The sequence below is a fragment of the Bacillus piscicola genome (assembly GCF_022458745.1).
Lineage (GTDB): Bacteria > Bacillota > Bacilli > Bacillales > Marinococcaceae > Alteribacillus_A > Alteribacillus_A piscicola.
Genome location: NZ_JAJJJF010000004.1, coordinates 1 through 57,671 on the forward strand (window position 1 = coordinate 1; position 57,671 = coordinate 57,671).

The 57,671-nt window shown below is 46.0% G+C and carries 46 protein-coding genes and 1 pseudogene (1 of these 47 running past the window's edge); 7 read left to right on the forward strand and 40 right to left on the reverse strand.

Features of this window, described 5'->3' with window-relative positions; all coding sequences use genetic code 11:
• Positions 1 to 169 (forward strand): ATP-binding protein (locus tag LOR49_RS08770; RefSeq protein WP_240376358.1); only part of this gene is annotated, 169 nt, incomplete at its 5' end.
• 284 nt (positions 170 to 453) lie between these two features.
• Here the strand turns inward: LOR49_RS08770 and LOR49_RS08775 are convergent.
• The 7 genes and pseudogenes from LOR49_RS08775 to LOR49_RS08805 all read right to left on the reverse strand — a co-directional run bounded on the left by LOR49_RS08775 (position 454) and on the right by LOR49_RS08805 (position 13,054).
• A pseudogene (locus LOR49_RS08775) lies at positions 454 to 2,018 on the reverse strand (IS3 family transposase).
• Between the two features lie 298 nt (positions 2,019 to 2,316).
• Positions 2,317 to 2,574, reverse strand: coding sequence for a hypothetical protein (locus tag LOR49_RS08780; protein ID WP_240376100.1), 258 nt, complete (start codon positions 2,572 to 2,574; stop codon positions 2,317 to 2,319).
• 2 nt (positions 2,575 to 2,576) lie between these two features.
• Entirely contained in the window at positions 2,577 to 2,882 is a 306-nt protein-coding gene (locus tag LOR49_RS08785; RefSeq protein ID WP_240376102.1) for a hypothetical protein, read from the reverse strand.
• A gap of 43 nt (positions 2,883 to 2,925) precedes the next feature.
• Positions 2,926 to 3,429 (reverse strand): JAB domain-containing protein, encoded by a 504-nt coding sequence (locus tag LOR49_RS08790; RefSeq protein WP_240376104.1) that lies wholly within the window; start codon positions 3,427 to 3,429, stop codon positions 2,926 to 2,928.
• Positions 3,430 to 3,860: 431 nt separating this feature from the next.
• Positions 3,861 to 8,054: a hypothetical protein gene (locus LOR49_RS08795; protein ID WP_240376106.1), complete on the reverse strand. Its 4,194-nt coding sequence runs from the start codon at positions 8,052 to 8,054 to the stop codon at positions 3,861 to 3,863.
• Between the two features lie 122 nt (positions 8,055 to 8,176).
• Positions 8,177 to 11,662: an S-layer homology domain-containing protein gene (locus LOR49_RS08800; protein ID WP_240376107.1), complete on the reverse strand. Its 3,486-nt coding sequence runs from the start codon at positions 11,660 to 11,662 to the stop codon at positions 8,177 to 8,179.
• A 561-nt stretch (positions 11,663 to 12,223) separates the two neighbouring features.
• A complete protein-coding gene (locus tag LOR49_RS08805) occupies positions 12,224 to 13,054 on the reverse strand; it encodes a DUF6612 family protein (protein ID WP_240376108.1) in 831 nt (276 codons plus the stop codon).
• A gap of 905 nt (positions 13,055 to 13,959) precedes the next feature.
• On the opposite strand from LOR49_RS08805, the gene LOR49_RS08810 reads away from it, so the two are divergent.
• The 3 genes from LOR49_RS08810 (at position 13,960) to LOR49_RS08820 (ending at position 20,299) form a co-directional block, all read left to right on the forward strand.
• On the forward strand, positions 13,960 to 14,994 hold the full coding sequence (locus LOR49_RS08810) for a C40 family peptidase (protein WP_240376109.1): 1,035 nt from the start codon (positions 13,960 to 13,962) through the stop codon (positions 14,992 to 14,994).
• A 1,158-nt stretch (positions 14,995 to 16,152) separates the two neighbouring features.
• Entirely contained in the window at positions 16,153 to 18,363 is a 2,211-nt protein-coding gene (locus LOR49_RS08815) for a S8 family peptidase (protein ID WP_240376110.1), read from the forward strand.
• Between the two features lie 964 nt (positions 18,364 to 19,327).
• Positions 19,328 to 20,299: a nuclease-related domain-containing protein gene (locus LOR49_RS08820; RefSeq protein ID WP_240376111.1), complete on the forward strand. Its 972-nt coding sequence runs from the start codon at positions 19,328 to 19,330 to the stop codon at positions 20,297 to 20,299.
• 102 nt (positions 20,300 to 20,401) lie between these two features.
• Here LOR49_RS08820 and LOR49_RS08825 read toward each other — a convergent pair whose 3' ends face one another.
• The gene (locus tag LOR49_RS08825; protein WP_240376112.1) at positions 20,402 to 21,052 is read right to left on the reverse strand and encodes a CPBP family glutamic-type intramembrane protease; all 651 of its coding nucleotides are present in this window, start codon (positions 21,050 to 21,052) and stop codon (positions 20,402 to 20,404) included.
• Between the two features lie 1,617 nt (positions 21,053 to 22,669).
• On the opposite strand from LOR49_RS08825, the gene LOR49_RS08830 reads away from it, so the two are divergent.
• A complete protein-coding gene (locus LOR49_RS08830; RefSeq protein ID WP_240376113.1) occupies positions 22,670 to 24,196 on the forward strand; it encodes a C40 family peptidase in 1,527 nt (508 codons plus the stop codon).
• Positions 24,197 to 24,648: 452 nt separating this feature from the next.
• Positions 24,649 to 25,095 carry a hypothetical protein gene (locus tag LOR49_RS08835; RefSeq protein ID WP_240376115.1) on the forward strand — a complete coding sequence of 149 codons (447 nt, stop codon included), beginning with the start codon at positions 24,649 to 24,651 and terminating at the stop codon, positions 25,093 to 25,095.
• Between the two features lie 31 nt (positions 25,096 to 25,126).
• Here LOR49_RS08835 and LOR49_RS08840 read toward each other — a convergent pair whose 3' ends face one another.
• Together LOR49_RS08840 and LOR49_RS08845 are read right to left on the reverse strand one after the other, a co-directional pair.
• Positions 25,127 to 25,759, reverse strand: a complete 633-nt coding sequence (locus LOR49_RS08840) for a helix-turn-helix domain-containing protein (RefSeq protein WP_240376117.1) — start codon at positions 25,757 to 25,759, stop codon at positions 25,127 to 25,129.
• Positions 25,760 to 25,991: 232 nt separating this feature from the next.
• The gene (locus LOR49_RS08845; protein ID WP_240376119.1) at positions 25,992 to 27,719 is read right to left on the reverse strand and encodes a putative bifunctional diguanylate cyclase/phosphodiesterase; all 1,728 of its coding nucleotides are present in this window, start codon (positions 27,717 to 27,719) and stop codon (positions 25,992 to 25,994) included.
• 252 nt (positions 27,720 to 27,971) lie between these two features.
• On the opposite strand from LOR49_RS08845, the gene LOR49_RS08850 reads away from it, so the two are divergent.
• The gene (locus LOR49_RS08850; protein ID WP_240376121.1) at positions 27,972 to 29,663 is read left to right on the forward strand and encodes an S-layer homology domain-containing protein; all 1,692 of its coding nucleotides are present in this window, start codon (positions 27,972 to 27,974) and stop codon (positions 29,661 to 29,663) included.
• A gap of 1,123 nt (positions 29,664 to 30,786) precedes the next feature.
• On the opposite strand, the gene LOR49_RS08855 is transcribed toward LOR49_RS08850, so the two are convergent.
• From LOR49_RS08855 to LOR49_RS09000, 30 genes are all read right to left on the reverse strand, one after another.
• Positions 30,787 to 30,972: a hypothetical protein gene (locus LOR49_RS08855; protein WP_240376123.1), complete on the reverse strand. Its 186-nt coding sequence runs from the start codon at positions 30,970 to 30,972 to the stop codon at positions 30,787 to 30,789.
• A gap of 86 nt (positions 30,973 to 31,058) precedes the next feature.
• A complete protein-coding gene (gene fabZ, locus LOR49_RS08860; RefSeq protein ID WP_240376125.1) occupies positions 31,059 to 31,496 on the reverse strand; it encodes a 3-hydroxyacyl-ACP dehydratase FabZ in 438 nt (145 codons plus the stop codon).
• Positions 31,497 to 31,571: 75 nt separating this feature from the next.
• Complete coding sequence (locus LOR49_RS08865) at positions 31,572 to 31,895, reverse strand: DNA-directed RNA polymerase subunit beta (protein ID WP_240376127.1); 324 nt, start codon at positions 31,893 to 31,895, stop codon at positions 31,572 to 31,574.
• Positions 31,896 to 31,938: 43 nt separating this feature from the next.
• The gene (locus LOR49_RS08870) at positions 31,939 to 32,775 is read right to left on the reverse strand and encodes a flagellar hook-basal body protein (protein WP_240376128.1); all 837 of its coding nucleotides are present in this window, start codon (positions 32,773 to 32,775) and stop codon (positions 31,939 to 31,941) included.
• Between the two features lie 18 nt (positions 32,776 to 32,793).
• Positions 32,794 to 33,585, reverse strand: a complete 792-nt coding sequence (locus LOR49_RS08875) for a flagellar hook-basal body protein (RefSeq protein WP_240376129.1) — start codon at positions 33,583 to 33,585, stop codon at positions 32,794 to 32,796.
• 23 nt (positions 33,586 to 33,608) lie between these two features.
• Entirely contained in the window at positions 33,609 to 34,613 is a 1,005-nt protein-coding gene (mreB, locus tag LOR49_RS08880) for a rod shape-determining protein (RefSeq protein WP_240376360.1), read from the reverse strand.
• Positions 34,614 to 35,021: 408 nt separating this feature from the next.
• Positions 35,022 to 35,297, reverse strand: coding sequence for a sporulation transcriptional regulator SpoIIID (gene spoIIID, locus LOR49_RS08885; protein WP_240376130.1), 276 nt, complete (start codon positions 35,295 to 35,297; stop codon positions 35,022 to 35,024).
• 121 nt (positions 35,298 to 35,418) lie between these two features.
• Positions 35,419 to 35,571: a hypothetical protein gene (locus tag LOR49_RS08890; RefSeq protein WP_240376131.1), complete on the reverse strand. Its 153-nt coding sequence runs from the start codon at positions 35,569 to 35,571 to the stop codon at positions 35,419 to 35,421.
• Positions 35,572 to 36,039: 468 nt separating this feature from the next.
• On the reverse strand, positions 36,040 to 36,633 hold the full coding sequence (locus tag LOR49_RS08895) for a 3'-5' exonuclease (protein WP_240376132.1): 594 nt from the start codon (positions 36,631 to 36,633) through the stop codon (positions 36,040 to 36,042).
• A 112-nt stretch (positions 36,634 to 36,745) separates the two neighbouring features.
• Positions 36,746 to 38,686, reverse strand: coding sequence for a DUF294 nucleotidyltransferase-like domain-containing protein (locus LOR49_RS08900; protein ID WP_240376133.1), 1,941 nt, complete (start codon positions 38,684 to 38,686; stop codon positions 36,746 to 36,748).
• Positions 38,670 to 40,331 (reverse strand): sodium:solute symporter family protein, encoded by a 1,662-nt coding sequence (locus LOR49_RS08905; RefSeq protein ID WP_240376135.1) that lies wholly within the window; start codon positions 40,329 to 40,331, stop codon positions 38,670 to 38,672. The genes LOR49_RS08900 and LOR49_RS08905 overlap by 17 nt, the downstream gene beginning before the upstream one ends.
• 31 nt (positions 40,332 to 40,362) lie before the next feature.
• Positions 40,363 to 40,665, reverse strand: a complete 303-nt coding sequence (locus tag LOR49_RS08910) for a DUF4212 domain-containing protein (RefSeq protein ID WP_240376136.1) — start codon at positions 40,663 to 40,665, stop codon at positions 40,363 to 40,365.
• Positions 40,666 to 40,844: 179 nt separating this feature from the next.
• Positions 40,845 to 41,147 carry a hypothetical protein gene (locus tag LOR49_RS08915; protein ID WP_240376138.1) on the reverse strand — a complete coding sequence of 101 codons (303 nt, stop codon included), beginning with the start codon at positions 41,145 to 41,147 and terminating at the stop codon, positions 40,845 to 40,847.
• Positions 41,148 to 41,165: 18 nt separating this feature from the next.
• Positions 41,166 to 41,348: a hypothetical protein gene (locus tag LOR49_RS08920; RefSeq protein WP_240376140.1), complete on the reverse strand. Its 183-nt coding sequence runs from the start codon at positions 41,346 to 41,348 to the stop codon at positions 41,166 to 41,168.
• A gap of 273 nt (positions 41,349 to 41,621) precedes the next feature.
• Entirely contained in the window at positions 41,622 to 42,470 is an 849-nt protein-coding gene (locus LOR49_RS08925; RefSeq protein WP_240376142.1) for a M23 family metallopeptidase, read from the reverse strand.
• Between the two features lie 150 nt (positions 42,471 to 42,620).
• Positions 42,621 to 43,673 carry a stage II sporulation protein D gene (gene spoIID, locus LOR49_RS08930; RefSeq protein WP_240376144.1) on the reverse strand — a complete coding sequence of 351 codons (1,053 nt, stop codon included), beginning with the start codon at positions 43,671 to 43,673 and terminating at the stop codon, positions 42,621 to 42,623.
• Between the two features lie 97 nt (positions 43,674 to 43,770).
• Positions 43,771 to 45,102 (reverse strand): UDP-N-acetylglucosamine 1-carboxyvinyltransferase, encoded by a 1,332-nt coding sequence (murA, locus tag LOR49_RS08935; RefSeq protein WP_240376146.1) that lies wholly within the window; start codon positions 45,100 to 45,102, stop codon positions 43,771 to 43,773.
• A 486-nt stretch (positions 45,103 to 45,588) separates the two neighbouring features.
• A complete protein-coding gene (locus tag LOR49_RS08940; protein WP_240376148.1) occupies positions 45,589 to 45,819 on the reverse strand; it encodes a DUF1146 family protein in 231 nt (76 codons plus the stop codon).
• A gap of 1,297 nt (positions 45,820 to 47,116) precedes the next feature.
• Positions 47,117 to 47,269, reverse strand: a complete 153-nt coding sequence (locus tag LOR49_RS08945; RefSeq protein ID WP_240376150.1) for a hypothetical protein — start codon at positions 47,267 to 47,269, stop codon at positions 47,117 to 47,119.
• 18 nt (positions 47,270 to 47,287) lie between these two features.
• Positions 47,288 to 47,689, reverse strand: coding sequence for a F0F1 ATP synthase subunit epsilon (locus tag LOR49_RS08950; protein WP_240376152.1), 402 nt, complete (start codon positions 47,687 to 47,689; stop codon positions 47,288 to 47,290).
• Between the two features lie 28 nt (positions 47,690 to 47,717).
• Complete coding sequence (gene atpD, locus LOR49_RS08955) at positions 47,718 to 49,130, reverse strand: F0F1 ATP synthase subunit beta (RefSeq protein WP_240376154.1); 1,413 nt, start codon at positions 49,128 to 49,130, stop codon at positions 47,718 to 47,720.
• A 40-nt stretch (positions 49,131 to 49,170) separates the two neighbouring features.
• Positions 49,171 to 50,031 carry an ATP synthase F1 subunit gamma gene (gene atpG / locus LOR49_RS08960; RefSeq protein WP_240376156.1) on the reverse strand — a complete coding sequence of 287 codons (861 nt, stop codon included), beginning with the start codon at positions 50,029 to 50,031 and terminating at the stop codon, positions 49,171 to 49,173.
• 75 nt (positions 50,032 to 50,106) lie between these two features.
• Positions 50,107 to 51,618: a F0F1 ATP synthase subunit alpha gene (gene atpA / locus LOR49_RS08965; protein WP_240376158.1), complete on the reverse strand. Its 1,512-nt coding sequence runs from the start codon at positions 51,616 to 51,618 to the stop codon at positions 50,107 to 50,109.
• 19 nt (positions 51,619 to 51,637) lie between these two features.
• Positions 51,638 to 52,183 (reverse strand): F0F1 ATP synthase subunit delta, encoded by a 546-nt coding sequence (locus LOR49_RS08970; protein ID WP_240376160.1) that lies wholly within the window; start codon positions 52,181 to 52,183, stop codon positions 51,638 to 51,640.
• Entirely contained in the window at positions 52,180 to 52,626 is a 447-nt protein-coding gene (gene atpF, locus LOR49_RS08975) for a F0F1 ATP synthase subunit B (RefSeq protein ID WP_275899602.1), read from the reverse strand. Before atpF ends, LOR49_RS08970 begins: the two co-directional genes overlap by 4 nt.
• Before the next feature lie 133 nt (positions 52,627 to 52,759).
• A complete protein-coding gene (atpE, locus tag LOR49_RS08980) occupies positions 52,760 to 52,972 on the reverse strand; it encodes a F0F1 ATP synthase subunit C (protein ID WP_091659356.1) in 213 nt (70 codons plus the stop codon).
• Between the two features lie 274 nt (positions 52,973 to 53,246).
• Entirely contained in the window at positions 53,247 to 53,975 is a 729-nt protein-coding gene (gene atpB, locus LOR49_RS08985) for a F0F1 ATP synthase subunit A (RefSeq protein ID WP_240376162.1), read from the reverse strand.
• Between the two features lie 69 nt (positions 53,976 to 54,044).
• Positions 54,045 to 54,416: an ATP synthase subunit I gene (locus LOR49_RS08990; protein WP_240376163.1), complete on the reverse strand. Its 372-nt coding sequence runs from the start codon at positions 54,414 to 54,416 to the stop codon at positions 54,045 to 54,047.
• Positions 54,413 to 54,628, reverse strand: a complete 216-nt coding sequence (locus LOR49_RS08995) for an AtpZ/AtpI family protein (protein ID WP_240376164.1) — start codon at positions 54,626 to 54,628, stop codon at positions 54,413 to 54,415. Before LOR49_RS08995 ends, LOR49_RS08990 begins: the two co-directional genes overlap by 4 nt.
• A 964-nt stretch (positions 54,629 to 55,592) precedes the next feature.
• A protein-coding gene (locus LOR49_RS09000; protein WP_275899592.1) for a S8 family serine peptidase crosses the window boundary here: on the reverse strand, positions 55,593 to 57,671 show its 3' portion. The gene runs 207 nt beyond the window's last position; the window shows 2,079 of its 2,286 coding nt (coding positions 208–2,286); its start codon lies beyond the right edge, outside the window — the gene reads right to left on this strand; it ends in the stop codon at positions 55,593 to 55,595.

Here is a 57,671-nt window from a genome sequence, read left to right on the forward strand (position 1 = left end):
AAGCATTATTATCACAACGAACCTTCAGTTCGGGGAATGGAATCATGTATTTGGGGATCCGATTTTGACAGAAGCTGTTGTGGATCGTTTGATTCACCATTCTCACCTTGTGCTATTCAATGACGACAGTCATCGGCTAAAAGAATCTATGGCTTTTCAGCCAATGTAGGAAAGTAGGGAGGCAAGTGGCTACATAAACGTTTTCCGTTTTATGCATTTTTCTCTTGCCAAATACAGGTTATCGGGTTATAACGGGGCTGTAAGGCGAAAATGCAGGAGAAGAGATGTTTTATATAGCGGTGTTTGTCAACATAGTTGTCGCATTCGGCTGATTAGTTTTTGGAAATGTAACTCTTTATAATTCCGAACTACCGCGCTACGCTTGCTCTCCCAATGATTTAAAATGAAAGGAAGATCTTTCTTTCATTCCAAATCATTAGGGCTTGGAACGTTCTATCCATTTTCTGAAGTCGGCTGTGTCTTTTCCCGCATTGGATTCAGTGCCACCTGTTCGTGGGGCGACCAGTCCCTTGTACCCCTGGCCCACCGTTCTGGATGCTTTTTCTTTGCGTCCTGATAGATTTCCTTTCGTTTTGCCAACACGTCCTTATGTGTGCCATTGTGACATTGTACTGGTGTCACAAAATTCAGACCACTGTGGAGATGGATTTCATTATACCAATGAATGAACTGCTGAGCCCATTTTCTTGCCTCTTTCAAGGAGGCGAAGCCTTTTTGAGGAAACTCTGGTCTGTATTTGAGCGTTCGGAACATTGCTTCCGAATACGGATTATCATTGCTCACGCGCGGCCTGGAAAAGGAACTCTGAATGCCCAGTGTTTCCAGTAACCCAAGGAATGTGGACGCCTTCATCGGACTTCCATTGTCGGAATGCAACACCAAGGGTCTGCCTTGAATTTTTTCTTTCAGTACTGCTTTTTTTACAAGTTTCTCTGCATATTGTGCCTCTTCCGTCTCCCATACTTCCCACCCGACCGCCTTCCGGCTGAACAAGTCAAGAATCAAATACAGTCGGTAGAACAACCCTTTCACTGGCCCCCCAAGCCATGTGATATCCCAAGTCCATACCTGATTAGGCGCTGTGGCCAGATGGCTCTCCGGAATCCGTCTTACCGGCTTTTGGCTGCGCCCCCGATGATTCTGCATATGTTCTTTGCGCAATACACGATAAAACGTAGACTCCGATGCGATATATCTGCCTTTGTCGGCCAGTTGCGGCACAATTTGTGTAGGTGGCAGATCAGCATACGCTTCTTGTTTTACAACTTCCAAGATTTCGGATTTCTCTTTTTCCGACAGTTTGTTCTTTGGTGTAGGCCGTTTCGCGTGCGGGCGTTGATCGACTTTCACGCCGCCTTCCGCCACCCAGCGTTCGTAGGTCCGCACGTGGATATGCAATTCTTGGCATGCCTTTGAAAGACGAGCTCCATTCCGATTAGCTTCCTGAATCAATTCCACAGCGCGTAAGCGATTTGATGGGTCAATCATTCGTCCTCTTCGTCCCCCCAAATCGCTTGGGCCTTTTTTCGCAGAAGTAACAATGCCGCCGCTTCTGATAACGCCTTCTCCTTCTTCTGAAGCTCCTTCTCTAATGCCTTTGCCCGTTGCTTTTCCTCTTTCAACTGACCATTCATTTGTCTCGAATGATCGAAGGCTTTTCCGTTTGCCTGCAGGCATGTTTGTTGCCAAGCCTTGATCTGTTCCCGGTACAAGCCTTTCTGTCGGCAATATGCAGCCAATTCTTCCTCGTTCATGGCATAGGTCTCCATTACGATAAGGAACTTGTCTTCGCTGTTCCACTTGTCACTGATCTGGCCATTACCAGGCGTTGCCATACCCGTTTCTCTGGCTTCCTTGCGCCACCTATACAACGTCACGTCCGAAATGCCAGTCTCTTCACTTATACTTGCCACCGATTCATTTTGTGGCGGCATCATTCGCTTAACGACGATTGCTTTTTCTTCTTTTGAATAACGTATCCGATTTTTCTTTGTCATGACGATGACCTCCGTGTGATTTATTTAATCATAACACGTTTGCCTCGTACGACATCTATCCTAACAGAGGGGGATAGCGAAAAGGGAAAATCCCTTTTCAGGACGTTTTAGACGATCTCACGACATAATCTATAATTATGCAGTCAGTCTTGTTTTTCGAAAGGCATGCCCTAAAAGGATTTGCGAAGAAAGAAGAAAAAGCATGAAGAAATGCAGTGAGTGTGCCGAAGAAATGTCGTGAGATGCAGAACAAAAGGGGAAATAACCGTTTATGCCTCTGTGAGCGGTGGACATTATTTTACACATGCATATCCAACATGATTTCCAAATATGTCACGTAATCTTTTACTCTTTTTCGTAGAATAGTATCTGGAATCATATGAATGGCTTTGGCTGCTTCTTCGTCATGAATCTCCACTTCCCTATCAATCGTATGATCGAGTTGTTTCGCTATTAATGCTTCTTCCGTCCATGTATTCGTTTCATAGTATCCAGTACTAGAGTCAAATGCTTGGTAAAACGTTTGGCCATGTCGCCTAATTTTATGGTAAACCATTATCATTCCTCCTTCAGCCGTTTTCGGTAGACTGTTTTCCCATGGTGTAAAATAACCTGTAAGCACCATTCATTTGTTTCAGGGTGCAAGGCAATGGCTCCCAGCCAGTCTTTTCCTTCCTCGTCCACATAGAGCATGGTTTCAAATAAAAGGAACTCTGGTAAGGGTTCTAATACATCCGCAGGGATTAGCGCCTCGTCGATCTCATCGAGATATAATTCAATGCCTTCGTAACCAATGTCCTCTCGGTCTACGCTCTTCTGATAAAGGCTTTTTAGCATGTGTACAAACCAATCGATTTCTTCCATCTTGCCCATCCTCCTCTATTAAGTTCCAATGATGATCCCTGCTTTACAGGTAACCTTTTTCTTTCAGCGAAACAAACCGGTTATCACCGATAATAATGTGATCAAGAACGTCAATCCCTAGAATACGCCCTGCCTCTGTGATCCTGTTGGTAACTTGAATATCTTCCTGGCTTGGTTCCGGATGTCCACTTGGATGATTATGTCCAAGAATAACGGAAGCAGCATTGGAAAGAATGGCAGGCTTCATCACTTCTCTGGGATGCACAATACTAGCGTTTAGGCTGCCTATGTGACACGTATTAATCGATGTCGGTTGATTCTTGGTATCAAGTGCAATCACCACAAAATGTTCCCTATCGACCTCTCCTAGATATTCTTGGAGTAATGAATGGCCATCTTCTGGGCTACGGATACAGCGGTCTTGATACAGAAGACTGGATTCTTTCACAAGTTTTAAACTTACAATGTTGACTCGCTTGGAAGGCTGACGTTCTCCTTCTTTCTTCAAGGTTGACGCTGATTTGTTTGACTCTACATACTTTTCCATGATCTTTCCCTCCTAAATAAAATAACCCTTACTCCATGACGGAATAAGGGTCTGTCCAAATAACTATTGGACCATTCTTATTTATATTAAATACTTACAAAGGAAGTAAAGACGGATAGGATAAGAAGGTCTTAACAACAAAACATAGCTGCCACATGAGAATAAGAAGAACCAAATGGAAAAAAATTTACAAAGAATAATAAACTTTCCACTTCCACCAGCCACCTCCTAATGAATAAGTGGGGTGGTATAGGTAAACTATTAATATAGAAGAAAAATATTTGGCGTATTATCAATAGTAAATTGCAACAAGAATGTTGAAACATAAAGAAAAGCCCTGCAGAGATTCAATCTCCACAGGACTTCACATGTCACTTTAATGCTCTAAAGCAGTGGGGATCTGTCCCCTGGTTCGTTTATTATGCTGCCATTTAAGCAGGATTATTACTTGGATAAATATTTTTTAACGCGTTAAAGACTGCTTCATGAGTTGCTGTAAAAGTATCACCTTCTGTTACAGAACCTTCTTGTAACCCTCCAAAGAATGATGCAAACTCATCCGCTGTTATTGTACCATCATCATCAAGATCAGCATCATCTAACAAAGTACCTAATCCAATATCTTCAGTACTTGGTAATGCCTGATTAAGTGCATCTAGATCATTTTTAGTTGCGTCTTTAAATTCAATAGGATTAGGGAACTTATCTGATTGACTTTGAATTTTAGTGTTAATTGAAGAGATTAAATTATTAATTTCTTCTTTTACATTACTAACTGATGCCTTTTCTGTAGTAATCCTAGCATTAAGATCAGATTTCACTTCTTCATTAGTGACTTTTGCGACTGCAGCTTCAGCTTCTGTTCCAAGTTCTTCAGCAGCCTCTACTTCAGCTAATGTTGTTAATGGAGCATTCTCATAAGCATCAACTGCATTTGTTGCGGCTTTTTGAGCTTCAGCATCTGCTTTTGTAACAAGGTCCTCAGCAGCGTTTTCTACCTTTGTCGTAGCTTCAGTTACTTCTTCAGCTGCTGTAGCATTTTTTACAATTTCTTTTTGAGTTTCAAGTACTGTATTGAATGCAGTCCATGTTGCTTCTGTGTAATCAGCTTTAGTGTATTTACCTACTTCTGCATTGAATGCTTCTTTTGCTTCTTGAAGAGCTTGCGCTACTTCCTCTGCAGTAGAAACATTTTCTTTTGAGCCTTCGTCAACTGTATATGAAGCACCTTCGCCAGCATCTACAGTTACTTGCCCTTTAGCTTTTAGTCCAGTAAGGTCTGCATCTTTTTCCAGTGTCAACTCAGCACCAGCTTCAGCAGTTACGTCAGTAAATGTACCTTCTAATGTAGCTTGCGCGTTAGCTCCAATTTCAACAGTACCACTAGCACCATCTTCAAATACTAAGCGCCCGCCATCTTGGTCATTGAAAGCAATTTTACCAAACTTAGCAGTTTTTGCTACCACAAAGCTTCCGCCCGAAACGTCAGTAATATCCACATCACCAGTAGTAGTACCATAGTAATTAACATGTGAATCTCCGGCATCAACAGTTAAATTGTGTGATCCTAAATCACCAATAATATTGATAGTTAGAGCTTTTCCTTTATCATCTAGGCTGATATCTTGAGTAGCACCAGTTAAATCAAGTGTCAACTCATCACCTGCTGATGCATCATCAATTGCTTGTTGTGCAGCTGCTTGTGTAGTGAATACTCCGTTTGGATGTACTGTATTAGCAACTACTTCATACACACCAGTTAATGGGGTACCGTCATAAGAAATGATAGATTTATTAACTGCGATAGTATTACTATCAGCCTTCAATGCATCACTATCATTAAATGTGATAATGACTTTTTCATAACCATTATCTGGGTCACCATCAACATCATCAACTGTGATAGAAGCGACATCAGTTAATTTTTTACCATTCAATGTCCAGTTGCTAACCGCTGTCAAATCACTTGCGCCACCGTTGTTAACAACACCTTCAGTGAAGGTTACTTCAATACGGTCTTGTTCTCCTGCTCCAGCATAATCGTATGCAACTACATTATGTGCATATCCATTACCTTTAGCTTCGATCTCAAACTTGCCATCTCCGGCAACTTCTTTAGCAACTACAAAGTCTTTCGTTAACGTTGCTGCAGTATTACCAATGTCATCCGAGATAGATTTTACTACTACTTTCCAATCTTCAGAGTAACCTTGGTTTACTAGTGATTGTAATGTTTTACCATCTGTTGATACGTCAAATTGTGTATCAGCGCCATCTTGATCATCTGAGTAATCTACAACTGTACCAGCGATAACAACATTATTTCCTTCTTTGTCTTTTCCTTGGAATTCTACTTGTACAACAGGAAGATTTCCATTTTGAGATGTTGAAGGTGTCGGATGCTCGTCTACAGAATCACCATTAGGTTTTGTCAACTTAACTGGTTCATCCATCGTTACCTTAAATACTTCATCATCACTAGTTTCTTCAATAGAAGAAATGCTTGGTGACACATTATCAGCTTTATTTAATGGAGAATCAGTATGATTTAGATCTAATGTGAATGCTTTATTTTTCACACCGTTTGCATCATTTGTAAATGTGTCTGCTGGGATATCAAATTGGAACTGATAGTTATAGTAAGCATCTTCAGGTCCATCAAGGATCTTAGTCCAGTCTTCTGTCAATTCAACAACTAACTCGTTATCATGTTCATCAACTGTAAAGTTTGGAGCATGATCAAACACGTTGTTTCCATCTGCATCTTTAAGATTGTCAAGTGTGACATACTCATCGTTTTCTTCATCATAAACTTTAAAGTTATTAGTAAATATGTCACTCAAAGTACCAGTATAGGTAATTTCGCTATCAAATTTAACACGGAATTGCTCTGGTGACTCAACAGAAACTGTTGCACTTGGTGCTGTTGTATCTTCTGGAATATCAAACGTCAATGTTTGACTAGTCGATATGTTAGCTTTATCAGTTAAACCTGCAAAGTCTTTAAGGTTTGTAATTGATAATGAGTGTGACCCTGGTTCGAAGTAACGTTGTTCGTTTTGACCAGTGCCAGCATCTTTATTAAGTGTTAATTCTGCAGTATCACGGTGGTCAATACCAGTTTTTGCATCAAAGTCTCCAAACTCAACTTCGAATTCATCCCCTTCAGACCATAAACCGTCAATTTTGAAAGTACCCTCAGCTACTGCCTCAGAGAATTTCAATTGTAGAGTTTTTAGTCCTTCAGGTGTAACTGATGTTACTTCTGGTTCACGTGCATCAGTTAGATTAAACGTTGCTTCATTCTTTGTTGTACCTAACTCAGCAGTAACAGTTACTTCTGCGTTGTCTTTAAGCTGGTTATTATCACCATTGGTATCATGTTTTGCAAGAATAACTTCGATTGCTTTTTCGTTTCCTTCTACTGGACGGAAACCAATAATATCTTTTTCATCGTTATCTTGTAATACTTTGATATCTACATTAGATTTAGTCACTTGTTTGTCGTAGTTGTCCTTCCCTGCTACAACTACTTCATCAGTAACAAATTTCCCTTCAGATGTAGTCTTAACGAATGTAGCTGGAGATACAGCTTTATCGAAGTATAGAACCACACGGTCAGCTTGGTTAGATTCTGCATCTGAGAAAGTTACAGCATTTACATCTGTTTCAGCACCAGATGGTAGGAATGTTACTTCTGTTTCACCCACTACTTCACCGATTAAGTCTTTATAATCAGAAGATGCTTCGATGATTTGTGCAGAAACTTTAGATGTTACTTCTTCAGTGGAGAACTCAGATGACAATACAACTTGACCAACACCGTTTTGAATGGTTACACGGCTGTTTGCTAAGTTACCAAAAGTAGCATCAAGAGCTAAGACAACATCATTTGCATTTTCATCAACATTACCATTCTCATCAAGTAATTTGAATTCTACTACTGTGTTGTCAGCTCCATTAGCTGTCACACTTTCTCCATCAGTTGTAACTTCTAATGTCCAAAGATCAGTAACTTTTGGAGTTGCGAAATCCTTTGAACCAAAGTTAACTTCTTCACCATTGACTACTGCAGTAGCTGCTACTGTGTAATCTGTATTGTAATCAAGACCAGATACTTTTAATGTTGCAGTTGATTTATCTTCATTTAGTGTAGCTGCATCTACTTTTGCACCTTCAATAGTGAAGTTTTCAGCCTTAACGGAATCAACTTCTGTGTTGAATGTTACTTTAACAGTTGTCTTGTTAATCGCACTTACTGACTCAACTGTAAGGTCTCCTGCTTCATCAACCGAATCCCAGTCTACATTAACTTCTGATGCGTCTTGAATTGCGTCATTAATTTCCTTGTTAGTTAATTTAACAATAGCGCTGGCTTCTAGTGCTTCTCCACCCTTTGTTACTATATAGTTACCTTGTTTTAGAAGGTCAATTTTTTCCGTACGAGATAGCTGTTTAAATTCATCTAGCGTGTATTTTGTATCATTTGCAAAGTCATAAAAACCCGCTTCAACGTCTTGCGTATCTTGTTGATCTGCAGGAGCCTCTTGTGCTAGAACAGGCACTGTTACTGTTGCAGCTAACGCTGCAGTAGAAAGGACTGCAAAAGGTACTTTCTTCTTCATATTAAATAACCCCCAATTTGTAAAAGTAATCATCTGAGATGGATGACTTTAGCAATACTATTAAAAATAAACATTATTAGGGAAGTTAGTGGCAATAAATGCCACTAACTTCTTAGCCCCTATTATTCTTGATCTGCTAGCCCGTAGTTAACCTCAACAGAGTCTGAAACTACTTCATTTCCATCTTCATCTGTGTACGTTACTGTAACACTATCATGAAGATATTCAGGTGCCTCAGTCGAGACAAAGTTACCGTCTGCATCAACTGTAGTATCAAACGATTCGTCTTCCTCGCCCTCTGCACCACTATAAGTGATTGTAAGTGTTTCTCCATTATCAATGTTAGCAACGCTACCTTCTACATTGTAATCATAGATACCTATTGACTCAGCAATGCTGTTTGGCGCTAACGCAGTAGCTGTAACATCAAAAATAGTTGGATCTTCACCGGGTTCGTTAGCGGCTTCTTCAAATGCAGTAGTTGCTTCTGCAAGTTCCTCTAATGCATCCTCTAATTCTGCGTTCGTTGCATCTTCGTTATCGAGGACTGCTTGTGCTGCATCGATTGCCTCTTGATAAGCGTCTACGGCTTCTTGTGAATATTCACCAACACCGTCACCTACAACAGCTTCATCTATCGCTGCCTCAGCATCTGTAATCGCATCAGTTAAATCTTCTGCTACTGTGCTCTCTTCTACATCAGCACCCATAACGAAGAACTTAGCGAATTTACCAGAAGTTTCGTCAAGAACAACTGTTACGTCTTTTTCACCGCGAAGGTCACGTAGTGCCTCGTCAGAGATGTCACTTGTGTCAGTTACATCAACAACTGCTCCATCGGAAACAAGGGTATAGACTGTACCGTCAATGGTAACTTGTTTCTTACCTACATTAACTTCGTCTACGTCACCAACAACAATACGGTCGTCGTATTGGTTGTCACCGTTTACTAGGATGTCTTCTACAAGGTCAGTGTTGTTGTCATCAAATTTGAGAACTGCAACGTTACCTTTTGTAAGATTTACATCTACATCATTCACTTCAAATGTTTGCTTCTCGCCATTGACATAAGCTGTGATTTCTACAACTTCTTCATCTGTGTTGCGAAGTACTTTTGTGATAACAGCTTCTTCGTACACCACATCAGTAGTAGTAGTCTCATCAATTACAATAGCGATTGCTTCATCTTCATCGTCATAGATGACGGTAGCGTCGTTAATGGCAGACCCGTTGTAGTCATCCCATGTAGTTACCTTGATGTCGCTCGCACTATAACCTTTTGTAGCGTCAAATACTACAGTGTCATTGTTGAGACGTTTTGCACCAGATTCAGCGTTAAAGTAGGTGTCTCCAGCTTCAAGAACTTCCTCGTCTTTAAGAGTGTCAGTACCTTCATCTGTATCATTAGCAGTAAAGAATTCAAGCTCTTTAAGATCACCATCATCGTCTAGGTGAAGTTGGACGAGTTGTCCTTCTGCTAGATAATCCGCATCAATCGTTACATCATCATCACCGCCAGTGCCGGAAACGAGTACAATGTTGTCTCCATCAACTGTTGGCTTCCATTCATCTGCATCACGGTCATTTGCATCATCGATGTCATATTCAACGCCGTTAACAGTGATTGTGTTCAGATTAGCTAATTGAACTTCGTATAGTTTTTCTTCATCATCAGAAGTAACAGCTTCAATTTGGGCTAGATCTTTACCAAAGTTCGAATCAAATTTAACGTCTTCAGTCAGAACAGCTGGTTTCGTATTGCTTTCTACGTCAGCAAGGTCACCGTCAATATAAACGAGATTTCCAGCACGGTCTAAGTGGAGAACTACTTCACCAGCAGCTTGGAGCTTTTCAGCTGCATCGCTATCGATGAATTCTGTTTCTCCGTCTTCATTTAGGTAAACAGCTCCACCTTCGTAGTCTACATGGAAGTTTTCGATATCTCCTGAATCGTAAGTAAAGTCATATACTTCCCCGTTAACTTTAATAGATTCATTGTATACAGTATCGATCTCACCTTGCACTTCGTTGTTGTAGACTTCAGCAAAGCCGTCGTCACCATTCGCGTCTGGGTTGAAGAACAATACATCGTTTTCTTCAAGGTCATCAAGGGATATTACTTTACCGTCCTTGACAATAGTGGCGTCCTTCGCATCAAATGCTCCACCAGTTCCTTCTCCTTCGTGACCGATAACTTCATTATTTTCTACGCGGTCTACGACTAAGAAGTTCGTCAAGTTATACGCGCTAACATACACTACGTCACCGGAACGATCATAGCCAACTTTAGCAAAGTTAAACTTACGGTCGACGTATTCACTAATATCTGCTTCTTCTCCATTTACGTAGAAACGGAATTGGTCTTGGTCTACGTCATCAAACTGCTCATCAGACGTATCAAACTTCTCGTCCTCTGTAAGAAGTTTCACTTCGTCCTCTTTTGTAATTTCAATCGCATCGTAGTCAGCAGTTGCTTTTTCAATGCTGTAGTCTTCAAGCACGTTATCCTCGTCGAACCATACACTTACTTCTTCACCGAGCAAAGCTTGATAGTCGAAGTCTTCGAATTCCTCAGGAACTTCAATAGTTTCTGTGTTTCCATTGTCTGTAAGAATAGTGAAATCACCATCTTGCGGGTCAATCGAAACTACACGGTGCTTAATGAACTCTGGACGAGTGAAGTTGTATTCAAGATCACCAATTTGAATGGTGTGCTTCACTAGACGTGGAACTTCATCCTTTGCATCGTCGCTCGTGTTGTCATAAAGATGAACTTCTGCAGACATACCGTCTGGTGCAAGCTCTACACTTTCAACACCTTTCCGAGCGCCGCTTGCAGTTTCAAATACGCGTACGTCTACACGGTTAAGTGATTCTCTGTAAGGAGCAGTAAACTTCACTTCAAGTACGTGACCATCGTCAGTAAGTGCATTTACTTCTGAAATGTCGGTCGGCTCAGCAATTTCGAGGGCACGGTCAAGGAATGCCGCGAACTGCGCACGAGTTACTGTTTCTTTTGGACGGAATTTACCGTCTGCAGTAGAAGTGATGTTGTACTGTGCAAGTACTTCAATGTTGTCCTGGTGGCTTTCGTGTGCTTCTTCAAGGTCAGAAACGTCTGCTTCTTCGCCTTTGATTGGCTCAAGATCGAAAGCACGAACGAGGATTGTTGCCATTTGCTCACGGGAAAGGTCCATTCCAGGTGCAAACTGCGTGTTGTTTTCACGGCCTTGGATCAAGCCTGCTTCTTTAACAGCTGCAGCAAATGGAGTGTAGTAGCTCTCTTCGCTAAGATCTTCGAATGGAGGTGCTACGTTTGGATCTACTTCAAGATCAAATGCGTTTACAAGAAGTTCTGCTACTTGACCACGGTTGATCTCTTGGTTCGGGCGGTATGTACCATCTTTGTACCCATTAATGATACCTTGGTCAGCGAGACGTTGGATGTTCTCAGAAGCCCAGAAAGTATTGTCCACGTCGCTGAAAGATTCGGCAGCATCAGCTTGCTGTACGCTCATTGGACCAACAGCGCTGAAAGCAGTCGCTACTACTGCCGCAGAAACGGATGTTGCTAGAAACTTACGGTAAGACTTTGGTTGGTAAGCCATGTTTATTGTTTCCTCCCTTTTATTGAGCATTCTACAAGTGTAAAAGTTTCATAGAATGCTTTATTCTAATTTTCAGAGACGCTTTCCGCCTTCTGGTTCCTCAACGAACGCTGTCGGGTCATCGGAAGCTGGCTGAAACCTGTCTCTGACTATTAGATTTTTCCTAGTTTTCAAAGAAATGCAACGCTCATTATAGCGGGGGATGACGGCACTGTCAAACAATGTTAATTGTTACAAAGATTGGTAGGATAAAAGTGGCTGTTTCGCTAATGAGCAGAGTACATCGACATATTACAAGCATTCTACAACATTTTCATGTTAATTACTAGATTTTTTACTGTTTTTTTACAATAACGGTAATTATGACTCAGTGCTGGATGAGTTTGAGAATGAATGCCGCCGTTTCCCTGCATTTCCTTTTCCCACTTAATATTGAAACATATTTTTTACCAATTTGTAAGGCTTTTATGTTGTTGTAATCAAATTGATATATTTTTGCAAAGAAATCGCCCAGGAAATGCCTATTATGCTAGGGTTTGAGGGTTGTTTGCCAATTTGTGGTTAGATTTCCTCTTCTGATTCATTGTTTCCTTCCTCTTCCTGTTCCTCCATCTTTTTCCTCTGGATTTCTTTTACTTTCTTTTCAATAAAGGTTTCGAGGTCTCCGCTTACGTTATTGAACTCGTCGTAGCGGACGCTTTTTCTTTCATTGAAGCTACGTAGTTCACCGGCGAGTTCAATCGTGAAGGTGAAGCGTGTATCGTAGCCGCTTAGGAGCTTCGTTTCTTTATCAATGAAGGCGACCATATCGATACGGTCGAGTTGGATCGAATTCTTTGCTTTTTCGTCGAGTCCGCCGATCTGCTCCGTAATGCCTAGAGATTCGAGCTTTTTTTCGACGAGAGGGTGGTGGCGTTCGTCTGTTCCTTTAAAAGAAACTTCATAGTACTCCTCTTCTTCCTTCATTAAGAACTCATTCTCATAGGAAAGGAAGAAACGGAGATCGTCGAGTGGACGCAAAAGCGGGGTGAACGTATCCTGTTCGGCGTCGTACTCTCTCCACTTTTCATCCTCGCGCACTTCTACCTTATCTCCCTGGACGCGCCAGGCAAGTTCCAGTGGTTCACTTAGATCGACCAGATTAATGTCTGTATCCATGAATGCTTCGAGGGGTTCGTTGTACTGAACGGCACCGCGGGTGAACGTGCTGACACCACCCTGTGCGGCGTGAAGCGAATTTGATTCTGTAAAATAAACGCTGTCGAGCGCTTCCATCTTGTTCATCGCTGTCTTATACACTTCTTCCGGCAGCTCTTGCTCTCCGCAGGCACTCGTGAATAAGAGACCCACTCCGAGAACAACAGCAGCGGCTGTTTTTTTTCCTATCATCATCCAATGTCTCCTATTTCTTATGTAGAATAGCCATGCTTGGAAAAAACTTGCACAATGCTATTTTACAGATACAACACGCAAAAGGCAAAGCTGTAAAAGTTTCTTAACTATGTTGCGTTAAAAATTGTTGATTTCCATTGCAGACGGACGCTTTCCGCGGGCAAAGCTTCAGCCTCGGGCCTACAGGATGTAGGTCATGCAACCGTTGCGACAGGACGTCGCGCAGTTAGGTTGCCTTCCTTTCAGCCAGGGCTTCGGTGTCTTCAGCTGTTGCTTTCGACGAACACGACGTTCTAGTGTCGGCGTTGGTCACAGGACGTGACCGCTTTTAGCCGACGCCCGCTGGAGTCGCCGTCTTCCATTACAATCAACTGGTATTCTAGTATGCTGGCAAATATTTTCACAGACTCTTGTGCTCCTGGGGTAAAAGCGTCCTTCCAAAGCGATTGGAAGTCTAAGGGACTGATTGCTTAAGTGCTAATTGAGATGAAAAGTATGAGAAACCATGTGAAAAATGTGTGACAATACGACGTTTTATTACAGTTTTATTACAGGAGTAACGTAGGAGGCGATGGCTTGTTATTTCAGCAATTATCGGGTTTTTGGTGGATGTTGGTAAAACTGGAAGAGTACTTAAAGGAAATATAAGGGGGATTATGTCTCATTCTGTCTTTATCTTGTTACATAACTGTAAACTCAGGAGTCGGTCTATCATGCTAGACTGTTAACTAGTTTCATAAGACAAGCAATCAATTAACGACACAATCTACTTCTTAAGAACGAACTACACGACGCAGTTTATATAAGAAAAAGAGCAGGTACCTAGGAATGGGACCGTTGCTCTTTTGGACAAGATTACGTGTTTTCTAACAAGGGGACAACAACATGAGAGAGGGGTGGCCAACTTGGTCAAGAGAAGTGTAGCAGCAGTACTCAGCTTCGTGATGCTGTTGGCAGCTTTCGCCGTGCAACCGGGAGTCTCGGAGGCGGCATCGAAAGCTGATCAAATCATCGCAGAAGGAAAGAAATTGATGGGAACACCGTATCGCTGGGGAGGAACGACGCCAAGCGGCTTTGACTGCTCCGGATTTGTCGGCTATGTTTTCCGGAAAGCAGGCGAAAGTCTTCCACGAACTGCATCCCAGCAATACGGGGTCGGAAAGAAAGTATCGAAAGGTAACTTAGAAAAAGGCGATCTCGTGTTTTTCTCACACGGATCCGGCATTCAGCACAATGGTATTTACATAGGAGGCGGCAAGTTCATTCACTCCTCCACTTCTAAAGGGGTTACGATCTCAAGCGTTAACGATCCGTACTACTGGGGAAGCCGTTATGTAGGAGCCAAGCGTGTTCTTGATGAGGAAGAGGAAATCGAAGAAGCGGTTAAGGCACAAGCACTTGAGCCACTTCCACAAGGCGAATTCCACGACATTGATAAGGACTTCTGGGCGTATAACAGTGTCACTGACTTAGCCAAGCAAGGGGTTATTGAAGGGTACCAAAACAGTACATACAAACCTTCGAACAGCATTACACGAGCAGAAGTTGCGGCTTACTTAACAAACGCTTTAGACTTACCGCGTGACGGAAACGACACTGGCTTTAAAGATGTGGATGCTTCTAATGAATATGCAGCTGCGATTAAAGCAGTAGATGAAGCAGGTCTTATTACAGGAAATGACAGAAATGAATTTATGCCGGAAGATCCGATGACTCGCCAGCAAATGGCTGTTATCTTCTACCGTACGTTTGAACTGGAAGGTATCACGTATGATGGTTCTTTCGTAGATGTGGATGCGGATCACCGTTATTATAAGCACATTCAAGCACTTGCCGGCAGCGGCATCACTTCTGGAAACTCAGACGGCGAATTTGAACCAGGTCGTGAAACAACACGTGCCCACTTCGCTGTATTCCTGGACAAAGCTTTAGAACGGTAAACCTTCACACTAGACTCGCCCTCGCGGCGGGTCTTTTTTTGTCTCTTGGTTTGTACGTTGATCCGTTCTCTTGTGACCGGGCCGTACGTCGGCAACAGCGGGGTGAGCCTTGCCTGTCGGCGAACCGGTGCTTGGCGGGCGCACGGTACGGTGAGAGGGGGAGGCTCACGTACCGTACTCCCTTTCCAGGACAGAAAGTGGGCACTCTATAAAAGGGGTCAAGAGAGAGTCATGCAGCTGTTACTAGCTGTATGGTACTGGTATAACCGGTTCTTGTTGCCTTTAAACCTGTTTTTGTGAATTTTTTTAGATTGTGAGAATCTGGGTGGGCGGAGCAGCGGTCGTGGGATGGGGGCGAGGCGTTTGTTGAGAACCTGCGCGGGGTGTGAGGGTGTTATTTTAGTAGTGTTGCTGTTTTGCGGCTTCATTTCCTTGCTGTGGGGTTGTTATTTTCGCGGTGGCACGGTTTCGATGCTCCATACACCCTGTATGGCGCTGTTATTTTGATGACACTCCCGTTTCGCAACGTCATACACCTGCTATGACGTTTTTATTTTCATAAGTGTTCCTTTTGACGACGTCATACTGCTCCTATAATGTTGTTATTTATAGCCGTGCTCTATTTGGCTACGTCATACTGCCTCTATAAAGCCGTTATTATAACCGGGTCGCATTTTCACGACAGCATACAAGAGCTATGGGGTTGTTATTTTCTTAGTATCATTGTTTCAAGGCTTCATTCACTCGCTATAAGGTCGTTATTTTGGTGGTGGTGGAATTTCGATGGTCCATACACCCCGTATGACGTTGCTATTTTTATAGTTATCCAGTTTCACGACGTCATGCACCTGCTATGACGTTGTTATTTTCACATGTGCTTCTTTTGGCGACGCCATACTACCCCTATGATGTCGTTATTTTCGCAATCACGGAATTTCGAAACGCTATTCCCTCTCTATGAAGCTGTTATTTCGTCATGTGGAGTTTTTCATAGCGTCATCCGCTGTTCGCTGTTTTATTTTCACAGATGGTTAGGTTCCTTCTCTCTTCATTCCCTGTTATAATTGTCATAGTCTTGTAATTTTGGTAGTTGTTTCTATGAATCTATGTTAATTTTTCGTACAGAGGGCTTTTTTAACAAAAGAAAGTAGGGGTTGAATGGTTTACAAACGGATAATGACGGCTTTGATGCTGGGAGTTCTGCTGTTTGCTTACCCGGGGGCAGGGCTTGCGAGTGCTGCGGGTGAGGAGACGGATACCTATTTGGTCGGTTTTCAGAATTACATAAACGAAGCGTTGATTGAGGGCTGCGGCGGGGAGACCGGTGAAACGTGGGAGCGAATCGCGGCAGCGGAAGTGGAATTGACGCAGGAAGAAGCGGCTTGCCTTTCTTCTCAGGATGCGGTTTCCTACATAGAACAGAATAACACGGTGGCGGTCGATGAAACGGCAACGGCCACCGCTTCCCCCGCGTTGAAAAACTGGGGGATCGAGCGTGTTCAGGCGGAAGACGCTTGGGATAACGGTGTCACCGGAGCAGGGGTGGATGTTGCGGTGATTGATACAGGGATCAGCACGTCGCACCCGTCGCTTACCGTGACTGGCGGTTTTTCTGCGGTGTCTTACACAGATTCCTATGACGATGACAATGGGCATGGCTCGCACACGGCGGGAATTATTGCGGCGAATCAGCCGAGTGTCGGCCTTGTCGGGGTCGCACCCGATGTGAATTTATACGCGGTGAAGGTGCTCGACCAGGACGGACAAGGACCGCTTGCGCAAGTGTTGACCGGCATCGACTGGGCGATTGCGAATGATATCGATGTGATCAGCATGAGTTTCGGAACGCTCACGAACTCGAACACAATGCGCTCCATGCTTGATGAGGCTTATGAGGAAGGCATCATCGTGGCGGCGGCTGCCGGAAACCGCGGGGAAGGAACCTTGCCGGAGGGGCGCGTAGAATTTCCGGCGCGCTTCGATTCCACGGTTGCAGTCGGAGCGGTCGACGAACATAACGAGCGCGCCTATTTTTCGGCGACGGGAGAAGCGGTCGAAATTGCGGCACCCGGAGTCGACATCGTCAGTTCGTATAAAGACGCCACCTACGGACCACTGAGCGGTACGTCAATGGCGACGCCTTTTGTCGCCGGTGCCTTTGCGCTTTTAAAAGAAGCCTATCCAGAAAAAAGTGCACCGGAACTGCGCGCCATGCTGCAAGACGAAGCGATTGATCTCGGTGAATCCGGCCGCGATCCGAATTACGGGTACGGCCTGCTGCAGATCCCGGACTTGAGCGAGTCTGCTCTCGACCAGGACAAAGAAAACCCGCTGGAATCCGATGACAAAACGGACGAAAAGCCGGTAGAAGAAGATATTGAAGAAAATCCGTTAAAAGACGATCCGATTCAGACACCGGAAGAAGAAGGTTTTACTCCGGCCGACGTTCAGTCGCGTGTCGTTTATAACGAAGATGGATCCGCGGATGTGCATGTTTTCTGGGACAAACCGGAGAATGAGACAATCGTCTCCCATCGCATTTATCGGGACGATGAATTCGTGGAGAGTGTGGAAAACGGAAACCTCTTTAAGGATGAGAGTGTTGAACCGGGCACGTATGTGTATGAAGTAAGTGCCGTCGATGTGGACGGAAACGAGTCACCGAAAAGCGAGCCTGTGGAAGTAGATGTGAAAGAAAAATCTGCTCAGGACGGCGGCGATGACACAGAAGCCCCTGCAGACGGGGACGATGACAGTGATCAGCCAACCGATGAAGAAGAGGCTTTCACGTGGCCGGCGAAACTGGAAAACCCACCGGAATTCACGGACATCAATGAAGGCTACTGGGCGAGCGAACCGATTCAGGAATTATCGGACCGCGGCATTATTCAAGGGAACGACGGCTATTTTTATCCAGGAGACGCCATCCGCCGTGGCCAGGCAGTAGCGATGATTGGACGGATGCTCGACTGGGAAAATGACCCGGCGAAAACGCGATTCCCGGACGTGACGAAAAATTATTTCGCCTCCGGATTTATTGCCCATGCGGTGAAAACCGGTTATATCGGCGGGTTTGCCGATGGTAGTTTCCGCCCGAACCGCGACATTACCCGCGGACAAATGGCCGCCATTCTTGGAAACGTCTTTGATCTCGAAATGGATAGTGGTGCGGGGGGCGACGGCGAGGTTTTATTCCGTGATGTCAACGCGAAAACAACCGGCGCTGACGCCATTGTCTACCTCGCTGAAAACGACATCATCAGCGGCTACGACGACGGCACCTTCCGCCCCGGCGAAAAACTAACCCGCGCCCAATTCGCCAGCATCTTTTACAAACTCGGCGAGCACTTGATAGAAGAATCGTCGTAAATAGAATGAGGAGCATGGCTGAAAATAAGGCCACGCTCCTTTTTTCTCTTCTGATCTGTCCTCGTGCCCCACTGCGAGGTTGTTATTCTGCAGATTGAACCGTTTCAAGGCCTCATACACAGGCTATGAGGCTGTTATTTCTGTGGGTTGTACTTTTCGCAACCTCATACAACCGCGTTGACGTCGTTATTTTCATGTGGTGCAAGTTTGATAGCGTCATACAACCCCTATGATGCTGTTATTTCTGCTAATCACGATTTTCATGGCTTCATACGCTCATTATGACGTCGCTATTCTGGTAGGAGGATATTTTCACGACATCATACCAAGCCTATGGGGTTGTTATTTTCATGATTCACTCTTTTCACGACACCATACATCCGCTTTGACGTCGCTATTTCGTTGTGTCACTTGTTTCATAGCTTCATACGACCTCTATGGTGCTGTTATTTCTCCGAATCATGATTTTCACGACTTCATACGCTCACTTTGACGTCGCTATTTTGATAGGAGGCGATTTTTACAACCTCTTACGCGACCTATGGGGTTGTCATTTTCATGATCCACTCTTTTCACGACACCATACAACCACTTCGACGTCGCTATTTCGTTGTGTCGCATGTTTCATAGCTTCATACGACCTCTATGGTGCTGTTATTTCTCCGAATCATGATTTTCACCACTTCATACGCTCACTTTGACGTCGCTATTTTGATAGGAGGCGATTTTTACAACCTCTTACGCGACCTATGGGGTTGTCATTTTCATGATTCACTCTTTTCACGACACCATACATCCGCTTTGACGTCGCTATTTCGTTGTGTCGCTTGTTTCATAGCTTTATTCTCCTTCTGCGGGGTTGTTATTTGTAGTTTTCATATTTTTCACTTGCCTATTTCACTAATTTTCTGTACATTTAAAAGGGGTTGTTCCCTTTTTTAATAATAAGTGAAGGAGTTGAAATATGTTTATTAAAGAACGCAGTGAACCGTGGGAGTTGCGGGTGATGCGGGTGTTGCATGCTCGAATGGCGTTGTCTGCCGAGGATAAGCGTCAGTTTTTTAAGTTGAAAAAGGGGTTTGAGGGGGAGAAGAAGTTTGATCAGTTGTTGACTCCTCTGTCCGGAAAGTTCCTGGGTCTCGGCGATTTATTATTCGACCATAATCAAACGCTTTTCCAAATTGATACCTTACTGTTATCCGGGGATAGTATTTACTTATTTGATGTAAAGACGTTCGAAGGGGATTACACATTTGAAGAGGATCATTGGCACAGTTCTTCTGGTGTCGAAACTAGGAACCCCATTCATCAACTGCATCGTAGTGAATCTCTTCTACGTCAACTTCTCCGTCATCTTCGTCTGGACCTCCCCATTGTCTCTTACGCCGTTTTTGTCCACTCTGAGTTCACCCTCTATCAAGCAAAACCGTCCCTTCCCTTGATTTTACCGACCCAGTTAGCTCACTATGTAAGAAAATGGCATACGGAATTTTCACCGCCCGATCAAAAGTATACGCAACTTGCCGAACGGTTACGGTCGCTTCATGTGGAAAAATCGCCTTACCGCCGCACCCCGAATTATGAATATCAGCAGTTGCGAAAAGGCGTGGTTTGTGAAAACTGTCCTACTTTTATGCGATTTATCAAAAAGTTTTTTCATTGTCCGGCCTGCAAGACGCTGGAGCCATTGGAAAAAGCCGTCATAAGAAGCATCCATGACTTTGCCTTGCTTTTCCCCGAAGCTACCATTACGACCAACGTTATTTATGAATGGTGTAACGTCGTTCGCTCGAAACGGACGATTCAAAAAGTATTGAGAAATAATTTCGAGCGCACAGGTCACGGAAAATCCACTTCCTATCTTATCCCTTCCCGTTCTCCCTCATCTCCCCCAACCAGTTTCAGCAAGCCAGCGATTAATAAAAAATCGGAATAAATAACAGTTGCATGGCGATATGCGAAAACATATGCCCCAGCACACCGTATTCAAAACCTTTCCTCCAGTACAAGTAGCCGAAGCATAATCCGCCAATCCCATTTAATACAAACGCACGGAGGACAAGCGGTGTTGTCCACTTGCAGGCAAATGCCCGGCAGCAAAGAGGACGGAGGATATCAAAATAGCAACTATATAGACAACGGCCGGGATTTGATCGTTATTCCGGAAAAACAATTTCGCAAAAGTCCATACGAACAAGGACATGAAAAATAATCGTAGTAGAATTTCTTCGAAGACGCCGCCGTAAAGAACGCCCGTTATCAAACCGAGCCACGAAAACGCAGGTTCATTCTCCCCCAGTACCGCAACTACATGTTGAAAATAAAATTTGTCCGCCGCCACAATGATGAAAGCAACAAGCAATCCTAGAAAAACAGATAAGGCAACATCCTTTTTTCGATACTTGCCTTTATCGTGCGTGAATATAGAAGCGAGAATGGAGAACGAAAAGCCTGTTCTCCGAGCGAGTCGCAACCCTAAAAACGCAAGCACCCACGAGATGAGCCATAATTGTAGCGCAGAAAGCAGCGTTAACAGTTTGAGAGAAAAAGGCAGGGTCTCCATGAATACGTCATATTGTTGCGGAATGGTGGTTTGCAATGTTTCCAGTTGATACGGCAGCACGAAAAAGCCTGCTATAAAGCAAATAATGGATAATAAAAAAGCTATTTTCACATCTGTTTTCCACATATTGTTTTCACCTTTTTTACGATTTCGTTGATGGGGTGAGCGCTATGATGCTGCTATACTAGCGTTCCCCTGGACTTGCGACGCCATACACCTGCTATGGCGTCGTTATTTTCACCATACGCCGTTTTCATTGCTTCATACGACCTCTATGGTGCTGTCATTTCTACCATTCTCCGGTTTTGCGACGTCATTCACCCGCTATGGCGTCGTTATTTTCGCAAGCAACCGGTTTCGTGGCTTCATTCACTGGCTATGGGGACGCTATTCCACGCAAACATGATTTTCATAACTTCATACGACCTCTATGGTGCTGTCATTTCTACCATTCTCCGGTTTTGCGACGTCATACACCCGCTATGACGGCGCTATTTTCGCAAGCCTCCGTTTTCATGGCTTCATTCACCTGCTATGGGGACGCTATTTCTCGTAAACACGATTTTCATGGCTTCATACGACCTCTATGGTGTTGTTGTTATTTCTACCATTCTCAGGTTTCGCGACGTCATTCACCCGCTATGACGTCGTTATTTTCGCAAGCAGCCGGGTTCGTGGCTTCATTCACCGGCTATGGGGACGCTATTCCACGCAAACATGATTTTCATAACTTCATACGACCTCTATGGTGTTGTTATTTCTGACATTCTCAGGTTTCGCGACGTCATTCACCCGCTATGGCGTCGTTATTTTCGCAAGCAGCCGGGTTCGTGGCTTCATTCACCGGCTATGGGGACGCTATTTCTCGTAAACATGATTTTCATGGCTTCATATGACCTCTATGGTGTTGTTATTTCTGACATTCCCCAGTTTCGCGACGTCATTCACCCGCTATGGCGTCATTATTTTCGCAAGCAGCCGGGTTCATGACTGCATTCACCGGCTATGACGTTGCTATTCCACGCAAACATGGTTTTCATGGCTTCATACGCCCCCTATGGTGTTGTTATTTCTGACATTCTCAGGTTTCGCGACGTCATTCATCCGCTATGACGTCGTTATTTTCGCAAGCAGCCGGTTTCGTGGCTTCATTCACCTGCTATGGGGACGCTATTCCACGCAAACACGATTTTCATAACTTCATACGACCTCTATGATGTTGTTATTTCTGACATTCCCTGGTTTCACGACGCCATACGCTTGCTATGGCGTCATTATTTTCGCAAGCAGCCGGGTTCATGACTGCATTCACCGGCTATGACGTTGCTATTCCACGCAAACATGGTTTTCATGGCTTCATACGCCCCCTATGATGCTGCTATTTTTGCTAACCCTTTTTTCACGACGTCTTCCGTCTCCTGACGAGGTTGCTTCTACACGAACGACTCAATCGCTTCGGTGTATGTCGGGTTTGTGTGTGGTTTTCTAACTTTTTTTGATAAATGATAGCGGAAATTGGGTTTTGCTTATATAATGAAGAATATAATTCATATTTTTTGGAATTTTTGTCTATTTTTGGGGGTTGGGGTTGGTTAGGTTGGGACAAGCTTATTCGGCAGATGATACCTTCCCCGATGAAGCCGTTTCCGCCTGTGTTTCGTTACGGTTGGAAAGGCTCCTGTTATGTAATAAAATACGCGGCTCTTCCCTTAGAGCCTCTATCAAAATCTGGGAGGGATCGGTTTGTTTGAAACGACAACGAAAATGCAAAAAATTGTCGTGACATCGACGGCTGTGACGGGGGCTGTGTTGGCGGCACCGGTTGTGGCGGACGCGGCGTTTGGTACGGATACGCTGCACCCGGAGATGACTAACGATGATGTGACAAAGCTGCAGGATTTGTTACGGGATAAGGGGTATTTTACATATCATACATCAACTGGTTATTTTGGTGAACAAACGAAAGCAGCCGTTCTCTCTTTTCAGCGACAACATCATTTAACGGCGGACGGAATCGTTGGTCCGCAGACGTTCAGCGTTCTCTTGAGCGAACGTTCCGCGCCTTCCGCGGAAACGGTATCTGCCTCAGCGGTAGCTTCTTCCGCACAGAAAAGCAAGGTGAAACTTGATAGTTCAACTGTTTTGCGTATTGGGGACAAAAGTGCGGAAGTGACGGAATTACAACGTCAGCTACAGTCGCTCGGCTTTTATAACGATGAACCGGATGGTCATTACGGTCGGCGAACGGCGGCCGCGGTCCGGCAGTTTCAGCAGAGTGAGCAGCTTGCGGTGGACGGAATTGCGGGACCGCAGACGTTAGCTGCGTTAAAAGGGGTGCAACGGGCAGAAAAGCCGGCATCTTCCTCGTCTTCTCCGGAGGCCTCTAACACATTTAAAGTGCTCTCGATTGGTGATCAAAACAATGACGTCGCACAGTTGCAGCGGCAGCTCAAAGATTACGGGTATTACAACAAAGACATTACCGGGGTGTACGGTCCGATGACGGAAAAAGCGGTCCGGCAGTTTCAAAAGCAAAACAACCTGCAGGCAGATGGGCTGGCGGGCCCGATGACGCTCAATAAACTGCGCAATAATCCGGCAGCAGCCAAAGTGGAAGCCGGTGTGCAAGCGGAGGCAACATCTATTTCTTCTCTCCTCCGTTATCAGTCGCGCGGTCCGGAAGTCGAGGCGCTGCAAAAACAACTGCAGCAACTCGGCTATATGAAGATGGAAGCGACCGGGATTTACGGCGAGGTAACGGAGAAAGCGGTGCGCTCGTTTCAGAAGGCGCACGGCCTGGAGGCGGACGGTGTTGCTGGACCGATGACGACGAAAAAAATGCAGGACGTACTGTCGGGGGGCAGTTCCCATGCAAAACCAGAAACAGCTGCTCCTCCCACCGGCAGTAAAATCGACGTGACCAATCTCGTCGCCGATGCAGCCGAGCACGTCGGTACTCCCTACGTATGGGGCGGGACGTCGACATCCGGTTTTGACTGCAGCGGCTTTCTTCAATATGTATTTAAAGAAAATGGCGTGAATCTGCCGCGGACAGTCGCAGGTATATATGATGCGGGCACCGCTGTAAAAAGTCCGCGCGTCGGTGATATTGTGTTTTTTGAGACGTACCAACCTGGGGCTTCCCATGCCGGTATTTATCTCGGAAATGATCAATTTATCCATGCCGGTTCCTCTACCGGCGTTACGGTCAGCAATTTGAACGCCAGCTATTGGAAGGAACGTTATCTTGGGGCCAAACGTTATTTTTAACCGCTCCTCGACGCAGGGAGCTTGGGTTTAGTGATATTGTACCCGTAACATACAGCGTGTAAACCATTTTTTACCTTTCTTACTTGAGTTGCATCACTCGGACAAGCCTTTCCCTTCTAAGCTTCTGCTACGTGCTGCGCGGATTAACAAGTGAATAGCTAGACCAATGGCGGTCGGTATGAGTCTCATCCTTTCTTGTAGGAAGGTTTAGCTCTGTTCTACGTTCAGATGGCTGCGCCTATTGGCAGGATGTTTTAACGTTTCTATGACAACTAAACTGTTTTAAAAAAACCACATTCGGGTAAATACAAACTTGGCTCCAACAAAGAGTCAAGTTTTTTGTGGTTTTTGAACCATTATGGAAAAACTTGTTACTACTAGTGGAAAATATTAGTGAACAGTGTTATATTTTATAAAACACATGTCTTCCTATAACATAAAGGAGGTAAGTAATGAATACTGCGCCGATCGAGCTCAAATCGCTTGAGGTTTGTATCCATCCCCAGCAGATTAGTCAACAGGAATGGAACGTTCTGTTTAACACGATGAAAAACTATATAGAACATGCCACAGACGAACACATTGCCGCCTATTCGGAAATGGCAGTAATCGACAAAGACGTGACCGTTGATTGTATACATATTAGTGTACGACGTGCTTTTACAACCGACATTATTACGTTACATGCCGATCTTTCGTGGTACATAGATCAGGATCGTCCTGTTGTTTGTCTAGGGGTCGCCAACGAGTACGGAAGGATTTCAACACCCCTTATCATGGATGTGGCCGTGCTGCTTAGTGCGCAGCTCCCCGATGCAGTAACAATCGACGGGTATCTGCACCCCCGGGATTGGACAAAAGCATTAGAAAGGCTGCAGAAGCGAGGCAGTTTCATGTGAACGTTTTTGGCTCTGGGACACTACCCAGAGCCTATTCGTTATTAAAAACCGCGTAAATCATTTGGATTATTTTTTCTTTTGCTTTCTTGTCTAATGGGATGTGGTCGAGGACCAGTTCTTCTGAAGCGAGAATGTGGCGGAGATTTTTGGGGCGCGGGGCTGCAGGGTGGTACTCATCCGGATTCTCGGCGTAACCTGCCAAATAATCGGCAGTGACCCCTAGAGCATCTGCGATTTTATAAATATTAATTAGTTCCGGCTTGATGGAGTCTCCGATTTCTGCGTATGTATGGAAATCAAGCCAGCTGCGGATAGCGGATATGTCTATGTTCGTTTTGGCGGCCAGCACGTCGGACGTCCACTTCTTTTGCTCGATACATTCACGGAGGCGACGGCTAAATACGCTTACATAGACGTTGGGTGGATTGTTTTCAGGGATAGGATCAGGAAGCAGTCCTCCGAGGCGGAGCATTTCATCGGGGAAGGCTCCTTTCAGCCCCTCAGCGAGCGCAAGAATGGCATCGCGCGAGGGCTTCACTTTGTCACTTTCGATGGAATGAATGTACGAAAAGCTGAGATTTGTACGCTTTCCTAATTCTCGCAAAGAAAGCTTGTTTTTCACACGCATTTCGTTCACATAACTGCCTAATGTCCTTTTTTTCATACGGTACCACCTGAAGTCATTCTTCTTTTATTGAGGCTAACCTTGCCTTGCTGCTGTTTTATTTTTCTACACATTGTGCACCATAGAATAACACCACTCTCAAAAAATAGGGAACCTCTGTCCATTCTCCTTTGTTGACAAGGGGTACCAAAGACAGGAGTTCCACTGTATAGCGCAGTTGCTATTCTTCTCAGCCGCTTGAATTGAGAGAATCTATGCGTGTATCTTTTTGTTACCGTAAGTCTTCCAATAATTGCGCACACTCCGCTGCCGTAACTGGTTTGCTGTATAAATATCCTTGCGCCAACTGACACCCTTCTTTTTTCACGAAGGCAAGCTGCTCTTCCGTTTCGACCCCTTCACATACGATTGTAAAGTTCAGAGAGTTCGCCATGTTGATAATAAATGTAATAATAGCGGCATCCTTGTCGTTCCCGTTCGTTTCCATCACAAACGATTTGTCAATTTTTAAGTTGTCAATCGGAAATCGTTTCAGCTGGCCGATGGATGAATAGCCGGTCCCGAAGTCATCAAGTGAGACAGTAATGCCCATTTCGCGCAAAGGCTGCAGTTTACGTGCAGCGTTCCGCAGGTCGGTGATCTTAATATTTTCACTAATTTCTAATATAAGGTTCTCAGGGGGGAGACCGGCCTTATCGAGCTTGTTGCGGATCGTTTTTACGAAGTACGGGCTTTCGAAAAGCGATTTTGACACGTTGACGGAGACCATCAAGTCCGGGTGGCCGTTTTCCCGCCAGTACTGGGTTTGCCGGCACGCTTCCGCCAACACCCATTCATCTATTTCTTTAATAAAACCAGTTTCTTCCGCAATCGGTAAAAAGAAGTTCGGTGTTAAGAGCCCTTTCTCCGGGTGATTCCAACGGATCAGTGCTTCGGTTCCGTAAACCTTTCCTGTTTGGATGTCCATCTGCAACTGATAAAATACTTCCAGCTGTTCGCTAATGTTAATTTTACGTAGGTCCGTTTCCAAGGCTAACCGATCAAATGTTTGTTGTGATGGATCGTTCTCGAAGATAAAATAGTTGTTTCTTCCTGCATCCTTCGTTTGGTATAAAGCGAAGTCGGCATTTCGCAAGAGCGTATCAATGTCTTTTCCGTGATCCGGGTAAATGCTCACTCCGATAGACACGGTGATAAAGATTTCTTGGTTTTGCAGCTTGATCGGCTCACTCACCTTTTTAAAGACACGGAAAATGATGTCATCCATTTCCGCCGTCGTTTTGGCTTGGTCAATTAAAATGGCAAACTCATCCCCGCCAAACCGGCTGACAAACCCTTCCTTTCCTACCGCTGTGAGAAGACGCTGGGCTACTTCATGTAACAGCTCGTCGCCTGCATAGTGGCCGAGCGAATCATTGATTTTCTTAAAGCGGTCGAGGTCGAGAAAGAGGACCGCCACCTTTTCCCCGTGCTCCTCTGCGTTCATGAGTACTTCTTTTGCTTTTCGATGAAAATGAACGCGGTTCGGTGTTTCTGTTAACGCATCATAATACGCCATGTGTGAAATCACTTTTTCATGCTGCTTTTGTTCGGTTATGTCACGGATAAGCCCGATATAATAACTTTCCTCCGGCTGGTCTTTTTTCATGTAGGTGATTGTGATATACGACCAAAATTCTTCCCCATTTTTCCGTCTATTGATAAGTTCCCCCGTCCACGTTCCTTTTTCCCGAATGGTCTCCCACATGTCGTGAAACACAGATCGCGGCGTGTGGCCGGAAGCAATATAACTCGGGTCCTCCCCGTACATTTCATCAAGTGTATAACCCGTAATTTTTTCATAAGCGGGGTTGATTAAAATAATCCGTTTATCTGCATCGGTCACCATAACCCCGTCATTCATATGCGTAAACAGTTCAGCAATATTATCTGGATCCTTGCTGAATTGGTGGAAAAAATCTTGATCATCCATCTTGACTGCTGGACTTCTTTTTGCCAACGGTTTCTCCCCCCTCCCGGCTCTCTCGCTGTAAAATGGTGAGAATTGGTGAAATTTGCCGAAGTGTCCTTTCCACATTTTAACGCAGATTTCCCTTTTTGCCTATGCTTTTCATCCGTTTCCTTTCAATTGAACTAGATGGCTATGAAAATATAGGAATTATTTAGCTATTTTACCTTTTTGTGTAGCTAGTTTGTGAGAGTATCTGTATACTAGAATTGGATCAAATACATACCTTAGGGGGATGGATTCATGAAGAAGTTTTCCAGTTTGGCTTTTTCTGCTGTCTTGGCTGCAACTTTGGTGTTCCCAGCTACAGCAGGTGCTCAATCATCCTACAAAGATATCAGCGATGATTTCTGGGCGAAAGATGCCATTGACAATTTATCAGAACAAGGAATTATTAACGGGTATAAGGACAACACGTTCCGTCCGAACGCACCGGTGAAGCGTTCGCAAGCGGCACTTATGTTAACCGATGCACTTGATTTAGAGACGTCCGAGCGGCCGAACCCCGGCTTTTCCGATGTAGACGCGGATGACGCTATCTACGAGGCCGTTGCTGCTGTGGCGGATGAAGGCATTCTTGAAGGAAAAAATGACAAGTTTATGCCAAACGATGAGTTGACACGGGCTCAAATGGCTAAAATTTTGACTGTCGCTTATGAGTTGGAAGGCGAAGCAGATGAAGATTTTGCCGATATCGATGAGGATTACTGGGCGTATGAGTATATCGAGGCCCTTGCTGCTAATGGCATTGCAAGCGGGTATGATAAAGATAATACGTTCCGGCCAAGCGAATCAACGAAGCGTGCTCAATTCGCTGTATTTTTGAAAAACAGTGTAGAAGTGGAAGCCCCGGAAGCACCAGAGATCGAAGTTGATGAAGAAATCGTGGAAGTTTTAAACGACACGATGGAAGCCCAGCTCGGTCTTGACACGTATGCGTTTGATGGAACGGTTGGACTGACAATGGATATGCCGCTTCCAGACGAGCTTTCCGATGAAGAAAAAGAGATGCTGCAAGAATCCATGAACATGGAAATGGCACTCCGCGGTGCTTACCAAAAAGATCCGCTCCTCTCCGAAGCCGTTATGGAACAGACGATTCCCGGCTTCGATGAAACTATTACATCCGCCGCCATCGCGACTGCGGATAAACAGTATCAATATGTAACGGATGCCGCTTTCATGGGGTATCCAGAAGATTGGCAAGGAAAGTATATCGAGTTTGACTATGACGAAATGTTCGGGGAAGATTTCTCTAACATGTTCGACGTAGAAGAACAGCAAGAAATGACGGAAGAACTGTATGACCTCTTTATTGAACATTTAGGCACTGACAATTTCGAGCTCCTCGAGACGCACACTGCTATTCCGGAAGATGTGGAATATGAAAAAGTCCTGAAATTTGAACTCGAAGAAGAAGACATCGCAGCCATCGCAGATATCTTCGAAGAGGACATTCTGCCAGAGCTTGAATCCATGTTAGAAAACCCATCTATTTCCGCACTCGGCTTGTCCCAACAAAAGGTTGCTATCTTGGAAGACAAGGCCGCGGAAGAAGACTTTGACGAATTTCTTGAGAACCTCAGCCTAGATAATTTTGTGATTTATCAAGCGATTGACGCTGATAACCATATCGTGTTCGACACAGGTGACATCGCCATCAGCTACACCGATGAAGAAGGCAGCCTGTCTGTTGGTATCGACTATGCGATGAACATGGGCAACTTTAATGAAGACGTTACGTGGGAATACGGCCTTCCAGAAAACGAAGAGGACATCATTCCTTTTGAAGAAGTAATGGAATGGCAAGAACAGCAACTAGAAGACCTCGAAGGCTTTGAAGAAATTGAAGAAGAAGATGTTGTCGAGGAAGACGAAGAGGTATCAGACGAAGAAGATGACGAGGATGCAGTGGAAGAAGACGCTGCCGCCTAATCGGATAGTGGAAGCTTAGGAAGCGGGTGACACCCGCACCCTAAGCTTTTTTGTATCGGGATCGGGCGGATGATGGGATGGGGTGTCGCAACGTAATTAGGAATGGATGATGCTGCTATTTTCGCATGCTCTCCGTTTCACTTTCGCGTACAGGGGCTGTGACGTTGTTATCTGCACGATCCCTGCATTTTACAACGTCTTACACCTGCTATGGCGTCGCTATTTCGATCAAACGCGATTTTCATAGCTTCATACGATCTCTATGACGGTGTTATTTCGCTAATCCGCCATTTTCATGTCATCATACAGGGCCTATGATGTTGCTATTTTTGCGGCTACACATTTTCACGACGCCATTCACACCCTATGACGTCATTATTTCCATGATCCTCTATTTTCGCGACCTCATTCAGCGACTATGATGGTGTTATTTTCGCGATCCCTGCATTTTACAACGTCTTACACCCGCTATGGCGTCGCTATTTCTATCAAACATGATTTTCATAGCTTCATACGGTCTCTATGACGTTGCTTTTTTCGTGGTTCCTCATTTTCAAGACCTCATACACGATCTATGACGTCACTATTTCCGCAATCCTTCAGTTTCACGACGCCATTCAAGGCCTACGGCGCCGCTATTTTTGCTTTCCTCCGTTTTCATGACGTCATTCACACCCTACGACGTCATTATTTCCGTGATCCTCTATTTTCGCGACCTCATTCAGCGACTATGATGGTGTTATTTTCGCGATCCCTGCATTTTACAACGTCTTACACCTGCTTTGGCGTCGCTATTTACGCAATCCCTCCGTTTCACGACGCCATTAAAGGCCTATGACGTCGCTATTTTTGCATCCATCCGTTTTCGTGACGTCACACACACCCTATGACGTCATTATTTCGCTGATCCTCCATTTTCATGACTTCATACGAGTCCTGTGATGCTGTTATTTTTGCGGTTCTACTTTTTCACGACGCCATACACGGTCGATGACGTCACTAATCCCGCATACTTTCATTTTCACGACGTCATTAGTGCTGCAGCAGGGGGTTGGGGGGTATGGTGCATCAGGTTTATTCCATTAAAAAAACGAAACGGTGTTGGGCCGTTTCGTTCCATAATTTAAACTTCTGGTCGTTCTTGGGTGCTTTCCCATTTTAGTAAGCTGAGGAATATCAAACTGGTAACGATGCTTCCGATTACAGGGGCGATGAGGGCTGCTGTTCCTCCGTGTCCGTCGGAGCCAAGTAACGTGCCGATCAGCGTGACGGCAATGAAAACGATGACTGCGATAACAGGAATTTTCATCTGAATGACCTCCTTGTTCCTTGCCATGTTCCGCTCTACCATAGAAATCTTTTCTCATAAAGTGTTCCGTAATAAGCGGGGGTCCGTTAGTTCGTCTCTGGTTCTTGAAGCGCAAACATTAACTCCATCTCGGCGACGATTGTGTCGTCCACTTTCGCTGTTCCTTTGCCTTTTCCAATGCTGCCGCGTAGTCGGAGAATCTCGACTTCGAGGGTCAGTTGATCCCCTGGCTTCACTTGTGATTTGAAGCGGCATTTTTCAATTCCAGCAAAGAAAGCTAACTTCCCGCGGTTTTCTTCTTTTTTCAAAATAGCAACCGCACCAGTCTGTGCCAAAGCTTCAACAATTAATACACCCGGCATGACGGGGTATTCGGGAAAATGTCCGTTGAAATATTCCTCATTCGCTGAGACATTTTTCAACGCGACAGCCCGCTTGCCTTCTTCGAGCTCCGTCACTCGGTCAATGAGTAAAAACGGATAACGGTGCGGGATTATTTCTTTTATTTCGTCTATGGAAAGCATCGTAGCGCTTCCCTCCTAACATGTTAGTGTGTGATCAAGTGTTATGTATAAAAAGAGTAAAGAGATCACCTTTCGTTACTTTCCCATCATGAAGTCATAAAGGGCTTGCCAGTTTTTCCAATTGAGAACTTGCAGGGAATCGCCGTCTCCTATGACGATATACCCGATCAAAAGGCCTGCGATTAAACTGCAGATGAGCAAAACGAGTACGCCTAATAGTCTTGCCCAAATTGGCACAAGACGCACGCGTGGTTTAGCAAGAAAACGACGGAGGCGGGATTGTTTCTCCTGCTTTTCAGCCCGCTGTTCCGCTCGCGAGCTCCGTGTTTCTTTTTTTTCCTCTTTATTCTGCTCTTCTTGGGTAGCAGGTGAATTCACTGCATCTTCCTTATATGTCATAAGCGTAATCTCCGTTTACAAAATGAGCTTGTCCGTTCTTTCATTAACTGCGGACATTGTTGATCAAGCCCATCATTTGATCTCCTTGCGAAATGGCACGGGCATTAAAAGAATAATGACGTTGTGTATTCATGAGGTCCACCATTTCCTTGGACATATCTACGTTCGATTGTTCGAGTGATCCTTGAATCAGTTCTCCATTTGGTTCCTCTACAATCTCTAGCACATCTGCTTCTGTTAAATCAAGTGCCGCCAAATCGGGGAGTCGAAAGGTATGGCCTGCCGCTTCAAGCAGCTGTGGTTTCGTAATTCGGACGATCTCTACGCGACCGACGGCAACCGGGTTGCCATTCGGCTGAAGAGCGGTTAGCGTTCCGTCCTGTTGAAGCGTGAAGTCGCGCGCGCCTGCCGGGATGGTCATTCGTTCGCCGTTCTCCCCGAGGAGGTAATCACCTTGGTTGTTCACGAGCGTCCATGTGCCCGGGCGGCCCGGGTCTTCCGTCAAATAGAACGCGCCGTCACGTGAATAGTGTGGTTCTGTCTCGCCGCTATCTACTTGAAAAAAATAATCTTTTTCTGTTAAAGCAAAGTCAAGCTCACGACCTGTCTCTTGCAAAGGGCCTTGTTCTAAACGAAGGGCTGTTTGGGCGATCGCCGCTCCAGTTCCAACCCGGAGACCAGGAGGAGTGAGACGGCCAATATTGTTTTGCGGGACCGGTTGGTTATTCACTTGTTGATGAAGGAGATCGGAGAAAGTTGTTTCTCTCGTTTTATAGCCGTTTGTGTTGCTGTTCGCCATGTTGTTCGAAATCCCGTCCATCTTTTTCTGCAACTGTCCGAGTGTGTTAGCCGATGACATGATCGCTGAATACACCGCCATCCCTCCTTTTTCTCCTTATTATCCGAGGCGGCCGATGTCATTGACGGCGCGCTGCATGTTTTGGTCGTAAGCCTGTAAGATGCGCTGATTTGCTTCAAAAACGCGGTAGGACTCCATCATCTCCGTCATTGTCCGGGTTGGGTCCACATTCGAGCGTTCAAGAAACCCTTGCTGCACCTGGTAATCAGCATCTGCTGCCGGCAAATCCCCTGTCTCCGCCCGAAGAAGACCACTGCCTTCTTTTACGAGGTCCTGCGCGTCTTCCGCGTAAGCAACACCGAGTTGACCGCTCACCGTTCCGTTCTCATTCCGAATCGTTCCATCAGCCATCAACATGAAGTTCTCGTTTTCGACAGCAATCGGATCACCGTCTTCGCCAAGCACATAAAAGCCCTGACTCGTCGTCAAAAAACCGGCACCGTCCACTGTCCAATTACCATTCCGTGTATAGCGCGTCTCTCCTGCCTCATTCTGAACAGTGAAAAACAGCGCACTGCCATCGGGGAGATTACCCTGGAGAAGAGCGGCATCCGTCTTTATCCCTGTTCCCCGCACATCTCCCTGAGTGAAATTGGGCGTGCGCTCCTGCATGTACACACCTGTCGCCAACTCCCCGATCGGGCGCGGGTTCCCGTTAAACGGGGAAGCGCCGCCGCGAGCCTCGAGCAGCATTTCAGGGAATGTTCGAATCGAACCGTTATCGGCCTTGTAACCGGGTGTATTCAAATTGGAAATGTTGTCTGTCAGCATTTCCGTACGGCGCTGCTGGGTAATCATACCCGAAGCAGCACTATAAAACCCTCTCAGCATGGCAAGGCCTCCCTTCCGCAGACTTAGATCTTTATTTTTCGATTGCTCATTTTATCTAGGTTCTCAAGCAAAATGCCTGTCCCGTTTGCTACACAGTGCATCGGCTCTTCCGCTATCATCACGGGTACTTTCAATTCATCGGCGAGGAGCTGGTCCATTCCGCGCAGCATGGCGCCGCCACCCGTTAAAATCACACCGCGGTCAATGATGTCAGCCGAGAGCTCTGGCGGTGTACGCTCAAGCACGTTCTTCGCCGCTTGAACAATATGATTGACTGATTCTGTCAGCGCATCATAAATTTCAGTGGACGTAATCGTAATCGTCTGCGGCAGCCCGCTTACCATGTCACGTCCGCGGATTTCCATTTCTCGTTTCTCATCATTCGGAGCAACTGTCGCTACTTCCACTTTGACCGCTTCCGCTGTACGTTCCCCGATAAGCAGCTTATATTTCTTCTTTATATAATTTAAAATATCCAAGTCAAATTGATCGCCCGCCATTTTGATGGAACTTGCTGTCACGATCGATCCCATCGAAAGCACGGCAACGTCGGTTGTGCCGCCGCCGATGTCGACCACCATGTTGCCGCTCGGCTGAAATATATCCATACCGGCGCCAATAGCTGCGACTTTAGGCTCTTCCTCAATAAATACATTTTTACTACCGCTTTTCTCAGCCGCTTCGATGATCGCTTTCTGTTCGACGGACGTGATGTTCGTCGGGCAGCAAATCAAAATACGAGGCTTGGACATCATGCTTTTCGCGTTAATTTTCGTCAAGAAATGGCTGAGCATGGCTTCGGTATGGTCAAAATCAGCGATAACGCCGTCCTTCATCGGGCGGATTGCCACAATGTTCCCCGGTGTACGTCCAACCATTCTAAAAGCTTCTTCTCCTACCGCCAACACTTGTCTCGTTGTTTTATCAATAGCGACAACGGCAGGCTCATCCAGAACAATTCCTTGTCCCTTTATATGTATGAGCACATTCGCAGTTCCCAGATCAATGCCAATATCCCTGCCAAACATTTCTGGCATTCCTCCTCAAAATTAATCATACTGTTTTACAGCATTATGTGATTCTTCGTTCATATTGCCTGCTTCACAGGAAAAACTTGGCATTAACCGTGTATGGAAATGACCCAAGTTAACATATTTATTATACTCTTATTCTGACATTTTACCACATATTTTCATGCAGCGTAATAACTATTCGCGTATTTTGCCGAACCTTGTATGTCTTTTCTAGCATAACCAGGGGACGGGTCCTTTATAATCAAACCTGCGACGTTCTCGTTTTTTGAAGGCCATCCTATTAGAAAAGGCTCCGTTCTAGTAGGACAGCCTTCGTGTTATCACCGTTTCCGTCCTGTCCACCAAATCCTTTAGCTGCTGCACTGCCGCTGTTTCCGTGCTGGCTCGCTTTCTTCCGGAGCACTATACAGAAGGTTCTGCCTTCGTGTCTTTCTCCCTGCTATATTTCGTTTTTGTCGCGGCGCCTCCCCGTAAATGACGAATAGATTTATGATATTCTAAAATTTCTTTCACTTCACGAGCCAGCTTTGGATTAATTTCCGGCAGTCTCTCTGTTAGATCTTTATGGACGGTACTTTTCGATACACCAAACTCTTTGGCAATTGTGCGGACGGTTTTGCGAGTTTCCACAACATACCTCCCCATCTTGATGGTTCGTTCTTTGATGTAATCGTGCACACCACTCGCCCCCTACTTTAATCTAGGTGATTGGTACAGTTTATTAGAAGGGAGCGGAATATATACCAAAAAGTCAGATAGGACAAGGGCTAAGATGTTTTTTTATACACTGGGAAACGTTCTAACACCATTTATTTTCAAAAAAAAAAGAAACAGCCTCCGTTTCTTTTTTGTGATCATCATTCGATTCTTCCTCGCGTGCCGCCCCGCGTCCTGCCATTACTCGGAGCAAAAAAGGCAAAAAGTAGCACCCAACTACTTTTGACGTCGCCATTTCCGACCATCATCCTTTTCACGACTCCATACGAGTGCTACGGCGTTGTTATTTCCAACAAAAATGATTTTCACGACTTCATCCAACCCCTATGACGTTGTTATTTCGCACTCTCTCTGTTTTCACGGCCTCATACCGGGCCTATGATGTCGTTATTTCTTCCCTTCGCTCCGTTCACGACTCCATACGGGTGCTACGGCGTTGTTATTTTCAACAAAAATGATTTTCACGACTTCATTCAACCCCTATGACGCTGTTACTTCGCACTCTCTCTGTTTTCGCGACCTCATTCCGGGCCTATGACGTCGTTATTTCTTCCCTTCGCTCCGTTCACGACTCCATACGAGTGCTGCGGCGTTGCTATTTTCAACAGACTTCATCCAACCCTATGACGCTGCTAGGTCCGGCGATATCTTTTTTCACGGCTTCACACGCCCCCTGCCCGCGCGTTAACAAGATCCGGGCTTGTTAGAGCAGGGGCGAGGTGATGCCGTTGTCTCTCCTGGTAATGTCGATTAAGTCGCCTAGTGTATGCTTGCCACGGTCGCCGATGTGGCGGAAGAGTTCGACGAGGAGATAGGCGGTTGTCTGTGCGTCGCCGAGGGCGCTGTGTCGTTGAAAGAGGCGGGTGCCGAATTCACGGGCGTAATGCGTGAGGTCGCGCATTTCCCATGTCGGATTTAAATAGCCGATCATATCGAGCGTATCCATATAGGTGGGTTGCTCCAACGAATAGTTGCTGCGCTGCAGTTCTTTTTTTAAAACAAGAATGTCAAAAGCTAAATAATGCCCGGCCCAGCCATTGCTGTTATTGTTTTTAACAAATTCATAAAAGCCGTTGATCGCCTCCAAAGCAGACGGCGCGCCTTCGACATCCTGCTGACGAATACCGGTGAGATTTGTTATTTCCCGGGGAATATTGCGGTCCGGATTCACATACGTATGGAAGGTCTTGTCGGTTACGGTCATCCCTTCCACTTGAACCGCACCAAGTTCGATCAAGCGGTCTTTTTTGCCGACTGCAAATCCTGTCGTCTCCGTGTCGAAAACGGTGACGTTCATGTCGCGAAGGGGTGTGTTTAGGGGCGGCTCTTGACCAAACTTGTACTGTTGGGATTTCTTTTTCCAAAAAATAATGCTGGCCCACCTCCTCGTATTAAAGCGTCGTCCTCCTTCATAGTCTCATCCCAAAAGCATTGACGGCCTGCGCTTGCAAAGAACGTATGATTTTGAGCGCGTGCATCAACGCTTCTTTCTCCCGCGATTTCATCTGTGAAAATTTCAATTCGCTCGTTGGCCGTTCCCCTCTTTCATAGCGGTACCACGATTTTTCGATACGGATTTTCAGGACTGTCTCATAAGCAAACAGCAAATCGTCGACGAAAGTGTCTTGAAAAACAGCTTTACGGTGCAGGGCTTCGATCTTGTCCCGGGGTGTGCCCCCGAATATGTGATGTTTGGCGGCGAGTATTTGCAGTGAGTGGTGAAAAGGGAACAACGCCTCTTTTTTGATGTTGATGCCTTCCCGCTTTAGGCGGAAAAGAGCACGGACTGGATGATCTAAGTGCGGCACTAGTAAGTTTTGTTCCAGTTCGGCAGCCCGGTACAGAAAAATGGTGGAGGCTTGGAGCTGTTCCTGAACGGTACGGGCGAATTGATCCCGGGTAGCCTGATCACCGGCTAAAAAACGAAAAGCGAGGAAATTGTGCCCGAGTAAAATATTTTGGTTCGTCGCGCGCAGCCCCCACGTGCGCAACCGGTCACTCCATTGACTCGTTGTCCCCCGCCAACTCGCCTCGCTTGCCATCATGTTGCCGTCACAGCGTTTGTATCCGGCCCGCTCCAGCCATACGACGATTGCAAGGCCGAGAGCGCGGTAGTAAGCCGCGGCTTCCTTATTCGCACTTTCTGTGGCGGCGTCCTGGTAAACGAGAAAGTGATCTTGGTCCGTCAGCATAAATTGTTCCGCTCGTCCTCCGCTTCCCATGAGAAAGAAGGCAAAGGGGACGGGCGGCTTCCCGTGTTGTTTTTCTACCTCCTCTACTGCCAATTTGACACATTGCTGGGCAAGACGGTCAAAGAGGCTCGTAATCATGTTCATCAACTGGAGAGCCGGGATGCCGTCTTCAATTAAATGGGCGAGAATGTCGTAAATCGCATGCTTGATGGCAGGGAGTGTTTCCGCATCCGCTTCTTCCATTTTTTGTAACACGTTAAATTTCCCGCGGTTTCGCTTTTGCAACAGATCGGAGAGGGTGATCATTCCGATAACCTGTTGTGCATCCTCCTGCAAGGTTACGGGCAGATGCTTGATGCCATTCACTAAAAAGCTCGACATCGCTTCGTAGTAATAAGCTTGAGCCGATATCGTATGCGGGTTTTCTGTCATGACACTACGAGCGGCAGCCGACCCGCTGGTTCCCGAAGCGATCACTCGTTGGACGAGGTCCCGCTCTGTTATAATGCCGGCAAGGTCATTCTTTTCGGTAACGACGACGAGGGAGCTTGCCTGCTCGCGTCCCATTGTCTTGGCTGCTTCCTGTATCGTCGCATCCGTTGAGATCGTGATAACAGGTGTGTTCATTACATCTTGGACCCGTTGAATAAACGGATCACTTTCCCCCCATTGGTTAGCTAAATGAACCTGTTCCGCAAGAGACGCGTAAATATCACGCAAGCGAATGGATACTTGGCGCAATACATAGTCTCTTACTTCTTCATGGCGCCAGCGTGCTTCCATTACCGAGTACGGGATATGAAGGCATACTGATTCTTCCACCGCCTGCACTTCCACGGTATGCGGATAGTCAAAAGGAGCTTGTTCACCGAGAAAGTCCGCTAAGCTGGAAAACCCGATGATGTCCGGCGGCTCAAGCACCTCTAACACTTCGTGGCTTTCCTCCCTGTCGCTTAAGGCAACATATACTTCTGTCAAGCCCTCAAGCATTAAAAGCAGCCCGTTACGCGGACTTGCGGAGTAAAGAATATTCTCATCTTTTTCATACGTACGCAATGTGCATTCTTCCATTAAACCACCAAATTCAGCGGCAGAAGCGCCGCTGAATATTGGGTGGTTATAAATGGAATCTTGGAAAACCTTAATTTCTGGTTCCATCGTTTATCCAAACCTCTCCATCTTTGTAAGTCATTTGTTCCGGGTAACGAAGGTCCGTGACATCATCCTGTAAGTGCTGGGCAGGCGGCTCCGTCATCTTGGAAGCAATGATACACGCTAGGAAGTTAAGCGGCACTCCGAAGATCCCGGCTCCGGTATCGATAATTCCGAAGAGGGTAACGCCGCTTAACGCAAGGAAAATGTAAGTCAGCGTCGTACCGAGCCCGACGAGCATACCGGCAATCGCTCCGGCTGCATTCATCCGTCTCCACCAGACACCGAGCACAAGTACCGGGAAGAACGTTCCGCCGGCAAGCGCAAACGCCCACGCGACAATTTGTGTAATCACCCCAGGAGGATCCAAGGCAACCACACCGGCAACCACGGTGGCCAAAATCATCACAATCCGTCCGGCTTTCAAACGCTTCTGGTCTGAGGCCTGCGGATTAATGAGCCGGTAATAAATATCGTGCGCAAACGAGGACGAAATCGTCACAAGCAGCCCCCCGGCCGTAGAGAGCGCCGCAGCCATTGCCCCTGCAGCCATCAAGCCGATGACAAAGATACCGAGATTGGCAATCTCAGGTGTCGCCATAACAACCATATCAGGGCTGACTTCAATTTCTGTCCAATCTAACATGCCGTCTCCGTCTTGATCCGCAATTTTTAACAGACCAATATTAATCCAGTTTTCAGACCAGGCCGGCAATTGATCAATCGGCTGCCCGGCAATTCGTGTCATTAAAATAAAACGCGAGAACGCAGCATAGGCCGGGGCAGACAAGTAGAGAAGCCCGATAAAGAGCAAGGCCCATGCTCCGCTCCACCGCGCCGCTTTCATCGTAGCTACGGTAAAGAACCGGACAATCACGTGCGGAAGCGAAGCAGCTCCGACCATTAACGTAAACATGAGAGCGAGAAATTGTGATTTCTCACTTTCTGCAAATGGGGCAAAATATTCCGACAATCCAAGCTCACGGTCGATCGCGCCGATTTCGTCGATGACGTTCCCGTACGTGAGCCACGGAAGCGGATTGCCTGTGACTTGCAGGGACATAAAAACAATCGGAATAATATAGGCCACAATTAAAATCATGTACTGCGCCACCTGGGTCCACGTCACACTCTTCATCCCGCCGAGCGTTGCATAGATAGCAATAACCACGACCCCGATCATCGTTCCATACATCGCCGGAATGCTTAAAATACGGCCGATGACCACGCCTGAACCAGACAACTGCCCGATAATATACGTAAAGCTAATAATCAGGGTGGCAATGGCAGCGATGAGACGAGCGGTGTTGTTCATGTACCGGTCTCCGATAAATTCCGGCACCGTATAGCGTCCGTATTTCCGAAGCTGCGGCGCGAGCAGGAAGGTAAGCAGTAAATATCCCCCAGTCCAGCCCATAATATAAGCAAGGCCGTCGTAACCAAGAGCCATTACCGTCCCGGCCATCCCGATATAGGAGGCGGCGCTCATCCAGTCACCGCCGATCGCCATCCCGTTCCAAACCGGCGGGACTCCGCGGGCTGCGACGTAAAAATCAGAGGTGGCACGAGCCCGGTTAAATATCGATATCCCAATATAAAGTGCGAAAGTTGCGATAATTAACCCTAAAGACATTATCGTTTGTGCATCCATCTGTTAACCCCCTTGAGCTGTCCCTGCTTATTTATTGTTCGATATTTTTGCTGTTGCTGATCGTCACACTTACTTTGTCATCAATACCGAATTTTCGGTCTATTTTATCACTGAAAATGGCATTCAAGAACAGGCAAATGATGAAAATAACAACCGCTCCCTGGGATCCCATGTAATAATGAAACTCTACCCCTAAAAACGTAAATTGGGAAAAGAATTCGGCAAAAGCGACAACACCGAAAGACACTAAAAAACCGATAATAAGAAAAATGACAATCATCCGTGTGCGGGCACGAAAATAAGCCTCGGCTACCTCTTTGTCTACTTTTTTCATAAAACTCCCCTCCTGAAAAAATGTTTTGGTTAAAATTTTCTTTCTGCTCTTTAGGCCTCACCCCCTTAAAAGCCGGGAAACTCCATAGCAAAAGAATCTGGAGGAATGGTCTCTCACTCCTTCCCAGACTGGTAACAATTTTAAAAAATACACCGAGCGTACTGGTATGTAAGTAATAGTTACGTTGAGATTTTTTTAATATGCGAGTTTTGTTTCTGGGGTTGTTTGTTCATGTGGTTGCATGCTTTGCAAAAATGGAATGGGGCTTTTTTCTTTGCGAGTAGATGATTGGTTAAAATAATAGCCGGTATAAACAAAAACATCAGCGGTTCTATGAAGAAACCAATTACTAAGGCGAGACCAACAGGTAATGTCGACATGGTGAAAGCATAGCGGGTCGGAGAGATCGAGAGCATATTCGCGTGGCCGCATTTCGTGCAGCGCGGCTCTTCCTCCTGCGCATTGGGCCGGTTTCGTTTCATCCGTCCGTCTCCTTTCTTTTAGCGAAGGTCGAAAATGAACTGGACTGTTTTCCAGAAAGGCATGGGTACTCTGATAATCTCGACAACAACGAAACAGGCTAAGAGGGCAATGGGAACGGTTAATAACAGCGGCTTCTTCCACTTAATCGTAGCGATGACACTTCCTAAGGCGATGATCCAGAAGATAATAAGTAACAGCATCTGCCTTCCCCCCTAAGAAATATGGAACTGGTAGTAATGTGTACTAACCCGTTACTTTATTATTACGTTCTCGTTATTTTTGTTATACCACATTATTGCAAATGTTTGATTTTCATTCAAGTAGTCATAAGAAAACAATGAATCGTTGTTTTTTATCGAAAATGGCTTCTATATAAAGAAGTGTTTTATCTAGGTAACGGTTTGTTTTTTCACCAAAATGTTTCAACAAAAAAACTGTCCAGGGCTCGGCTCCTGAACAGTCGGGAAATTTGTTTATTCTTTTGTATCTTTTTCTGTATTTTCTTCTTCAGGCTCGTCTTCGTTTCCGTCATCCGCAAGGGGATCCATTGGCTCTTGATCAGCCTCGTCTTGTTCGCTGTCTTCTTGTTCTTTATCCTTCTTCTCCTGGTCGCCGTCTTCCTGCTTTACATCCTTTACTTTCTGATGGAAGGCGTCGGTTGGGTCAAGTGGCTCGCCGTTGTTGCGTACTTCGAAATGAGCATGAATCCCTGCGTCACTGTTGTACAGGTTTCTTGCTGCCATCCCAATGACAGAACCTTGTGTAATTGTGTCGCCTTCTTCCACACGAAGGTCTTCCAAACTGCTGTACGACGTGACAATATTATCATCGTGCTTTACTTCTACGATGTAGCCGTTAACAGAATCTTTTTCGGCCCGAATGACTTCGCCAGTCGCTGCCGCTGTGACTTCAAACGTTTCGCCGTCTTTTGCCGCGATATCAATGCCCTTGTTCTGGTAGTACATATTATTGTAATACACGAGAGCGTCTTGCTGTTCTTCCGCTGCTGCATCATGATTGTAATAATATCCAATAATATCTACGCCCTCTTCATCCATCACCGGCATCTCTATCGTCTCATCTCCGGAAGCAGTTGGCATGGCATCGCCGTCTTGATCATCCCACTCACCCGAAGCATTATCCCATTCATTTTCCTCGATTGCCGGTCCCTCATCTGCTTGATCGGTACCTGCCGGGCTTTGAATGAGAAAATAGGCTCCTAGGATCACGGCTCCTGCACTAAAATAAGCAGCAGGCCAGAACCAGCTTTTTTTCGTCCATCCTGCTCCTTTTGGTTGACGCTGTTTTTCTTCATCTTTCATGATTATCACCTCAGGACCCATTGTGAACAGGTCTGAGGAAAAATATACCTATTTCAAAAATGATTTTTTTATTGCTTTTAATTCGTTCGTTTCTTCATTCAAGTACTGTTGTTAGAAAGTTGATTTTTTCTGCACAATAAGGGAATTTCCTTATGTGTTGGTTAAGTTGGCGATGTCGACGCCTTTGTAATAATGGTGGAGGATTTCTTTGTAATTTTTCCCTTCTTTTGCCATACCCTCGGCGCCGTATTGGCTCATGCCGACGCCGTGGCCCCAGCCTTTCGTGCGGAAGACTAAATTATTGCCGTCACGGCCGATCTGAAAGTCACTGGAATCGAGTTCTAACGTTTCCCGGACTTCGCGGCCGTGAAATGTTTTTCCGCCCAGTTTTACGGCGGCTACACGTCCGCCTTCTGTTCGTTCGGTGATTTCTCCTGTTTCTCCGCCGCCAATCGTAACCCCGAGAAGGCGTTCGACTTCTTCTACCGGGATCCGCTGTTCATTTTCATAACGAGGGGATGTTTTATCCCACGGGCTCTTGACACTTTGTAAGTACGGGACCGGGTTTTGCCAATAATCTTCCGCATTTTCCGTGTAGCCATTGCTCGTCGAAAAAAATGCCGCAGTTATCGGCTTCCCTTCATACGTTAGGACTTGTCCTTTCGTGGCTTGAACCGCTTTATGAATCTTTTCCATTTTCCATTCAAAATCGTCGCCCCATTTGTCACGGAGCTCTTCCTGGCTTTGGAATACTTGGTGCATCGGGGTGTCGGTGACAAGGGCGCCGTCAGGAAGATTAATGTCTGCCGGGGAATTGATTTGTTTTGCCACATAGGTGCGCGCTGTCAACGCCTGTGCTTTCAGCGCTTCCATTTCAAATTCAGCGGGCATTTCGGAAGCCACTACGCCGGCGACGTATTCTTCCAAATCAACCTTTTCTACTGTCTCCGTCTCACTGCGAAAAACAGGGACGGTCATCGGCTTTGCGTCCGCTTCTGACGCTTTCTCAGCTGTCGCGGCTGCTTCTTCTACTGTTTCCGCCGCATTCTCCCCTTTTCTTATCGATAGAAAGGCCTTGTCCTCATCGGTGCCGAATGGAATCATGACTAAAACAATGGGAACAAAAAAGAACAGCACCATCCCTAGGATCGCGATAAATACGTATTTTTTTTTCACGGTGAAGCTGCCCTCCCCTGCAATCATGGATACCTTCTACTTTATGAGGGGGACTGCTTCGTTATGCCGGAATATAGAAAAAAGCCGACTTGGTATATCGACCAGCCGGCTGTGCTTGAAGTATTTAGTTATGAGCGGTACGAAGAGCAGCAAGATTCGGTTGCGTTTCATTTGCCGCTTCCAGTTCATTTTCATCGGGAACCGAAACACGTTCAATACGCGCTCCAAGTGATTGCAGCTTTTTATGAAAGTCAACGTACCCGCGGTCCAAGTGCCGAAGCTCGGTGATTGCCGTTTCACCTTCTGCTACCAGGCCGGCTAAAATAAGTGCTGCTCCTGCGCGGAGATCGGTGGCGGCCACTTCTGCCCCTTGTAAACGTATGGGACCGGTGATAATGGCGGCACGGCCTTCAATTTTAATATTAGCATTCATCCGGCGGAACTCCTCGACGTGCATAAAGCGGTTCTCAAAAACGGTCTCGGTAATGACGGATGTACCTTTTGCCTGCGTGAGAAGTGCCATTAACTGTGCTTGCATATCTGTTGGAAATCCTGGATGAGGCATTGTTTTGATATCAACGGGCCGCAGGATATCTGGCCCAATAACGCGCATGCCGTTATCCTTTTCTTCAATAATGACGCCCATTTCTCTCATCTTCGCAACAAGCGGGCGCAGATGTTCATGGAGAGCTCCTTCTACGAATACTTCCCCGCCGGTGATCGCGGCAGCAACCATAAAGGATCCTGCTTCAATTCGGTCGGGAATAATGCTGTGCTCGGCACCATGCATACGGTCGACCCCTTCGATCCGAATCGTACCCGTGCCTGCTCCGCGAACTTTTGCGCCCATGGCATTCAGGTAGTTGGCCAGATCGACGATTTCCGGTTCCTCTGCTACGTTTTCAAGCACTGTCGTTCCCTCAGCAAGAGTCGCAGCCATCATAATGTTCTCGGTTGCCCCGACACTTGGAAAATCCAAGTAAATCCGTGCTCCCTGCAGGCGCCCTTTCACAGTCGCTGCGATATAGCCACTGCCAATTTCAACTTCTGCTCCCATCGCTTCGAAGCCTTTTAGATGCTGATCAATTGGCCGTGAACCGATTGCGCATCCTCCTGGAAGGGCAATATGCGCACGTCCCTTTCTCGCTAAGAGTGGACCCATAACGAGGAAGGAGGCCCGCATTTGCCGAACATATTCAAAAGGGGCTTCTGTCCGCAGCGAACCTTGGGAATTAGCAGTGAATACTCCGTTCTCATACTGCACATCCGCATCCATATGAGCTAACACATTTTTCATCGTAAATACATCTGCTAAAGACGGGACATCATAGATGGTACTCGTTCCTTCTTCAGCAAGAAGAGAAGCGGCGATTACTGGCAATACAGCATTTTTGGCACCTTCTGCTTTTACACTGCCTTTTAGCCGCTTCCCTCCCCTCACTAATATTTTATCCAACGTATTCCCCTCCGCGTCCGTTTATTGTTACTGCGTATATTCATTCTTTTTACGTTTAGATAGCTTTCCTGCCCGCTGAACCATTTTAAAAAAGACAGGGTTTTTGTCTCGCTTTACTATATACATATTCATTAGTCTAAATAGGCGTTCCCTGTCCTTCTTTGAAACGGGCGCCCAATCTTTGGTGCATTTTCTGTCGCTGTCATCAAAGTGCATTGATGCTGAAAGGAGGTTATAAAAAAAAGGCGGATATCCTATGTTTTTCTAACCCAGCCAATGTGCGGAAAAGCAATAAGGCTGTCGTTCGCTTTTTAAAATCGGGAGATACTGGGACATACATTCCCGGACCTTTTTATCACTAAACCTATCCCATCATGTCATTAGATTTTCGAATTTCTTCTTATTATTCATTTTCACCTATGTGGACAAGTTCATACATGGAAGATCTAGGGATACACACGAGCTAGTTCGAGTCACTTTTTCCCATCAAAATAAATACCGGAGCATTAGTGAAACGTCCAGATAATCTAGAAAAAATGAACTTACGAGATGACTGATTGCCACTGTGATAAAAATCATCAACAACTTAGCCTTCGATCCTGACGGGTTGCGCACGAATACGTCAAAGCGAAACGTCTGCAAGCTCCACCAGACGATGACTAAAAAAAAGAGGTTCACGAGAATATGTAATAACGCTTCCTGTCCTTCAGGGTGCATCTCCAAAACTCCTAACACTCTGCCCCAATTACACACACAACTCGAACAATATCTTAGGGCATTTTGTCGATCTCTAAAAGAGGAAATAGGCCTAAAAATTAATGCGACCCGCCTGTAAGCGTCCAGAGAGGCCAAAAATGCTCCCTTTCTATTGTATACTACTTTGGCAAATTTTTGGTGTAAAATTATGATATTTTTACGGTATTGTTACAAATGATGCGGTTAATGTAACATATTTGTAATAATAAAGGGGCTGTTTTCAACATATCTTACAAACTGGCTGGGAACAATCATCAAATGGTAATGGTAAGAGTGGGCATGCAGAACCGACGCTGTTCATGAGACCTGTTTTGACTCGGTTCAGCACATTTCTAGTCTTGTGAAGCGATCCTGAGACCAGGTTGGACCTGTTCTAGCCCATTTTGGTCTTATGAAGACGCCATAAGACCAAATTAGAACCGCTCTTGCTCATTTTTGGTCTTATGAAGTGTCCGTGAGTAATTTATTCCTAATGATGTCTTTCTTTTTCACATCGTTCATTTTCACAGCGTCATACTTCCCGTGTAATGGCATTGTTTTCTAGATTGTTCTTTTTCACGACTTCAAACAGGTTCTATGGTGCTGTTAATTTCCAGGGCTCTCTTTTTCACAACGCCATACAACTCGTATGGCGGCGTTATTTTTCAACGAGCAATGTTTCGCGGCATCATACTAGCGCTATGTGGTCATTATTTTTCAGTATGCCCTTTTTCATGGCGTGATTCACTTGCTATGATGCTGTTATTTTTCGTTGCTCTCTTTTTCGTGGCGTCATACGACCTTTGTGGTGTCGTTATTTTCCTGTGTGTGCTTTTTCGCAACGTCATATCAGTGCTATGTGGTTGTTATTTTATAAAGTGCATGTTTTCACGGCATCATACAATCTCTATGGGGCGGTTATGTTTCAGATAAAGCTTTTTCATGACATCATACAGCCCTTATGATGTCGTTTTTTTCCTGTGTGTGCTTTTTCGCAGCGTCATAACAGTGCTATATGGTTGTTATTTTATAAAGTGTATGTTTTCACGGCATCATACAATCTCTATGGGGCGGTTATGTTTCAGACAAAGCTTTTTCATGACATCATACAGCCCTTATGATGTCGTTTTTTTCCTGTGTATGCTTTTTCGCAACGTCATATCAGTGCTATATGGTTGTTATTTTATAAAGTGCATGTTTTCACGGCATCATACAATCTCTATGGGCCGGTTAATTTTCAGAGTGCGGTGTTTGAGGACGTCATACCTGCTCACTAACACTAACCGCCGCCCGCTCTTTCTAAATGACAGTTGTCTTTTTTTAGGGAGGCAGCAGGTACAAAAAAGCTGTTCTGATCCGTTTTCACGTTCAGAACAGCTTTTCGTTTATATCCGGCTGGCTTGTTATGAAAACGGGCCGGGTTGTCTCTCATTTTATATGGGCCTGCTCTTTATTTACCTGCCACTTTCAAGCGGGTCGTGGCACGTCGTAAGGAGAGCTGGGCTCGTTTAAAATCGGTATCATCCTGTTTGGCACGCTGGAGGCGTTCTTCCGCACGTTTTTTTGCCTGTTCGGCGCGATCTACATCAATTTCCTCCGGTTTCTCTGCCGCTTCGGCGAGGATGGTGACTTTATCCGGACGGACTTCAATGAAGCCGCCGCTTACCGAGAGAAGATCCGTATTCGTTCCTTTTTTCAAACGGACGGCTTCGATCGTAAGCGGAGCTACCAGCGGAATGTGGCCGGGCAGTATTCCGAGCTCACCACTTTGAGCACGAACACTGACCATGTCTACATCCCCATCAAATACGGTGCCATCAGGAGTGACAACATTGACATTAATTGTCGGCATGATACATCCTCCTTACCAGCATTCCTCTTTAGGACATAGACTTCGCTTTTTCAAGGACGTCTTCAATGGGACCTACGAGGCGAAATGCGTCTTCTGGCACGTCGTCGTGTTTACCTTCCAGGATTTCTTTAAAGCTGCGAATCGTATCTTTTACTTGCACGTAAGAACCTTTTTGGCCGGTGAATTGCTCAGCGACGTGGAAGTTCTGCGACAAGAAGAATTGAATCCGGCGCGCACGGTGAACGACGAGCTTGTCGTCTTCTGACAATTCATCCATACCGAGGATCGCAATAATATCTTGAAGTTCGTTGTACTTTTGCAGAGTTTCCTGTACTTGACGAGCCACACTGTAGTGCTCTTCTCCCACAATCTCAGGAGAAAGTGCTCGAGACGTAGAAGCGAGCGGATCCACAGCTGGGTAAATACCCATTTCTGATAGTTTACGCTCTAGGTTTGTCGTCGCGTCCAAGTGGGCGAATGTTGTAGCCGGAGCCGGGTCCGTATAGTCATCGGCTGGTACGTAAATCGCTTGAATGGATGTAACCGAACCTTTTTTCGTAGACGTAATCCGTTCTTGAAGCTGACCCATTTCTGTTGCGAGTGTCGGCTGGTAACCAACCGCAGACGGCATACGACCGAGAAGGGCAGATACTTCAGAACCTGCTTGAGTAAAGCGGTAAATGTTATCAATAAAGAGAAGCACGTCTTGTCCGTCCACATCACGGAAGTGCTCGGCGATAGTAAGACCAGTCAAGGCAACACGCATACGGGCACCAGGCGGCTCGTTCATCTGACCGAATACCATCGCTGTTTTCTTAATAACGCCGGAGTCTGTCATTTCAAAATAAAGGTCGTTCCCTTCACGAGTCCGCTCTCCAACGCCGGCAAAAACAGAGATACCGCCGTGTTCCTGTGCAATGTTGTTGATTAGTTCCTGGATAAGAACCGTTTTCCCTACACCGGCACCGCCGAAGAGACCGATCTTACCACCTTTTACATAAGGGGCAAGCAAGTCTACAACTTTAATACCTGTTTCGAGAATTTCAGTTGTGGTCGATAATTCATCAAAGGAAGGAGCTTCCCGGTGAATCGGATCACGTTGTACCGTTGAATCAATCTTTTCGTCTAAGTCAATCGTTTCTCCAAGTACGTTAAATACTCGGCCTAACGTCGCTTCACCGACAGGCACTGTAATAGCGGAACCCGTGTCCACTACTTCCGCACCTCTAATCAGGCCATCTGTTGAACCCATGGCGACTGTGCGCACGGTGTCATTTCCTAAATGAAGCGCCACTTCCAATGTTACCTCTATATCAGCTTCCCCTTCGGCCTGGGCTTTCTGGGAAACGGTGAGAGCATTGTTCAATTCTGGGAGCTGTCCATCTGGAAATGCGACGTCCACGACAGGACCCATAACCTGAGTAATGCGTCCATTGCTCATGTTTTTCCCTCCTAACTAAATCATACGTTCCATCTATCTATTATTCGAGTGCTGCAGCGCCGCCAACAATTTCACTGATTTCCTGAGTGATGGCTGCCTGCCGCGCGCGGTTATAGGACAAGGTTAAATCATCAATTAAGCCATCCGCATTATCCGTTGCTGCACTCATGGCAGTCATACGGGCTCCAAACTCACTTGCTTTCGCATCGAGCAGGGCTCCGAAAATTAAGCTCTCCGCATATTGAGGAAGCAACTGTTCTAAAATTGCTTCTGCAGAAGGCTCATATTCGTAAGACTGCTTTACTTCGGCTCCTTCGGACAGCTCGGTGAGCGGCAACAGTTTTGTTTCTGTTACGTCCTGCTGGATCGGGCTGACGAAGTGGTTGTACCAAAGATAAAGCTGGTCAATTTTTTCGTCGGCGTACAAATCGACCGCCAACCGGGTGATTTCCTTAATATCGGTAAACGCCGGCTCATCCGGAAGTCCGGTGATCTCTCCCAAAATCGGAATCCCGCGCTTTTTAATCAAGTCACGGCCAATGCGGCCCACTACGATGACGCCGTACTCATCTGTGGAGTTGTGGCGCTCTTTTAGCTTATCGAGAAAAGAACGAAGCAAGTTCGCATTGTAACCGCCGGCAAGTCCGCTGTCTGAGAAAATGGCGACGTACGCTGTCTTTTTAATCGGACGTTCCTCGAGCATCGGGTGAGTCGCTTCGGTGTTGCTGGAAGCGATACTTGTTACGACATCACGGATCTTTTGGGTATACGGCTCGTAGGACTGTGCGTTTGTTTGGGCACGGTTCAATTTAGCGGCCGATACCATTTCCATCGCTTTTGTAATCTGTTTCGTCTTTTTCGTGGAAGTAATCCGTGTTTTGATTTCACGTAATGATGCCATCTGTTTCACCACCTTTTCCACACGGTGTGAAAGTCAGGGCGTTCCTCGTTAAGAAGCCCTCACCTTAATCATTTATTATTTTGAAGGGTTGAATGTCTTTTTGAATCCTTCGATTGCGTTGTTAAAGTCTTCTGCCTCTGGTAGGTTTCCGGTTTCACGGATGCCGTTCAAGAGGTCTTTATGGTTGGAATCCAAGTAAGCGAACAGTTCGGATTCGAAGCGCTTGATGTCTACTACAGGAACGTCGTCTAAGAATCCTTTAGTGAGTGCGTAAATGATCGCTACTTGTTTTTCAACAGGCATTGGCTGGTGAAGATCCTGCTTGAGTACTTCAACCGTGCGTTCACCACGTGACAATTTCGCCTGTGTGGATTTATCCAAGTCAGATCCGAACTGTGCGAATGCTTCCAATTCACGGTAAGAAGCGAGGTCAAGACGCAGCGTACCGGATACTTTTTTCATTGCTTTAATCTGGGCAGAACCACCAACACGGGATACCGAAATACCTGGGTTCACCGCTGGACGAACGCCGGAGTGGAAGAGGTCTGCCTGCAAGAAAATCTGTCCATCCGTGATGGAGATAACGTTTGTTGGAATATACGCACCAACGTCACCAGCCTGTGTTTCGATGAACGGAAGGGCGGTTAGAGAACCGGCTCCTTTATCATCACTGAGCTTCGCGGAACGTTCCAGCAAGCGGGAGTGCAAGTAGAAAACGTCACCCGGGAAAGCTTCACGGCCTGGTGGACGACGGAGCAAAAGAGAAAGCTCACGGTAAGCGGCTGCCTGTTTGGAAAGATCGTCATACACAACAAGCACGTGCTTGCCGTTATACATGAATTCTTCACCCATCGAAACACCTGCATACGGTGCGAGGTAGAGAAGCGGTGCAGGGTCAGATGCCCCGGCGTTTACAACAATTGTGTAATCGAGCGCTCCTTTTTGACGAAGGGTTTCCACGAGGCCGGCTACTGTTGATTCTTTCTGGCCGATCGCGACATAAATACAAATAATATCTTCATCTTTTTGGTTAATGATGGTGTCGATGGCAAGGGATGTCTTACCGATCTGGCGGTCACCAATGATTAACTCACGCTGCCCACGACCAATCGGGATCATCGAGTCAATCGCTTTAATACCGGTCTGAAGCGGCTCATGGACAGATTTACGGTCCATAACCCCTGGCGCCGGGCTTTCAATGGGACGTGTTTTCGTTGTTTCAAGTGGTCCTTTTCCGTCGATCGGCTGACCAAGCGGGTTCACAACGCGGCCGAGCAATTCTTCTCCTACCGGCACTTCCATGATGCGTCCTGTCCGTTTCACTTCGTCGCCTTCACGAATATCGTCATATGGACCAAGAATAACAATACCTACGTTGTTCTCTTCCAGGTTCTGAGCCATCCCCATAACCCCGTTTGAGAATTCCAGCAGTTCCCCTGCCATTACATTCTCAAGGCCATGAGCACGTGCAATACCGTCACCGTTTTGAATAACGGTTCCTACTTCATTTGCTTCGACATCAGCCTGAAAGTTTTCAATCTGTTGTTTAATGAGAGAGCTGATCTCATCAGGTTTGATGCTGCTCATTTACGTTCACCCCTATCTTCTATCGTTTCCCGGGAACAAGCTCGCGCCGGAGACGTTCAAGCTGTCCTTCTACACTGCCGTCAAATATCGTATCGCCAATGTGTATTTTCATACCGCCTATCAGGCTCGGGTCGATTTCATTCGTAATATGAAGCGTGTTTTTACCGATTTTTTTGGCAAATGTTTCCGAAATCATGCTTTTCTCAGAATCAGTGAGCGGTTTAACCGTGTAAACGACCGCATGAGCCACTTTTTCTTCTTCCTGCATGAGCTTCTGGAACTGTTCTGCAATGAGCGTTACGGTATCAATGCGCTTCTTCTTCAAGAGTAACAGCATCGTATTGACAACCGTGCTGCTTAAATCGGTAAAGCTTTCTCGAATCAGCTGTTCTTTCTTCTCTAAAGAGACATTCGGATGATCAAGCAATTTCGGCAGTTTCGTGTTTTCTTCAAAAACTTGTTGTACCGCTTCTAATTCCGTACTTATTTCCTGGAGAATATTTTTCTCCTTGGCTAGATCGAAAAGAGCGACGGCGTAACGATTTGCTGCTGCCAAGCTGCTCATAGTCGTTCTCCTGCCTCTTTGACATACTCTTGAATCAGTTGTTCTTGCTGCTTCTCATCCAATTCTTTTTCAATAATCTTCGTTGCAATTAAGACAGACAAGGATCCAACCTGTTCGCGTAGTTCCGCGACAGCCTGCTCTTTTTCACGAGAAATTTCCGCAAGGGCGTTTTCTTTCACACGCTCTGCTTCACGACGTGACTGGGCAATAATTTCCTCACCCTGCACCTCACTCGTTTTCTTCGCTGTTGCAATAATGGATTGCGCTTCTTCACGGGCGCGCTCCACTTCTTTCTTTTGTTCTTCTAAATATTGTTCCGAATCTTTACGGTTTTTTTCAGCAGTTTCAATTTCTTTGGCCACGTGTTCTTCGCGTTCTTTCATCATGTTCATCATTGGGCCCCATGCGAATTTACGCAAAAGCAAAAGTAAAATAATAAACATGACGAGCGAGAATATCGTATCGCCCCAGGTAATCACTTCTGGCACGTCATTCACTCCTTTCGGCAGTCATACAAAAGGAATGGCGAAGTTTGTTAGTTCTGACTCCGCCACTTCAAGAGGTAATGTAGTATCCTTATTGACCCATTACGATAAATGCGATTACGACCGCGATAATCGGAAGGGCCTCAACAAGGGCAACACCGATGAACATGATCGTTTGCAATGTACTTCTGAGTTCCGGTTGACGGGAAACCCCTTCGACCGTTCCTTTTACGATTAATGCGTTCCCAATACCTGCGCCAAGTGCGGCTAGTCCTACAGCGATTGCAGCTGCTAAAGCTCCCATAACTAAAATCCTCCCTTAATATAATTAATAGTTTTTGGCTGTCTTTCTACATTTCCTGCTTGCCAGCTTATCATCGCTCTGGGCGGATGCTTTCCGCGGGCAACGCCTCAGCCTCCTCAACCTACCATGCAGGTTTGCGGGGTCTTCAGCTGTTGCTTTTCCCGCTGGAGTCAACGCCCGACGCTCTGTAAGCATAGAGAAAGCAACAAACATTACGAAAGAGCCTTCATTTTTATGGGCTGTTCGTGTGGAACAGTCCGTTAGTTCCTGTGAATTAGTGGTCGTCTGCTACTTTGTGCGCCATGTAAACCATGGTTAGCATCAAGAAGATGAATGCTTGGATGACCCCGATAAATAAACCGAAAGCCTGCCAGGCAATCATTGGTACACCTGCTCCGAGAAATCCGAGAATACTTGCTCCCCCGGCACTGGCAAGAAGCGTTAAAAGAATTTCCTTCGCATACAAGTTCCCGAAAAGACGCATACCAAGCGTGAGTGTATTCGCGAACTCTTCCAAAATGTTTAAAGGCAGTAGAAACGGCATCGGCTGTAAGAAACCTTTTCCATATTCTTTAATGCCCTTCATCTTAATGCCGTAAAAGTGAGTCAGCACCACAACCATGACAGCAAAGGTCATTGTGATTACTGGATCGGCAGTCGGTGATCTCCACCATACGGTGTGGTCCTGAGCGGTGACGATCATAAACGGAATCCCAATCAAGTTTGCGACCAGGATCAATAGAAAGATCGTGATCCCTAATCCGAAAAAGCGTTCCCCTGTTTTCCAGTCCATCGTACTGTTGATAATGTTTTTGACAAAATCAATCAGCCACTCAAAAATGTTTTGCATCCCTGATGGTTTCATCTTTAAATTTCTTGCACTGAAAAACCCGATACAAAAAACGATGATGGCGGAAATAGTCAACATTAAGATGTTGGAAAGATTAACATGAAGCCCCGGAATCCCAAACAAGTCATAAACAATTGGCGAGCCGTGATCCATAAGATATTTCACCCCTTTGCTCTAATCTTTTTGAAGCCGGACTCTCGCTCAATGGTCTCCTTTTCCCCTCTACTCTTTGAGTTTAATTTGCGTTAAAGAGTGGAATAAAATAAGGATATAAGGTGTCATAATACCGACGACAAGTCCCGCAATGTGAAATGATTCAGGATAGCGGATGATAAGAACCGCCGCAAGCACTCCTGTCGCAAGGCGCGACAGCATCCCAAATGTAAAAGCCTGCTTCCCTTGTTCTGCTGCTTCACCGAGCTTCTTAACATCGCGATACATGCTCCAAAGGTTGAAAAGACCAATGAGTGCTCCCACCCCTAAACTAAAAAAAAGCAGTGAATAAGGAGTGAATGCCCAGCCGAGCACGTATAAGGCTAAAGCATACAGCGTTAACTGAACGTATGTCCTGACATGTTCTCCGAAAGACTTCATTCTTCACCGTCCCCTACTTGTCCGAGCAGACGGACCAGTCCGTACACCCCGGCCCCAAGTCCGGACAGGAGACCTATTATGAGAAACAAAGGTTCGGTTCCAGTCCTTTCGTCCAGCCATTTCCCGCCGAAGATGCCTATTAAAAGCGGGCCTACCAGATAAGATAAAATTGCAGAGGTTAAAGCCATAGCTTGAAACGGCTTTTTCGCCATACCAGCCTGCCTCCATCCGCATCATTTTGGGTGTATTACGTAAGGAATCCAATCTGTTAGCTGCCACCGCAGATATGGTCTGGTTATACATTCCGCTGACACGCCCGCGCAAGTTTTCCATTTGTCGGTGATGAGAGTATGTAAATCCCTCACATACCCTTTGTAATCGTACAATAGTCGACATCTTATGTCAATCAGTGTTAGAAGGTTTTTTTCCTTGCTGTACCAAGGGTTCCCGCCTATTTGATTTGTGACTATTACGTGACAATTAATCTTTTTTACACCTGTTGTGTAAAAGTCATCTAGAAAAGGCCAGATTTTGTTAATCTGGCTCTTTATCAAGGATGTTAATTTGCCCTTCAGGAGGTCGCTTTTACCTACAAGGCAGAAGGGCGACACCCGTTCGAGACTTCACTTACACTCGTTCCACTGTGTCTTCTTTTGCCGCGGATAACACTTCAGCCTCGGGCCTACAGGATGGAGGCATGTACCGTTGCAACAGAACGTCGTGAAATTAGGTTGCCTTCCTTTCACCCAGATCTGTGAGGCCTTACTTACACACGATGTGTTGGTTCTGCGTTGTTCCGCTTGGTATGGGGTCTCTATTTTTCGGACCCAGCTATTTCATGGCGCCATTGAACCTCAATGATGTCATTATTTCTCAACCTATGCTATTTCACAGCTTCAACCAGGTGCTATGACGGCGTTATTCATGAGCACGTGCTTTTTCGCGACGTCTTACGCCGGCTATGGGGGCCCTATTTCTCAGACTCCGCTATTTCATGGCGTCATCGAACCTCAGTGATGTCATTATTTCTCAACCTATGCTATTTCACAGCTTCAACCGGGTGCTATGATGTCGTATAAGATCACCCCCCTCATTTTCACAGGCGTAGCCGACCTACGCATGAGTCGTCCGCCTTCCGTTTCAATCAACTATGCGCCAGCATTCCTTTCCCATTTTTTAAGGTTCGTTTATTTTTGTTTTTTCTAGCGATATAAATGTCTCGAGGACGTCTTCCTGGTTTCCGGCGCGGGCGTATACGACGGCGCGGTACCGTCCTTCTGGAACTGGTAATTCGTCAGCGGTTAGTGTTTTTTGGTAGAGGCCTGGTTTAATATCATGCTCTTGATCAAGAACCCCGAGGTACGTGTACGTGTCTGGTTCGTAGAGAGCTATTTCAATCTCTTCCGCACCTCCCGGCATATACATTTCATACTGAAAAGCGTTCGTATGTCCGATGGGCTGCAAGTCAAACGCTCCGATTCGCGGGTAGTTTGGTTCATTAATAAATAGCAGATACGGCACCTTAATCGCTTCCGTGCCTCCGTGAATCGTCAGGTCACCGCTTAGCTCTTTATAATCCACGACACCGGCTTCAATGTCTAAACGAATGTCTGCCGTTTTTTTCTCGCCTGGCTTCACCGTGACTTGGTGTGGATAGTCCCATTTCACGCCGAGAAGACGATCTTCATCCATACGCAAACGGTACGTTTTTGTTTTTTTCGAGTGGTTTTCGAGCACGATTTTTTCTGTATGGGTTGTTTCTTTTTCATCCATCGTCCAGACGCCGAATGACAGCGTTCCTGGATAGGCGAGCGTGTCGGTACGCAGTGCTTTTTCCATGTCGACGCGGCCGGCACCTTGTACAAACGGCGGGTATTCCTGGTCTTTTTCATCCGTCAGGGCAATAGCCGTGTTCATGAGAGCTGCTTTAATTTGCACAGGCTCCCAGTCAGGGTGTGCTTGTTTGACTAACGCCGCTGCTCCCGCAATGTGAGGAGCGGCCATGCTCGTTCCATTTAAAGGAAGGTAGCCATTCGGAACCGTACTAGTTATGTCCACACCTGGTGCCACGATATCCGGTTTTATTTTCCACGACCGGGTAACAGGACCCCTCGAACTGAAAAATGCCATATGGTCGGTTTCTTCTTTTAAAATAGTGCGGAGTACGGTTGGATTCGCACTTTCCTTTGCTTTTTCCGTAATCGCTTCGCGTAGAATCTCCCCATGCTCACGCGTCAGGCTGACCGCCGGAATCGTTTCCGGATTTTCGATGCCGACCGAGAAATCACCTGCTACGTTGTTGTAAAGAAGCACGGCTGCTGCTCCTGCTTTGCGGGCGTTCACGATCTTGCGTACTAATGGGATGCCGCCGCGCTCAATGAGTACCGCCTTCCCGTTGACGGCTTCGAGGTCTTCTGCAAGGCCAAGCCCTCCGTTTACAAGCGGCAGATCACGTTGAAACTGCCAGGGAACCGTGCCTTGAACCGGTTTTATCCCGATAGAAAGTTCCGGTTCGTCAAATAACGTGAGCACCGGCTTCCGCAATGGCGGAATAGAAGCCCCGACGGAAATGGCCTTTTCCGCGGTTCCCGGTGAGCCGACACTCCACATCGATGGTCCACTGTTTCCGTTTGAAGTAACCGTCACAATTCCTGCTTCCACTGCTTTGTCAAGAGCATTGCTTGTCGGCCAATCGGGACCGTTGATGGGATTGCCGAGTGATAAGTTTAAAATATCAACGTCGTCTTCGATCGCTTTTTCAATTGCTGCAATAATTTGTTCGGTGGAGCCTTGCCCGCCAGGACCTAGCGCCCGGTACATATAAATGTCTGCATCAGGGGCCACACCACGCATCGATCCATTGGCTGCGATAATGCCGGCGACGTGGGTACCGTGAAAGGTTGGTTTTCCGTCCGGACCTTTACCTTCCAAGGGATCGTCATCGTTTTCGACAAAATCATAGCCGCCTTTGTAGTTACGAGACAGATCCGGATGATTGTAGTCGATCCCCGTATCAATGATCCCCACTTTGATGCCTTTTCCGGTTAACCCGTCTCCATGTTTATCCCGCTGCCGGCGGACGGCTTCCGCACCAATAAACGGAACACTGTCTTCAAGCGATGGCTGGTAAGCCGTTGACCTGTCAGCGCGCTTGACTCCTTCCAACCTTGTAAGAAGAGACAGCGGTGTGTTTTTTATTTTTACAGCCAAGCCCTTCACTGATTCATACGAATGAAGAATTTGCATGTCTGGGTA

What these genes read in the sequence shown, in the direction of transcription:
- LOR49_RS08945 (WP_240376150.1), bottom strand. Translation starts at nt 47,269, where the DNA reads ATGAGAGACAACCCGGCCCGTTTTCATAACAAGCCAGCCGGATATAAA.
- LOR49_RS08900 (WP_240376133.1), bottom strand. Translation starts at nt 38,686, where the DNA reads ATGGAACCAGAAATTAAGGTTTTCCAAGATTCCATTTATAACCACCCA.
- LOR49_RS08920 (WP_240376140.1), bottom strand. Translation starts at nt 41,348, where the DNA reads ATGCTGTTACTTATTATCTTCTGGATCATCGCCTTAGGAAGTGTCATC.
- atpD (WP_240376154.1), bottom strand. Translation starts at nt 49,130, where the DNA reads ATGAGCAATGGACGCATTACTCAGGTTATGGGTCCTGTCGTGGACGTC.
- LOR49_RS08895 (WP_240376132.1), bottom strand. Translation starts at nt 36,633, where the DNA reads ATGAACGTCACCGTTTTCGACACGGAGACGACAGGATTTGCAGTCGGC.
- LOR49_RS08790 (WP_240376104.1), bottom strand. Translation starts at nt 3,429, where the DNA reads ATGGAAAAGTATGTAGAGTCAAACAAATCAGCGTCAACCTTGAAGAAA.
- LOR49_RS08785 (WP_240376102.1), bottom strand. Translation starts at nt 2,882, where the DNA reads ATGGAAGAAATCGATTGGTTTGTACACATGCTAAAAAGCCTTTATCAG.
- LOR49_RS08870 (WP_240376128.1), bottom strand. Translation starts at nt 32,775, where the DNA reads ATGGCGGTGTATTCAGCGATCATGTCATCGGCTAACACACTCGGACAG.
- LOR49_RS08855 (WP_240376123.1), bottom strand. Translation starts at nt 30,972, where the DNA reads ATGAAAATTCCTGTTATCGCAGTCATCGTTTTCATTGCCGTCACGCTG.
- atpG (WP_240376156.1), bottom strand. Translation starts at nt 50,031, where the DNA reads ATGGCATCATTACGTGAAATCAAAACACGGATTACTTCCACGAAAAAG.
- LOR49_RS08820 (WP_240376111.1), top strand. Translation starts at nt 19,328, where the DNA reads ATGTTTATTAAAGAACGCAGTGAACCGTGGGAGTTGCGGGTGATGCGG.
- LOR49_RS08875 (WP_240376129.1), bottom strand. Translation starts at nt 33,585, where the DNA reads ATGCTGAGAGGGTTTTATAGTGCTGCTTCGGGTATGATTACCCAGCAG.
- LOR49_RS08850 (WP_240376121.1), top strand. Translation starts at nt 27,972, where the DNA reads ATGAAGAAGTTTTCCAGTTTGGCTTTTTCTGCTGTCTTGGCTGCAACT.
- LOR49_RS08905 (WP_240376135.1), bottom strand. Translation starts at nt 40,331, where the DNA reads ATGGATGCACAAACGATAATGTCTTTAGGGTTAATTATCGCAACTTTC.
- LOR49_RS08865 (WP_240376127.1), bottom strand. Translation starts at nt 31,895, where the DNA reads ATGACATATAAGGAAGATGCAGTGAATTCACCTGCTACCCAAGAAGAG.
- atpB (WP_240376162.1), bottom strand. Translation starts at nt 53,975, where the DNA reads ATGGATCACGGCTCGCCAATTGTTTATGACTTGTTTGGGATTCCGGGG.
- LOR49_RS08835 (WP_240376115.1), top strand. Translation starts at nt 24,649, where the DNA reads ATGAATACTGCGCCGATCGAGCTCAAATCGCTTGAGGTTTGTATCCAT.
- LOR49_RS08805 (WP_240376108.1), bottom strand. Translation starts at nt 13,054, where the DNA reads ATGATGATAGGAAAAAAAACAGCCGCTGCTGTTGTTCTCGGAGTGGGT.
- LOR49_RS08950 (WP_240376152.1), bottom strand. Translation starts at nt 47,689, where the DNA reads ATGCCGACAATTAATGTCAATGTTGTCACTCCTGATGGCACCGTATTT.
- spoIID (WP_240376144.1), bottom strand. Translation starts at nt 43,673, where the DNA reads ATGATTGCAGGGGAGGGCAGCTTCACCGTGAAAAAAAAATACGTATTT.
- LOR49_RS08795 (WP_240376106.1), bottom strand. Translation starts at nt 8,054, where the DNA reads ATGAAGAAGAAAGTACCTTTTGCAGTCCTTTCTACTGCAGCGTTAGCT.
- LOR49_RS08840 (WP_240376117.1), bottom strand. Translation starts at nt 25,759, where the DNA reads ATGAAAAAAAGGACATTAGGCAGTTATGTGAACGAAATGCGTGTGAAA.
- LOR49_RS08890 (WP_240376131.1), bottom strand. Translation starts at nt 35,571, where the DNA reads ATGGCGACGTCAAAAGTAGTTGGGTGCTACTTTTTGCCTTTTTTGCTC.
- LOR49_RS08990 (WP_240376163.1), bottom strand. Translation starts at nt 54,416, where the DNA reads ATGAAGTCTTTCGGAGAACATGTCAGGACATACGTTCAGTTAACGCTG.
- LOR49_RS08925 (WP_240376142.1), bottom strand. Translation starts at nt 42,470, where the DNA reads ATGAAAGATGAAGAAAAACAGCGTCAACCAAAAGGAGCAGGATGGACG.
- atpE (WP_091659356.1), bottom strand. Translation starts at nt 52,972, where the DNA reads ATGGGAGCTTTAGCAGCTGCAATCGCTGTAGGACTAGCCGCACTTGGC.
- atpA (WP_240376158.1), bottom strand. Translation starts at nt 51,618, where the DNA reads ATGAGCAGCATCAAACCTGATGAGATCAGCTCTCTCATTAAACAACAG.
- atpF (WP_275899602.1), bottom strand. Translation starts at nt 52,626, where the DNA reads ATGTTTATTATTTTACTTTTGCTTTTGCGTAAATTCGCATGGGGCCCA.
- LOR49_RS08825 (WP_240376112.1), bottom strand. Translation starts at nt 21,052, where the DNA reads ATGTGGAAAACAGATGTGAAAATAGCTTTTTTATTATCCATTATTTGC.
- LOR49_RS08940 (WP_240376148.1), bottom strand. Translation starts at nt 45,819, where the DNA reads ATGCACCCTGAAGGACAGGAAGCGTTATTACATATTCTCGTGAACCTC.
- fabZ (WP_240376125.1), bottom strand. Translation starts at nt 31,496, where the DNA reads ATGCTTTCCATAGACGAAATAAAAGAAATAATCCCGCACCGTTATCCG.
- LOR49_RS08780 (WP_240376100.1), bottom strand. Translation starts at nt 2,574, where the DNA reads ATGGTTTACCATAAAATTAGGCGACATGGCCAAACGTTTTACCAAGCA.
- LOR49_RS08910 (WP_240376136.1), bottom strand. Translation starts at nt 40,665, where the DNA reads ATGAAAAAAGTAGACAAAGAGGTAGCCGAGGCTTATTTTCGTGCCCGC.
- mreB (WP_240376360.1), bottom strand. Translation starts at nt 34,613, where the DNA reads ATGTTTGGCAGGGATATTGGCATTGATCTGGGAACTGCGAATGTGCTC.
- LOR49_RS08915 (WP_240376138.1), bottom strand. Translation starts at nt 41,147, where the DNA reads ATGAAACGAAACCGGCCCAATGCGCAGGAGGAAGAGCCGCGCTGCACG.
- LOR49_RS08995 (WP_240376164.1), bottom strand. Translation starts at nt 54,628, where the DNA reads ATGGCGAAAAAGCCGTTTCAAGCTATGGCTTTAACCTCTGCAATTTTA.
- LOR49_RS08800 (WP_240376107.1), bottom strand. Translation starts at nt 11,662, where the DNA reads ATGGCTTACCAACCAAAGTCTTACCGTAAGTTTCTAGCAACATCCGTT.
- LOR49_RS08970 (WP_240376160.1), bottom strand. Translation starts at nt 52,183, where the DNA reads ATGAGCAGCTTGGCAGCAGCAAATCGTTACGCCGTCGCTCTTTTCGAT.
- LOR49_RS08815 (WP_240376110.1), top strand. Translation starts at nt 16,153, where the DNA reads ATGGTTTACAAACGGATAATGACGGCTTTGATGCTGGGAGTTCTGCTG.